General features: G+C 39.8%; 43 protein-coding genes. 20 read left to right on the forward strand and 23 right to left on the reverse strand.

Annotated elements, in window-relative coordinates:
- Positions 1–56: 56 nt before the first annotated feature.
- A complete protein-coding gene (locus C7B62_RS10210; RefSeq protein WP_106235504.1) occupies positions 57–233 on the reverse strand; it encodes a methyltransferase domain-containing protein in 177 nt (58 codons plus the stop codon).
- A 224-nt stretch (positions 234–457) separates the two neighbouring features.
- Here C7B62_RS10210 and crtO point away from each other — a divergent pair, with 224 nt between their 5' ends.
- On the forward strand, positions 458–2149 hold the full coding sequence (gene crtO / locus C7B62_RS10215) for a beta-carotene ketolase CrtO (protein WP_106235506.1): 1692 nt from the start codon (positions 458–460) through the stop codon (positions 2147–2149).
- Between the two features lie 148 nt (positions 2150–2297).
- On the opposite strand, the gene thrB is transcribed toward crtO, so the two are convergent.
- From thrB to C7B62_RS10230, 4 genes are all read right to left on the reverse strand, one after another.
- The gene (thrB, locus tag C7B62_RS10220; protein ID WP_106235508.1) at positions 2298–3206 is read right to left on the reverse strand and encodes a homoserine kinase; all 909 of its coding nucleotides are present in this window, start codon (positions 3204–3206) and stop codon (positions 2298–2300) included.
- 347 nt (positions 3207–3553) lie between these two features.
- Positions 3554–6142, reverse strand: a complete 2589-nt coding sequence (locus tag C7B62_RS10225) for a DUF3536 domain-containing protein (RefSeq protein WP_106235510.1) — start codon at positions 6140–6142, stop codon at positions 3554–3556.
- 552 nt (positions 6143–6694) lie between these two features.
- Positions 6695–6823, reverse strand: coding sequence for a hypothetical protein (locus C7B62_RS26855; RefSeq protein ID WP_255414003.1), 129 nt, complete (start codon positions 6821–6823; stop codon positions 6695–6697).
- A 229-nt stretch (positions 6824–7052) separates the two neighbouring features.
- Complete coding sequence (locus tag C7B62_RS10230) at positions 7053–8051, reverse strand: phosphoribulokinase (RefSeq protein ID WP_106235512.1); 999 nt, start codon at positions 8049–8051, stop codon at positions 7053–7055.
- Positions 8052–8649: 598 nt separating this feature from the next.
- Between C7B62_RS10230 and petH the strand changes: the two genes are divergently transcribed.
- From petH to C7B62_RS10250, 4 genes are all read left to right on the forward strand, one after another.
- On the forward strand, positions 8650–9861 hold the full coding sequence (gene petH, locus C7B62_RS10235) for a ferredoxin--NADP reductase (RefSeq protein ID WP_106235514.1): 1212 nt from the start codon (positions 8650–8652) through the stop codon (positions 9859–9861).
- Positions 9862–10234: 373 nt separating this feature from the next.
- Entirely contained in the window at positions 10235–12133 is a 1899-nt protein-coding gene (gene ftsH2 / locus C7B62_RS10240; protein WP_106235516.1) for an ATP-dependent zinc metalloprotease FtsH2, read from the forward strand.
- 420 nt (positions 12134–12553) lie between these two features.
- Positions 12554–14374 (forward strand): bifunctional diguanylate cyclase/phosphodiesterase, encoded by a 1821-nt coding sequence (locus tag C7B62_RS10245; protein WP_146132084.1) that lies wholly within the window; start codon positions 12554–12556, stop codon positions 14372–14374.
- A 145-nt stretch (positions 14375–14519) separates the two neighbouring features.
- Positions 14520–15263, forward strand: a complete 744-nt coding sequence (locus tag C7B62_RS10250; protein WP_106235520.1) for a response regulator transcription factor — start codon at positions 14520–14522, stop codon at positions 15261–15263.
- Positions 15264–15276: 13 nt separating this feature from the next.
- Here the strand turns inward: C7B62_RS10250 and C7B62_RS10255 are convergent, their stop codons facing one another.
- The 8 genes from C7B62_RS10255 to C7B62_RS10290 form a co-directional block, all read right to left on the reverse strand.
- Positions 15277–15501, reverse strand: a complete 225-nt coding sequence (locus C7B62_RS10255) for a hypothetical protein (protein ID WP_106235522.1) — start codon at positions 15499–15501, stop codon at positions 15277–15279.
- Between the two features lie 153 nt (positions 15502–15654).
- Positions 15655–16560, reverse strand: coding sequence for an alpha/beta fold hydrolase (locus C7B62_RS10260; protein WP_106235524.1), 906 nt, complete (start codon positions 16558–16560; stop codon positions 15655–15657).
- Positions 16561–16657: 97 nt separating this feature from the next.
- Positions 16658–17533 (reverse strand): mechanosensitive ion channel family protein, encoded by an 876-nt coding sequence (locus C7B62_RS10265; protein WP_106235526.1) that lies wholly within the window; start codon positions 17531–17533, stop codon positions 16658–16660.
- A gap of 116 nt (positions 17534–17649) precedes the next feature.
- Positions 17650–18852, reverse strand: coding sequence for a MarR family transcriptional regulator (locus C7B62_RS10270; protein ID WP_106235528.1), 1203 nt, complete (start codon positions 18850–18852; stop codon positions 17650–17652).
- Between the two features lie 2 nt (positions 18853–18854).
- Complete coding sequence (locus tag C7B62_RS10275; protein WP_106235530.1) at positions 18855–19856, reverse strand: mechanosensitive ion channel family protein; 1002 nt, start codon at positions 19854–19856, stop codon at positions 18855–18857.
- A gap of 154 nt (positions 19857–20010) precedes the next feature.
- Positions 20011–20928 (reverse strand): FTR1 family protein, encoded by a 918-nt coding sequence (locus tag C7B62_RS10280; protein WP_106235532.1) that lies wholly within the window; start codon positions 20926–20928, stop codon positions 20011–20013.
- Positions 20929–21000: 72 nt separating this feature from the next.
- Positions 21001–21480 carry a DUF4112 domain-containing protein gene (locus tag C7B62_RS10285; RefSeq protein WP_106235534.1) on the reverse strand — a complete coding sequence of 160 codons (480 nt, stop codon included), beginning with the start codon at positions 21478–21480 and terminating at the stop codon, positions 21001–21003.
- 55 nt (positions 21481–21535) lie between these two features.
- Positions 21536–21994 carry a DUF1499 domain-containing protein gene (locus tag C7B62_RS10290; RefSeq protein ID WP_106235536.1) on the reverse strand — a complete coding sequence of 153 codons (459 nt, stop codon included), beginning with the start codon at positions 21992–21994 and terminating at the stop codon, positions 21536–21538.
- A gap of 148 nt (positions 21995–22142) precedes the next feature.
- Between C7B62_RS10290 and murD the strand changes: the two genes are divergently transcribed.
- Together murD and C7B62_RS10300 are read left to right on the forward strand one after the other, a co-directional pair.
- Positions 22143–23531 (forward strand): UDP-N-acetylmuramoyl-L-alanine--D-glutamate ligase, encoded by a 1389-nt coding sequence (gene murD, locus C7B62_RS10295; RefSeq protein WP_106235538.1) that lies wholly within the window; start codon positions 22143–22145, stop codon positions 23529–23531.
- 78 nt (positions 23532–23609) lie between these two features.
- On the forward strand, positions 23610–25061 hold the full coding sequence (locus tag C7B62_RS10300; RefSeq protein WP_106235540.1) for a sensor histidine kinase: 1452 nt from the start codon (positions 23610–23612) through the stop codon (positions 25059–25061).
- 95 nt (positions 25062–25156) lie between these two features.
- On the opposite strand, the gene C7B62_RS10305 is transcribed toward C7B62_RS10300, so the two are convergent.
- From C7B62_RS10305 to C7B62_RS10315, 3 genes are all read right to left on the reverse strand, one after another.
- Positions 25157–25618 carry a hypothetical protein gene (locus C7B62_RS10305; RefSeq protein WP_199194134.1) on the reverse strand — a complete coding sequence of 154 codons (462 nt, stop codon included), beginning with the start codon at positions 25616–25618 and terminating at the stop codon, positions 25157–25159.
- Between the two features lie 53 nt (positions 25619–25671).
- On the reverse strand, positions 25672–30042 hold the full coding sequence (locus C7B62_RS10310; RefSeq protein WP_106235542.1) for a non-ribosomal peptide synthetase: 4371 nt from the start codon (positions 30040–30042) through the stop codon (positions 25672–25674).
- Positions 30043–30423: 381 nt separating this feature from the next.
- Positions 30424–30969, reverse strand: coding sequence for an alpha/beta hydrolase (locus C7B62_RS10315; RefSeq protein WP_158260661.1), 546 nt, complete (start codon positions 30967–30969; stop codon positions 30424–30426).
- A gap of 142 nt (positions 30970–31111) precedes the next feature.
- On the opposite strand from C7B62_RS10315, the gene C7B62_RS10320 reads away from it, so the two are divergent.
- The gene (locus tag C7B62_RS10320; RefSeq protein ID WP_106235546.1) at positions 31112–31378 is read left to right on the forward strand and encodes a hypothetical protein; all 267 of its coding nucleotides are present in this window, start codon (positions 31112–31114) and stop codon (positions 31376–31378) included.
- A gap of 45 nt (positions 31379–31423) precedes the next feature.
- On the opposite strand, the gene C7B62_RS10325 is transcribed toward C7B62_RS10320, so the two are convergent.
- The 4 genes from C7B62_RS10325 to yqeK all read right to left on the reverse strand — a co-directional run bounded on the left by C7B62_RS10325 (position 31424) and on the right by yqeK (position 34027).
- Positions 31424–32377, reverse strand: a complete 954-nt coding sequence (locus C7B62_RS10325) for an asparaginase (protein ID WP_106235548.1) — start codon at positions 32375–32377, stop codon at positions 31424–31426.
- A gap of 70 nt (positions 32378–32447) precedes the next feature.
- A complete protein-coding gene (locus C7B62_RS10330) occupies positions 32448–32951 on the reverse strand; it encodes a CGLD27 family protein (RefSeq protein WP_106235550.1) in 504 nt (167 codons plus the stop codon).
- A 14-nt stretch (positions 32952–32965) separates the two neighbouring features.
- Positions 32966–33379: a ribosome silencing factor gene (gene rsfS, locus C7B62_RS10335; RefSeq protein ID WP_106235552.1), complete on the reverse strand. Its 414-nt coding sequence runs from the start codon at positions 33377–33379 to the stop codon at positions 32966–32968.
- Positions 33380–33454: 75 nt separating this feature from the next.
- Complete coding sequence (gene yqeK, locus C7B62_RS10340; RefSeq protein ID WP_106235584.1) at positions 33455–34027, reverse strand: bis(5'-nucleosyl)-tetraphosphatase (symmetrical) YqeK; 573 nt, start codon at positions 34025–34027, stop codon at positions 33455–33457.
- A 375-nt stretch (positions 34028–34402) separates the two neighbouring features.
- On the opposite strand from yqeK, the gene C7B62_RS10345 reads away from it, so the two are divergent.
- Both C7B62_RS10345 and C7B62_RS10350 read left to right on the forward strand, forming a co-directional pair.
- A complete protein-coding gene (locus C7B62_RS10345) occupies positions 34403–34906 on the forward strand; it encodes a hypothetical protein (protein ID WP_106235554.1) in 504 nt (167 codons plus the stop codon).
- A 43-nt stretch (positions 34907–34949) separates the two neighbouring features.
- Positions 34950–35840 carry a hypothetical protein gene (locus C7B62_RS10350; RefSeq protein WP_106235556.1) on the forward strand — a complete coding sequence of 297 codons (891 nt, stop codon included), beginning with the start codon at positions 34950–34952 and terminating at the stop codon, positions 35838–35840.
- Between the two features lie 6 nt (positions 35841–35846).
- On the opposite strand, the gene C7B62_RS10355 is transcribed toward C7B62_RS10350, so the two are convergent.
- Positions 35847–36281, reverse strand: coding sequence for an ATP-binding protein (locus tag C7B62_RS10355; protein WP_106235558.1), 435 nt, complete (start codon positions 36279–36281; stop codon positions 35847–35849).
- Between the two features lie 398 nt (positions 36282–36679).
- On the opposite strand from C7B62_RS10355, the gene truB reads away from it, so the two are divergent.
- Positions 36680–37594 (forward strand): tRNA pseudouridine(55) synthase TruB, encoded by a 915-nt coding sequence (gene truB, locus C7B62_RS10360; RefSeq protein WP_106235560.1) that lies wholly within the window; start codon positions 36680–36682, stop codon positions 37592–37594.
- A gap of 16 nt (positions 37595–37610) precedes the next feature.
- On the opposite strand, the gene C7B62_RS10365 is transcribed toward truB, so the two are convergent.
- Together C7B62_RS10365 and psb34 are read right to left on the reverse strand one after the other, a co-directional pair.
- Positions 37611–38147 carry a pentapeptide repeat-containing protein gene (locus tag C7B62_RS10365; RefSeq protein WP_233219903.1) on the reverse strand — a complete coding sequence of 179 codons (537 nt, stop codon included), beginning with the start codon at positions 38145–38147 and terminating at the stop codon, positions 37611–37613.
- Between the two features lie 125 nt (positions 38148–38272).
- Positions 38273–38443: a photosystem II assembly protein Psb34 gene (gene psb34 / locus C7B62_RS10370; RefSeq protein ID WP_106235564.1), complete on the reverse strand. Its 171-nt coding sequence runs from the start codon at positions 38441–38443 to the stop codon at positions 38273–38275.
- Between the two features lie 362 nt (positions 38444–38805).
- Here psb34 and C7B62_RS10375 point away from each other — a divergent pair, with 362 nt between their 5' ends.
- From C7B62_RS10375 to C7B62_RS10415, 9 genes are all read left to right on the forward strand, one after another.
- Complete coding sequence (locus tag C7B62_RS10375) at positions 38806–39477, forward strand: lysozyme (RefSeq protein WP_233219904.1); 672 nt, start codon at positions 38806–38808, stop codon at positions 39475–39477.
- 117 nt (positions 39478–39594) lie between these two features.
- Positions 39595–41589 (forward strand): ABC transporter ATP-binding protein/permease, encoded by a 1995-nt coding sequence (locus tag C7B62_RS10380; protein ID WP_199194135.1) that lies wholly within the window; start codon positions 39595–39597, stop codon positions 41587–41589.
- A 343-nt stretch (positions 41590–41932) separates the two neighbouring features.
- The gene (locus C7B62_RS10385; protein WP_106235568.1) at positions 41933–42652 is read left to right on the forward strand and encodes a DUF3120 domain-containing protein; all 720 of its coding nucleotides are present in this window, start codon (positions 41933–41935) and stop codon (positions 42650–42652) included.
- A 154-nt stretch (positions 42653–42806) separates the two neighbouring features.
- Positions 42807–42968, forward strand: a complete 162-nt coding sequence (locus C7B62_RS27120) for a four helix bundle protein (protein ID WP_106235570.1) — start codon at positions 42807–42809, stop codon at positions 42966–42968.
- Positions 42969–43019: 51 nt separating this feature from the next.
- Positions 43020–44060 (forward strand): ABC transporter permease, encoded by a 1041-nt coding sequence (locus tag C7B62_RS10395; RefSeq protein ID WP_106235572.1) that lies wholly within the window; start codon positions 43020–43022, stop codon positions 44058–44060.
- Positions 44061–44170: 110 nt separating this feature from the next.
- Complete coding sequence (locus tag C7B62_RS10400) at positions 44171–44455, forward strand: hypothetical protein (RefSeq protein ID WP_106235574.1); 285 nt, start codon at positions 44171–44173, stop codon at positions 44453–44455.
- Positions 44456–44765: 310 nt separating this feature from the next.
- Entirely contained in the window at positions 44766–45224 is a 459-nt protein-coding gene (locus C7B62_RS10405; protein WP_106235576.1) for a CBS domain-containing protein, read from the forward strand.
- Between the two features lie 109 nt (positions 45225–45333).
- Complete coding sequence (nblB, locus tag C7B62_RS10410; protein ID WP_106235578.1) at positions 45334–45990, forward strand: phycobilisome degradation protein NblB; 657 nt, start codon at positions 45334–45336, stop codon at positions 45988–45990.
- A gap of 206 nt (positions 45991–46196) precedes the next feature.
- Positions 46197–47294, forward strand: coding sequence for a tetratricopeptide repeat protein (locus C7B62_RS10415; RefSeq protein ID WP_106235580.1), 1098 nt, complete (start codon positions 46197–46199; stop codon positions 47292–47294).
- Positions 47295–47797 lie beyond the last annotated feature (503 nt).

Raw genomic sequence — 47797 nt, forward strand, 5'->3', positions numbered from 1 at the left:
GAAACAGAAACCTAAGTCGTGAGTCTTAGGAATCCCCCACTATATCGGTACTCCGATTAGTGGCGGGAGGATGTCAAGGTTCCATCCAATTCAAAACCAACAACTTTACCCTGTTTACCAACTAGGAAAGCTAGTTCAAAAGTAACATCTCCTCCGCCACAGCCTAGATCTAAGCAGTGCATCCCTGTTGTGATTTCCAGACGCTGAAAAAAATTCTGGGTATGGGGCTGCATGACTCGGGATGAAATTTTTAATCTTGCCTTGCCTTCAGCTCTACCTGCGATCGCTTAGTGTTTCATTTATCTTTTTTAATCTCTCAGAATTTTAGAGAACATAATAAACTCAGGAAATTAGTTTTGCACACGACTATTCAACAATCTCTTGCCCTGGATAGATAAAGCCATAGACAAAATATTTCTAATATTTAAAAAGCAATTATTGAATTAAATATAAAGTTATGCCGACATACGACGTAGTGATCATCGGTGCGGGTCACAATGGATTGGTTTGTGCTGCTTACCTACTCAAAGCGGGTTATAGTGTGGCATTACTGGAAAAGCGCTCTATTCCTGGGGGAGGGGCAACTACCGAAGAAGCTATGCCAAAAGAAGCCCCAGGGTTCAAATTTAACCTATGCGCGATCGACCACGAGTTTATCCACTTAGGGCCAGTAGTCGAAGAACTAGAGTTAAACAAATATGGTTTGGAATATCTCTACTGTGATCCTGTAACCTTTTGTCCTCACCCTGATGGTAGATATTTTTTAGCTCATAAATCTGTAGAAAAGACCTGTGCCGAAATTGCTCGCTTTAACCAAAGGGATGCTCAAAAGTACGGCGAGTTTATTGATTTTTGGCAACGTCTGACTAAAGGCATCACGCCTATCTTTAATGCCCCACCTAAGTCCGTACTAGATATCGCTGGTAACTACGGTTTAAAAAATATTCAAGATTTGCTTTCAACTTTAGGGGGTGTCGATAAAACCTTAGATTTGATTCGTACCATGCTGACATCTCCCGAAGATAGTCTGCAATATTGGTTTGATTCAGAGTTTCTTAAAGCGCCTTTAGCTAGGTTAGCCTCAGAATTTGGCGCGCCTCCTTCCCAAAAAACTATTGGCATCGGCTCAATGATGATGTCCATGCGTCATAACCCAGGTATGGCAAGACCTCGTGGTGGCACAGGAGCCTTAACTAAGGCATTGCTTAATTTGGTCACAGAAAAGGGCGGGGTAGTATTATGCGATCGCGCTGTGGAAACAGTATTAATTAGTAATGAAGGCAAGGCAGAAGGAGTTAGAACTAATAACGGTGAGGAATATCGGGCTAAAACTGCGGTTATTTCTAATATTGATGCTCGTCGCTTATTTTTAAATATGATTCCGACTGAAGCGAGTAATGCAGCCGATCCAAATTTAAGAGAAAGATTAGATCGACGCATTGTTAACAACAATGAAACTATCCTCAAAATAGATTGCGCTCTGTCTGAAGCACCACGTTTTGAACGCTACGGTCATCGAGAAGAATTTAATATTGGTTCAATTTTAATCGCTGACTCGGTACACCATGTTGAAGAAGCTCACGCCCTACCTTCAATGGGTAAGATACCCGATGAAAATCCTTCGATGTACCTCGATGTACCTACCGTACTCGATCCTTCTCTTGCTCCAGAAGGCAAACATATCTTGTGGATTGAATTTTTTGCTCCATATCAAATTCGCGGGCTAGAGGGAACAGGTCTAAACGGCACTGGTTGGACAGATGAACTTAAAAACCAGGTTGCAGATCGAGTGATTAATAAACTTGCCGACTATGCACCCAATGTTAAAGACTCAATCATCGCCCGTCGAGTAGAAAGCCCTGCCGAATTGGGAGAACGCTTGGGGGCATATAAAGGCAATTACTATCACATCGATATGACCCTCGATCAAATGGTTTTTTTCCGCCCTTTGCCCGAAATAGCCAACTATACAACACCTATAGATGGACTATATCTAACTGGAGCAGGAACTCATCCTGGAGGCTCTATTTCAGGGATGCCAGGACGCAACTGCGCTCGCGTGTTTTTGCAGAAGCAGCAGCCAATTAAAACCATCATTGAAGATACTAAAGATACTATTGAGTCTACAGTCAAGTCGATATTTAAATAGGCTCTCATGATGATGTAGGAGTAAACTAACCTTCTCTAAAAGTAAATCTTTGCTTGAAGTATAGCGTATAGTACTACGTGACAAATTTAGGACATGAAAATCTTGTTAGAACTGCTTCGCCATTCTTCACTACAGTGAATGTAATGTCCTAAACGACTTTTGCCCCTGAAGGATTGATAGCCAGCGATCGCACTTGAGATGCAACTCCGATACTGTTCCAAGCTTCCAGCATCGATTTAACTACTTGTTCTACCCGTTCAGGATTAGCTAGAGCCAGTAAAGTAGGTCCTGCGCCACTAATCACCATGCCATATGCCCCAGCAGCAAGAGCAGCCTGTTCTACTTTCTGATAGCCAGTAATTAGTTTTTGGCGATAGGGTTGGTGTAATTTATCGGCTAAGGCAGTTTTGAGCCATTGAGGGTTATTGGTTTCCAAGCCTCGAATCAATAGTCCCATCCGCGCAATATTAAAAATGGCATCACTGCGGGTATATTCTGCGGGCAATACCTCACGAGCTTCTCTAGTGGACAGTTCAAAATTGGGAATAGCCACAATGGGAATAATATCCTGATGCCAAGGAATTGAGGTAATTTGCCATGTTCCGCAATCCTCTACCGACAGCAGACAGTTGCCCAGTAAAGCTGGCACTACGTTATCTGGATGACCTTCAATGGCGATCGCCATTTCCATAATTTCCTTTTGACTCAAAGGATTTCCTGCTAGGTTGTTTGCTCCCAATAAACCCGCGACAATTGCTGTGGCAGAACTACCTAAACCCCGTGACAAAGGAACTCCTAGCTTAATGGTAATTTCTAGATGCGGTGGTGTTTGTTGGATGTGTTGATAGAACTGAACTAGAGAACGATAAAGTAGATTGTTTTCCCCCAACCCGACTTTATGAGCCTCTTCTCCTTCAACAATAATCTTTAATTTAGGATCATGATCAACCACCACAAATTGAAATTCATTTGCCATAGTTAAAGCTGCCCCCAGACAATCAAAACCAACTCCAATATTGGCCGTGGTGGCAGGAACAGTAACGGTAACCTTCTTCATACAATCTGCTTACTGTTGAAATTGAATTTATATATCTAAGATGGGTCTTTAGCGATCAACAATTGAGATCTTATAACGTTTGTGGCTTTTTTTACGCCCACCTGTACTAGTGTGTTGGCAAGATCCTCAAACAATAAACGCGGATGATTTATCTGTTGACCGACTAATTCTAGGTTTTTGCTTTCTCATTGCTTGTAAAGCGACGTTGCAAAAGAAGTAATGATTCCACTTTAATTAACTGTCTACAAAAAATATAGATCGTAGTCAGAAATACTGAATATTATTACCTAATCAGCAACGCCGTTTCGAGAATTGGTATTAATTCACAGAGCAAATTATCAACGATGCTACAGCCAACAATTAACGTCGATCGCCAAACTTTGCCCTAATTTGAGTAAGGGTTTTATTTGGGTAATATCCCAGCGACAGCTACTGCGGGAAGTTGAATCAAGCAGACAGTTGGGGACTATGTATTGATGTAGGCAGCTAAAGTAGATTTCTTGCGCCCGATCTAAAGCCAATCCCAGGCGCATTTGTTGACCAAGGGCGATCGCTATTTCAATTCGCCTTACATCGGCTTCTAAGGTGTCAGGGTTACCGTCGTAGAGCAATCGCCATAAAAGACGCACAATTGTTTGTTCTAAGATTAGCTTAACATCAGGAATATCGAGCCAGCATTCTAGATAATTTGCTTCTGTGGCAGTGACAGTAAGTTCTGCCAGGGCGCTATCAATAATCGCTGCTGTTTCGATTCCCTGTTCTAAGGTGTTCGCCGTTTCAATACAACGATAAGATAACGCCACTTCCGCAGCTACTTTTAATTCTTGGGGGACAGGCATTTCTTCCCTTTGAAAAGCTGCTAGCATACTATAGTTTTCTCGGTATACCTGGGTATAAAGCTGGTCGAGATGTTTTTTTGTTTGAGCAGTTAATAGTCTGACAATTCGCTGTCTTTCTTCCGCAAAAAGATCTTGCAGATTAAAAGAATGATCCCCCATTGAACGGTTCATTTTAAGAATAACCTGGGCTGCGCTAGCCTGTTTGAGATCGTTAAATAGCTGCTGCTTTAACTCCGTATAAGCCAAACGACCATCAAATTCTTTAATACAACAGTGAAAATCCCATCCCCCCAGATGCAGTGCAGCGAAGACAAAATGCTTGCTTTCCCAGGTGATTTCCGAGGTTAGCTGAATTTGTCCCAAGGAAAGAGTAAGAGTCCCCATCTGCTGCTTTTGATAATCTAGCTGCTCAACTCCATAGCAGTAAATTCGTTCTTGAGGTCGATAATCGGTAAAGATAGAGCCAATGGCATAGTGAGCAGCTACCTGATGCAGACTTACCTGGGAAGGTGCGACTAAGTCCTGAAAAACTTTTTTGCCGTTACCAAAAAGCGCAACGTTGCTTGGTGCTTGAGCTAGATAGTCGAGAAACTTTTGCTTTAGATCGATCCCCGCTACTGCTCCCGCTAATTCCATCGCCCGCGTGGCATAGCGTAAGATTTGTACTCCTTCAGGGCGAGAAATTTCTTCAAAAAACCAACCACAGCTAGTGTACATCAATAATGTGTGACGCTCCATTTCCAGTAAGCGCAGAGCATCAATTTGCTCCGCTGATGATAATTCTTTTGCCTGATGACGCAAAAAGAACTCGGTCACGTTCCCTTGAGAGCGATCGCGCATTACCTGAATATATTCATTCCGTGTCAACCAGGGATCGCGGAAGAACTTACCGCCAATCTCTTCATAAACTGGAATGAGCCGATCTCGCAGCCAGTCTAGAGCATTGCGCAACGGTCTTCGCCATTTTTGATGCCAACCACCACCACCAGCACAACCGCAGTCATCTTGCCAGCGATCAACTCCATGGGCGCAACTCCAGGCTGTCAAAGGCTTTAATTGTACTTCCCAAGTAGGCGGACAAATACTGAGATAATGAGCATAATTGGTTACAGTCCAACCTTCCTGGGCAAATTGTTGACTTAAAGCGTAGGCAATACACTTTTCTGTACCGCCTTTATGATGTCCAAAAGTTTCTCCGTCAGTGGCAACACTAATTAACTGCGAAGGAAGATCGCCACGCACTGCTTGCCCTAATCGATCTGTTAAGTTTTCAGCGGTATTTAAAACATCGTTAAAGCCCATGTCGCGGGAGATCGGACCATCATAAAAGAAGATATCAATATAGCGATCGCCAGGCGTATCTGAAGGGGAATCGCGATCCAGAAAACAACGGTAGGGACGAGTGGGATCGATTTGCTGTCCCCCAACTTCATGCCATTTAGCCTCTGGCTCATCTTCTGTGGTCATTACACGGCATCTTTGAGCCTGGGAGGGGGCAAGAATAATAAACTTAATCTCCTCCTCTATTAGCGCTTCTAGGGTCGGATAATCAACCGCTGTTTCTGCTAGCCACATTCCTTCTGGTTCACGACCAAAGCGATCCCGAAAGTCAGCTTTTCCCCAACGGATTTGGGTGATTTTATCTCGTTGATTAGCTAAGGGCAGAATAATATGGTTATATACCTGGGCGATCGCATTACCATGTCCATTTAATCTAGCACTGCTGAGGCGATCGGCTTCTAAAATCCTTTGATAGACTGCGGGATCATACTGTTCTAACCACGACATTAACGTCGCGCCAATATTAAAACTGAGATATTCAAAATTATTAACGATCCCCAGCAATTCTTGTTTATGGTTAAGGATACGGGCAAAGGCATTAGGACGATAGCATTCGTGATGGATACGTTCATTCCAATCATGGTAAGGGTGAGCGCTAGGCTGCCTTTCAATCGTATTTAAATAAGGGTTTTCTCTAGGAGGCTGGTAAAAATGACCGTGAACTGTAACATAAACCCCCTGAGCAGTTTTCAGGGGATCGCACTCAACTGTCTGGATTGAACTAACGGCTGAATGAATTAATGAGATCGAAACCATAAAAAGAGCGTTCCCTAATAGTTAAATGGGTTAATAAGTTGAATATTGCAAATCAAATATAATTGCTTAAGCTTTTGAAGAGGGTAAGTAAAAACTCAAGCATTAGTCAATTCTGGTTTAGTTTGTTTGTGGCGACTCCATGTAACTTATTTAAACTTAGTTTTTTTCTGATTAAGTTGGTTTGTAAGATAAATCAACAAACTTTAATTAAACAGAATATGTATTACCGCCAAATCTTGACAATAATTATGAGCATTAGCTTAATTTAATTTTGCCCAACTGTCTCCTCTTTCAAATCTATAATGGTGATCCGAAGGCTAGGCGAAGCCTAATCGCTTTTAATTTAGCAGCGTAAAGCGATCGCCTTAGCATTACAGATTTTGAGCTTGGCTTGAGCAGAAAACGCAGTTGATCTCGTAACTATATATTATTTATTGATCTCGATGGCGATCGCCGTTGATGCCAAACTGAAATTAAGACAGCAATTGATTTTACTTTTTATTCTGTCAATATTTCCCCAATAGCGATCGCCCTGATTATTTATTAACTGACTTAATTTAGTTGAGCAACTACTGACTGTGGCCAAAATTCCTGTATATCTTTTGGCAACATATTAGCTACATCAACGATTTCTCCTACGGTTACCCATTGAGCTAAAACAGCAAAAACTCCAGCGATCAATGTTTCTATCTCTATTTGCTTGATTTAGGGTGAACCTGCAAAGTAAACAGATTTTTAAATTTAAAACAATCAACTAAAAAACTAAAAAGTTTTAAAATTGCTTCTGACTTCTAATTTGCGAAGCTTACCCTTTAGGACTTCTAATTCTAGTAATTTAAAAGTCGCGGATGAATCACTTTGTAGAATCTTCCACGACTTCAAAATAACTAAGTGAGTTTAGCTATCAACCCTATACTTTTGCTGTTTCTGTTGTTTTAGCAGTTAACTTTTCATAAGTTTCACGCATTTTCAAGCCAACTAAAACTTGGAACAAACCAGTTCCATTTTTTGAACCAGGATAATCCCGATGCTTAAGCAGTAACTCAGTCATTTCACCATAGTGGTCAGTACTAGTATTGCTGAGGTGGCTTTCAATATAGATCATTTGTTCGAGGTTGCCGAACTCTCCATCTACTTCTAAAATCGAAACTTCATTATTGTAGAAGCTATCTGGGCCGTAGTACATTTTAATTCCTGGAATAGGACATTGTAGCTTACGTCCGCATGGTCGCCAGTGAATAGTTGAACCTTCATCAAAGAGGTAGACAGTATCAAAGTTGGGTACACCTTCTTTTTGAATTAGACGAACTCTAAGTAATTCACTGTCCTTATCTTGTACTAACTGAGTTGGCAGTACTTGAATTACCACATCGGCAAATTCTCTTTGCACCTCGATATAAGCTTTAAAATCGGGTTCACGTGACTTAATTGAAGCCAAAATATCTTCGTAGGTGTGACCGCGTTCAGCCATATCGCGCTGAATTTTCCACTGGATTTTAACTTCATCGCTGATGTCTAGATAGACGCTAAAGTCGACAAGTGCGCGTACTCTTTCGTCGTATAGAGGATGCAGTCCTTCAATGACGACTACTTTGTTTGGTTCAATTCTTTCGGGAGGGTCGAGTTCGCCAGTTTCATGATTATAGATTGGCTTGTCGATCGCATTGCCTTCTTTTAAAGATTTAATTTGCTCATACATCAAGTCAAAATTATTGGCTTGAGGATTTAAAGCTGTAACACCGGCTGCTTTTCTGCCTTGGCGATCGAGACTATGATAGTCGTCAAGACAAATCACCGTCATAAACTCTTCACCAAATAAATCTGTTAAACGGCGAAGAAAAGTTGACTTACCACATCCAGAGTCACCTGCTACTCCAATCAGTACCACTCGGTCTAAATCAGCGGTCATAAAATTCCTCTTCTACAAAAACTAAATATTTAACTTATATTGATTAGCTATCTCTCAGGAGCAAACTCGCAAATATACCCCGATTTTCCCCATAAAGCTTGTTCAGCCTAATCTTGGGCAACATGGTACTTGAGCCACACACAAGTTCATTCCAGCTAGTTAACCTGACTATTAAATGCTAATTACTAACATTGATGGATTTTACCAGAACCTCACCCCCTCTACAAGAGGATGCCGACTGCAAATCTTGAGATAGCAACCGAGAAATTTTGCTAAATCCAACCTAGATTTGCTAACTTAACCTAATATACATAGTTTAAGTTTAAGAAAAAATGAAATTGAATTCTAAACTACAGACTTTTTTTCTCTCTAGCATGTAACTTAGAACTTAAAGACTGAAGTTGTATCGAATCATCCCAGGTTTTTACTGGTTGATGAATCAAGAATAGTCCTCCAATGATAGTCTATTAGAGCAACATAAATAATCAAAACTGCTGTTTTATTCGTCTACTCAATTCACTAATGAGTCTGGCAATTAATATCAGTTATGTAAAGTATTTAATAGTCTAATTTTAAGTTGGGGGATGAAGTCCAGGTAATGTACAACTCTAGTAGCGCGTTTTCTAGCAGCAACACCACATACAAAAACCGTTTATTCATTTATGAGGTAGAGGGTTTATCTCAAAATAGCGTTGATACCAAAGTGCCGATTCGTAGCAGCGGGACAGTACTAATCACTGTTCCTTATAGCAGAATGAATCAAGAGATGCGCCGTATTAATAGCTTGGGTGGAAAGGTAATTAGTATCAAGCCTGCTGGGGGTGATGTACCAGCGTCACAAGCTGTCAATCAATCTGCGCCAGAGCAGAAACAAGCCTCTAATAAGAAGAAATCTATGACTCAAGCAACACCAAAAAAAGCTAAAACTGAAGTTCCCGTCAATATTTATCGTCCTAAAGACCCTTACATTGGCAAATGTACCGAAATCTATGATTTGGTAAAAGAAGGGGGAATCGGTACATGTCGCCACATGACTTTCGATCTCTCTGGAGGAGATTTGCATTATGTAGAAGGTCAAAGTATCGGCATCGTTCCTCCTGGGGAAGATGATAAAGGGAAGCCTAATAAGCTGAGACTCTATTCAATCGCCTCTACTCGTCATGGTGATGATTTAGAAGATAAAACTGTCTCTCTTTGTGTTCGTAAATTAGAATATAAGCATCCTGAAACTGGAGAACATGTTGAAGGTACTTGCTCTAGCTTTCTTTGCAACCTCAAGCCAGGGGATGAAGTAGCAATTACTGGCCCAGTAGGCAAAGAGATGCTCCTGCCTGAAGATGAAGATGCCAACATCGTCATGATTGCCACAGGTACAGGAATTGCTCCTTTTAGAGCTTATCTCTGGCGGATGTTCTTAGAAGGGGAGAAAAATCCTGATTACAACTTCAAAGGTTTAGCCTGGCTGTTCTTTGGTATTCCCAAAACTGAGAATATTCTTTATAAAGAGCAGCTAGAGCAAATGGCAGCAGAGCATCCCGATCATTTCCGTCTAGATTATGCTATCAGCCGTGAACAACAAAATCCTGAAGGTGGCAGAATGTACATTCAGCATCGAATTGCCGAACACGCAGACAAGCTGTGGGAACTGATGCAGAATCCTAAAACTCATACTTATATCTGTGGATTGAAAGGTATGGAAGGCGGTATTGATGAAGCTTTAAGTGCTGCTGCTGCTAAGCATGATGTTGACTGGGAAGAGTACCGCAAGACGATGAAAAAAGAACATCGCTGGCACGTTGAGACTTACTAGACTTCTAGCTCTCAACTCATAATCACATCACAAACATCATAATTAGCTTCGCGTCTACTAGATTAATAGTGGACGTTTTTTTTATGTTGAACCTGTAAATGATTTCGCGTCTTTCTTAGTTACTAAAAAACACTTTTAAATTATTCTTATAAAGCTTATAAATTATAGCTTACAGCTTATAACTATCATGACTTAATTTAACCAATCTTGATTTAAAAATGAGAATTACGTTAAATTTAGTTAAGCTAGAGGTAATATAAAGAAAAGAAACTTGACTAAAGGTTAAGGACGACTACGACATGGTCTCACAGCTACCGTTTAGAACAAATAAAAATAAGCTAATAAATATTCAATTAAAAACAAGTTACACCTTATGAAAAATTTTTCGTGGAAAATTGCTTTACTTTGGACGTTACCTTTATTGGTCGTCGGCTTTTTCTTGTGGCAAGGAACTTTTACTACTCCCACCGCTAGCAGTGGCTTAAGTGGCAACACTGCCAGTACTCGCATGACCTATGGACGCTTCCTCGACTATTTGAATTCAGACCGAGTTACCTCTGTCGAGCTATACGACAACGGCAGAACAGCTATTGTTCAGGCGATCGACCCAGAATTAGATAATCGACTACAGAAGTTAAGAGTTGATCTACCTGCTAATTCCCCTGAGTTGATTGCCAAGTTGCGGGATGCTGATGTCAATTTTGAATATCACCCAGCAGGTAATGAAGGAGCAGTCTGGGGACTTTTGGGTAATTTACTCTTCCCCGTAATTTTGATTGGTGCTTTATTCTTCTTGTTCCGCCGTTCCAACAATATGCCTGGTGGGCCTGGACAAGCAATGAACTTTGGTAAGTCTAAAGCCAAGTTCCAAATGGAAGCCAAAACAGGCATTATGTTTGATGATGTAGCTGGTATTGACGAGGCTAAAGAAGAATTACAGGAAGTTGTGACTTTTTTAAAGCAGCCTGAAAGATTTACTGCCGTTGGTGCAAAAATTCCCAAAGGTGTGTTGCTAGTTGGACCTCCTGGAACTGGTAAAACTTTATTAGCTAAAGCGATCGCTGGTGAAGCTTCAGTGCCTTTCTTCAGTATTTCTGGTTCGGAATTCGTGGAAATGTTTGTCGGTGTCGGTGCATCCCGTGTTCGTGACCTATTTAAGAAAGCAAAAGAGAATGCGCCTTGTCTAATCTTTATTGATGAGATTGATGCCGTAGGTCGCCAACGTGGTGCTGGTATTGGTGGTGGTAATGATGAGAGAGAACAAACTCTCAATCAACTACTAACTGAAATGGATGGTTTTGAAGGAAATACGGGGATCATTATTATTGCAGCAACTAACCGTGCTGATGTATTAGATTCTGCCCTCATGCGTCCAGGTCGTTTTGACCGTCAGGTCATGGTTGATAATCCTGATATCAAGGGTCGTCTCGAAATTCTGGAAGTTCATGCCAGAGACAAAAAAATTGCCCCTGAAGTGTCTTTAAATGCGATCGCTCGTCGTACTCCTGGTTTTTCGGGTGCTGATTTAGCCAACCTCCTCAACGAAGCAGCTATTTTAACTGCTAGAAGACGCAAGGAAGCAGTTACTATTCATGAAATTGATGACGCGGTAGACCGTGTTGTCGCTGGGATGGAAGGTACTCCTTTAACCGATGGCAAAAGCAAAAGATTGATTGCCTATCATGAAATTGGTCATGCGATCGTTGGTACTTTAGTCAAAGACCACGATCCCGTACAGAAAGTAACCTTAATTCCTCGTGGACAGGCTCAAGGTTTAACCTGGTTTATTCCTAGTGAAGACCAAGGTTTAATTAGTCGTTCTCAACTCATGGCGAGAATTGCTGGAGCAATGGGTGGTCGTGCCGCCGAAGAAGAAATTTTTGGTAGCGACGAAGTAACTACTGGTGCTGGAGGCGATTTACAGCAGGTATCAGAAATGGCGCGCCAAATGGTAACCGTTTACGGTATGAGTGATTTAGGTCCAATTGCTCTAGGTGGCGGACAAGGCGATCAGGTATTCTTGGGTGCTGGGTTAACATCTCGTGCCGAATATTCAGAAGAAGTAGCTTCACGTATTGACGATCAGGTACGTCAAATTGCCGAACACGGTCATCAGCTAGCACGTAAAATTATTAGAGAAAATCGTGAAGTAATTGATCGCTTAGTCGATCTATTAATTGAGAAAGAAACAATTGATGGTGAAGAGTTGAAGCAAATTGTTTCTGAATATGCCGAAGTGCCAGAAAAAGAGAGATTTGTACCTCAAATTTGATTATAGTTGTGCTTTAAATTATCTTGGGGATAGTCTTTATAAGACTATTCTTTTTTTTTGAGCAAATTTTTTGACTTGGAGAAGCGATCGCCTATAGATTGAGCAGAGGAAAATTAATTGGCATGAGCATAAATGTATTTTAAACTACATTTTTACTTGAGAAATAGATCAACAATTTAGGATTACTTTGGGATCAAAAATCAATTTTAGCTTCATTGTTCGAGAGCTTTTTATCTTCAATACTCTTCATATTAATCAAAAAGAATATCTTAATTCGTGAAATCTAAAGAAAATATTTAAAAATTAAGACTTTTAGTGCTAGTCTCATATCATGCATGTAGATTAATTTAATAGTTTATCTTGCTACTATTAACGCTTCTGTTCGCCAGACACTATGTTAACCAATCAGCTTTTAACTTTGTGAACAATTCTGCTATTAAACACTCCGTCAATAATATACTGCCTTTATTGAATAGTGGGTTGTCAACTAGAGCCATGATTGATCTTGCTCCTCAAAAGTCGGCTGAAGATAAATTGCGCCAAGATTTGCAAGAGAGTAAAACTAAATACGCACTGACGAGCGAAGTAATCAGCGATGGTATTTGGTCTTGGGATTTGAGTAGCGATCGCCTTGAGTATTCCACTCGTTGGAAGTCGATGGTGGGTTATGGTGAGCAAGAGATTAAAAATAATCCCGTAGAATGGCTAGTTCGAGTCCATCCTGCCGATATAGAAAAGCTTAAAAGGCATTTAACAGAGTGCTGGCAGGGAAAAATTGATCGCTTTGAAGTGGAATATTCTTTGTTACATCGAGATGGACAATATCGCTTAATGCGCTGTAAATGTATTGCTGTAACCGATTTAGCAGGAGAGGTTATTCATTTAATCGGCGCTCAGACGGATTTGACCCAAGATCGGCAAATTAAAGCTCGGCTGAATTACCAAGTCGATCACGATCGCTTAACTAAATTACCCAATCGTCAGCTATTTATTGAAAAGCTGCAAAAATTATCTGAACTTGAGCAGCAGGCAAATTATGACTTTGGCATTTTGTGCCTGGACTTAGATCGATTTAAAAATATTAACCACAATTTCGGGGATGACATTGGGGATCGCATTTTAGTCGAAATTGCGCGTCAGTTAGAGTCCTGTCTTAGACCTCAAGACATACTGGCTCGCTTGGGAGGAGACGAGTTTGCTATACTATTAACTAGTTTTGTTGGGCAAGAGCGTCCTGCGGAGATAGCTTCTCAAATTCAGCAGCAGCTATCCACGCCGATTAAGATTGCCAATTATAGTATTTTGGTCAGTACTAGCATTGGGATCGCTACTGCCGATACTAATTGTTTACCACCGAACAGTGTCAATGCATTGCTTCAATGCTTGCAGAATGCCGAACTTGCTATGCATCAAGCAAAAGCTATGGGAAAAGCTCGCAATCAGGTCTTCGAGTCTAGGCTATATTTACAAACCCTAGAAAAAACTAGGTCTGAGGATGATTTACGCAAGGCACTCGAACAAGAGCAATTTCTACTATACTATCAGCCTTTGGTGCAGTTAATAGACCAGCAGGTGATTGGATTTGAAGCTTTAATTCGCTGGCAACATCCTATGCGGGGTTTAATCTCCCCAGGTGATTTTATTCCTCTGGCGGAAGCTACGGGATTAATTATCCCAATTGGCTGGTGGGTATTACGTTCAGCTTGTGAGCAAATGGTGCAGTGGCAGCAAAATTCAGCGGCTCAATCACTTTTTATCAGTGTCAATATTACAGGTAAGCAGTTTTCCCAACCCTATGCAGGGGATATTATTGCCCAAATTTTAACGGAAACAGGCTTGAATCCAAAATGTTTAAAGCTAGAGATTACTGAAAGTGAAATTATTGAAAACATTGCCCTAGTATTGCCTACGGTAGAGAGGCTTAAAAGCTTGGGAGTGCAACTATCGATGGATGACTTTGGGACGGGGTATTCTTCCCTCAGCTACCTTCACTGTTTACCAGTTGATACCCTCAAGATCGATCGCTCATTTATTCAGGGTATGGAAAGCGATCGCCATCAGTTAGAATTAGTTAAAACTATTATCAAGTTAGCCGAAGTATTTGAGCTAGATTTAATTGCCGAAGGAATTGAGACACCAACCCAGTGTGCCAAGTTGCTTGAACTTCAGTGCAAGTATGGACAAGGTTATTTGTTTTCTCAACCTGTTAATAGTGCGATCGCAGCTACTCTATTACATTAGCCAAACTTGGGTATTGCTGATTTCACCAGGTGACCCCGCATTGAATCGTGAATAAATAAAACTGTATACTTAATCAATAAATTTCAAGTCAAGCAATTTAAGCGTAATGTTGTAAGCTAGCTTGAGCATCAAACCTGAATTTTAGATGATTAATGTTCTTATTGTAGATGATCAGAATTTAACTCAGAAACTAATAGAAACTTATTTAAAACCTGAATCAGAAATAAATATAGTCGGTTTTGCCCATAATGGTCAGGAGGCGATCGCCAAAATTCCTCTTTTACAGCCAAATGTAATTTTGATGGATGTGGAAATGCCTGAAATGGACGGCTTAAGTGCTACCAAAATTATTACTCAGCAGTTTCCGCAATCTAAAGTATTAATTTTTACTGTTCACGATCACGAGGAAAATTTAAGCCAGGCGCTCAAAAATGGCGCTAAAGGATATTTATTAAAAACTGCAACGGCACAAGAACTTGCTAATGCAATTTATTACGTTAATCAAGGATATTTTCATTTAAGCGTCGAACTGACGGAAAAATATCTGCAAAAAATTGTTATTACCAAATCAGAATTTGAAGAGGTTTCTAAAATTGAGCGTAAGGTAAATTATCTTTATCGAGCTTTGGGAAAAATAGAGAATCACTTACAACAGAGTTCTAGGGGGAATTTAGAGGAGCATTTAGAACTGAAACTTGAAGATATAGTGCAACAAGAAATGGCACGCTTACACGATCGCGACTCCAATCTTCAATTTAAAGTTGACCGCATGAAACATAGTCAGGAACGACTAGAAAAAAGTGTTAGCTATTTGTTTAGAATTCAAATTGCTTTAATTGTAATTATTTTATTATTTGCTGCTTATGTAGTTTTTAACCGTCTTAACTAAACTAGAAATTAGCTTAAACAACGGTTTTACTAGGATTAACTAACAAATTTTTATTGAGAGCATTGCGGTAAGATAGTCGCGATTTAATATTGTCAGTGTAGGACAGCTCTTTTTGCAAGTATTTCCAAATCGACTCACAGGCTTCATAACTGCCTATTGTAGCTAATAGGCGATCGCCTTGATAGATCCCCCACCTTTGATTTTCTGCTTGCTTGATTTCGTATTTAAGATCAGACATTACAAAACTTTACTTATCTTATTATTTGTTTATATGTATATTAAAAAAGCACAGTTTGTTTAATAAATCTGTCTTACGTTCAATTTTATGCTTAAAATTACTTAATATTCTGAAGACAATAGCAATCTTAAGTATTTCTAAACAATTAAATCGTCAGCATAGCTCGCCAAAATTCCTCTCAGCCAGGCTCAATATTTCAGCAGCAGTAGCATCTGGCTTTTCTAAATGAGGAACATGACCACAGGAATCGATCCACACAAGCTGGCTATGAGGAATGGCTTGCTCAAATTTGATAGCATCCTTAATACCGAGAATTTTATCCTGTCTTCCCCAGATAATCAACGTAGGCTGTTGAATTGTCGAAATTTTATCTTGCAAAGATCTATAACCTCCACTTTTGGTAAAAGCAATTAAAGATTTGTTCCAATGCAGACATTTTAAATGTAGTGCCGCACAGACTTGGGCATCTAAACTGGCAAAACTGCGATCAAAATAAGCAGCGCGACTGATACTTTGGCGAATCTTGGGATTACGCAAAAACTCCGTGGCAAATGTGTCGATGGGAGAAAACATAAACTTGCCGATAGCGGGTTGCTTGGCTAAACCTGCACTATCAAGCAAAACCAGTTTCTCTACTGCATCGGGATAATTAAGGGTAAAATCAATCGCTGCTGCACCACCCATTGAAGCGCCGACTAGAATTACAGGCTGCCCAATTATAGTCTGCCAAAAATGATAGAGATGAATTTTGATATTTTCTGAGTTCAGCGGAATTGCTAAATTTCGCTGAGAAAAACCAAACCCCAACAGATCTACTGCATAGGTTAACTGTTGCGCAGCGAGAAGAGGTAATAGACGACGAAATTCGAGTAAAGAACTATCAAAGCCATGAATTAGCAAAATAGGTGTACTACCACTTCCTTGATGAACATAGGTAGTTGCTACATCTTCTTGACTCAATGGCGTAGAAATAGCTACTTGTTTAATTTGTTTGGTTAAGGCGATCGATGCAGCTTCAGTTAAGTTACTAGCTTCGGGTGGTATGTAGCTGGGAAACATTAATAAATTAAATAAATCAGTGAAAATAATATTTTGGCGCTCTTAATTAAATTAACGCAAAACGGTATTTAATATTGCTACATTCAATCAGCAACGCCTACTTTATTTGCAGTTCTTCAACGTCTAGAAGATGGGGATAAGCAAGCTGTTGTTTGGCAAACGCTTCTTTTGCTCTGGTAATTAGATCGGTTTTATAAATGAATTCATCCCGTGCATCAAGAGGATAAGCCTTTAGCTTAAATAAACTCCCCCAAGATTTTTCTTCCATGACTACAACAATAGGTAGCTTAAGATGAGTATACTTACTCGTTTGAGCTACTCGGTAAAGAATTTTTTTGACTAATTTAATTTCAATTTCGTGAGCAAAGTAAAATTTGGTTACTACCTGAGCCTCTAACGCTCCCGCATTAGCACTAGATATTGCTTCTGTCCAGATTTTATTATGGGGAATAGTAACAGTATTGTCATCTGGAGTTTGAATTTTGATGGCGCGTATACCATAACTAATTACTTCCCCATAGTAGTCTCCAATTTTAATGCGATCGCCTACTCTATAGGGAGATTCAAACAAGCCGACTATTCCCGCGATAATGGAACTGGCAAAATCTTTAAACGCAAACCCTAACGCTACCGCTACCGTACCCGTTACTGCTAATACGTTTTCTTTTGACAAATTGAGAAATAAGTTCATCAAAAATACGGTGACAAAGGTAAATAACAGCAGTCGTAAAAAAGGTAAAAATTGCTTTACTTGTAGTCGCCATGCCCTAGCAATTCTTTCTGAAAGCCAAATAACTAGCCAATCTAATAACTTTAAGATTAAATAAGTAGCTATTAAGATCAAAACTGCTAGGGCAACTTTTCCTGTAGTAATTTTAGAAACAATCTGTTTAGTTTGTTCTGCTGTTTCTTGGGCAGCATCTCCCGCAGATTGAGCCAACCAATAAAAGTTGATGTTAATAAAATGATTCATTTAATCGTTAGTTGTTGGTTGTTAGTTATTGGTTATTACCTGCATTTTTTTGATAGATATACCTTTATGTAATTGAGAATCTTAAAGCTTAAAAACTCACAAGAGGATGACTGACTCTAATCTCTATTAATGACAAAGTTATTCCTTGCTAATTCCTGTTTAATATTTGGATAGTGGATGGGATTTATTTTAATAACTTTTTCCTGTTGTTCGACTACCCCCTGATGTCGCAATACTAAAACTCTGTTTTGTACTTGCGATCGCTCATCTCCCAAACTTTCAGCTAAGGCAGATATAGTTAAATCTCCATGAAGCAAAAGGGAGTACAAAAGATATTGATCTGCTAGCTCTAAATCAGGTAGATCGGGTAAGTTGGGAATTTGAGCTACTACAAGATCTTCAGCTAATTTTGATTGCACATCTGCTTCAACATTTTCAGGAAATTTTTCTTGCTCATCTATTTTTGCATAGTGAATTGAGGTTAAAAAAGCCTGTACGGCGACAGAACTAATTCCTTCGGAAATATCGGCTAGGCGATGAAAATAATGGCTTTGATTAGACTTATCACCTTTTAAAAGCTGTCGCTCAATACCTGGTTTACCAAAAGTAATATCTAAATCCTGAATAATAGGCTCAAGCCATTCTTGAAATTCTTCAGGCTCAATCTTAGGTAGCGTCATTACTTTTCCGCAATAGGCTTCTAGATTGCAAACTAAGTTTAAGTATTCCCATCCGACTTGACCACCACCAATTATCCAGAAACGATCGCAAGAGCCATCACATAGTAATGACTGTAAATATTCAATTCCTTCTAACCCTTCAAGCGATCGCAAAAAACACCAGCTAAGGTTAGGAATTACGATTACTTCTGGCTGTTGTTGTGGATCATCATTTTCAGACTCTTTTTGCTCAAAATAATACTCTAACTTAGATTTAATCTTGTCCGCAGCAGTTGGTCTTGCTGTTAGCGGTAAAAGCTTCAGCGGTATTTGCTTTTGTTTTGTCCAGTCTTCTAATGTCTCAGATAAAATACGCGACACCGCAGCCACGGGACTACTAAGAATTACAATTGAGTTATTACTATTGTTAGGATTAGCCTGCCAGCTTTCAAAAGCTTCATCTAAAGCAGAAACGATCGCCTCTTTGTCAGCAGGATTACTAGGTAGATTTTCAATCCCCTCCACCAGCTTTTTTCTCAATTCTGGTGGCAGTTGAACTAGAGTTTGCTCTGGCTCTTGAGTTTCTTCGGAGTCTTTGGTATACCGAGAAAAAATAAAATTACGATTATTAGCCAGCCAACTTCTAAATCCCTTGAACATAATTAGCCATGACGCACATTATTATTTTCATCGTTTTTACTATTTCTTACCTGAGTTAATTGTTGCAAAGAATCGCTAATTCTTCTGGGCTGAGGATTATTGCCTTTAACCGAGGGCCAACCTTCTCTTTGACGAGTGCGATCGCCATCTGTCTCTTCTGTTTGATCGTGGAATAAGATTTGTTGAGTAGGAAATGGTAGGTCGATACCCGCAGCCACCAGTTTATTACATAATTCCGTTAATACCTGATCTTGAGAGTCTAAAATCTCTGCACGACGAGGAGGCTGCACCCACCAGCGAGCGCGAATATTGACAGTACTATCTGCTAAATCTACTACTAATGCTTCAGGAGGCGGGTCTGATATTGCTTCGGGAGCGTTTTGCAATACTTCTAAAATAATCTTCTTGGCTTCGGCAATATCATCACCATAGCCTATCCCAATGTCATATTCTAAACGGCGTTTATCATAAGCTGTATTTACCTTTACCGAATTGGTGAATAGCTCGGCATTAGGAATGACAATTTTAGTACCATCATAGGTTCTAATCGTAGTAGCGCGGGTCTGTATATCCTCTACCGTACCTTCAAAATCATTAAATACGATCTGATCGCCAATAACAAAAGGTTCAGTGATTAAAATTAAGATACCTGCTAAAAAATTTTGCAAAATATCGCGAAAAGCAAAGCCAACTGCAACCCCGCTGACTCCTAATAGCTGTATTAAATCCCCTGGTTTGAAAGAAGGAACAATAATTGCCAAAGCAACGAATGCACCTACTAAAATAATAAATCCTTGAGAAAGCCTAGCTAAAACTAGACCGAGGTTACGAGACTTTTTACGCTTAGTAAAATTTTTAATTAATCTGCGCGAAAATCTGGCAATAAACCAAAAAATAATAAAGACGACAGCTGCAATAAATATATTCGGCAATAACTGAAACGTGCTTTTCACCATCGACGTTAGTTGCTGCGTCACGGTTTTTATCGGTGAAAAAGAATCCATAAAATAGTATATATTCGTTTATCTTGCCACAGACTAAGACACCAACCTTAATTAACGCATCTATCTACAAGAAGAGAATTGTTACTATAGCTGTCACTTCTTTTCCTGTTTGCTTAGTTGCGATCGCCAAAAGACAGTTAAAAGAAGACAAATTTTAGGGAGAAGTAGATTGTTGCTTAAATGGCAACTTGATTCCCAGACTTTGAAAATAAGCTATGCCAACTGCTAACAAGAAAGAAATATAGGCAATAATTTGCCCTAAATATAAAGTTTGTCTATAGCCAAACAAAGCTTTAAAAATAATTCCAGGAAACTGGCGATCGGGCAATATATTTGACCCATCCCATACCTGAGCGCCTAAAATACAAGAATCATTGTTCCCCAAACACCAGTTATTGGCTGATAGCTGAGACATCAATCCCAAGGCAGCATCAAAGTGTTTGAGCGCACCCATAACCAAACCACCCACAATTAATAACAAAAATATTCCCATCACCTGAAAGAAAAGGCGAATATTAATCCGTATTCCCAAAGAAAACAGAGCAATCCCCATGATGGCAGCCAGAGTTAAACCAGCGATCGCCCCAAGCGCAGGTAAAGTCCAATTCTGCTGAAATTTTGCCAAGATAAATAATACCGTTTCAAAGCCTTCTCTGACTACAGCAATAAATATTAAAATAAACACAGCCTTACCAGCATTTTCGTTGCCTAAAGCTGAGGTAATTGCTCCTTCAACTTCGCCTTTGAGGGATTTTGCCTGTTTAGTCATCCACAGGAGCATCCAGCTCAACATAGCGATCGCAACTAGACCAAAGATTCCTTCTAATAGCTCCTTAACCACAGGTGCATAGATTCCCCCCGCAGTTTCAACTCCAGAAATGACCCCTGTTAAGAGCAACCCTACGGCGACACTGGCAATGATTCCAGCGAATATCCCCAAATAAACCCAACGATATAATTGAGTTTGCTCTGCTTTTTTCAGACAAGCCATCACGATTCCAACGACTAAGGCTGCCTCAAATCCTTCCCGCAGAGTAACGATAAAAGTAGGTAATGCAGTAGTCAAATCCATGTGTTAGAAGTTAATTAATTAAAAGTCAAAAACCGCAGCTAGTAAAAGATTTTATGATTAGTTACCAGTAAATTAATTAATTATTAAACCCCAAAACCAAGTGATAGTGAAAAAAGCAATTGTGGCAAACCCTAAAATAATTAGGGTGAGCAAAATAATTAAGCCGAAAATAAACAGGCGATCGCTCTGATTCGATTCAGCAAGATCGAGATGCTTTTCTAATAGTTCAATATTTTTAATGTTGGCTTTCCAACCCAAGTCAAATATATCTCCCACCACAGGAACAGTACCAGCAAAAGAATCAATCAAAATATTGCCGACCATTTTCCACAAAATCTCACGGGGAACACCCATTCTGGCAGCCTCAACTACAATGTAGGCAGCAATACCACCCGTGACGGTATCACCCCCGCCAGGAAGCAAGCCCAAAATCGGATCTAACCCAAAACTGATCTTAGTTCCAGGAATAGCGATCGCATTATCCAAGATTCTGCTAACACGACGTAACTTGGTAAGCTTACTAATCTGTTTGGCAGGAAGCGGTGTTTTCATACTGATACGTAAACTAATGTCTGTCTAAGATTTTTTTTGCTCATTGCTCATTGCTCTAAGCACCTAAATCTTCCATTGCCAGACGAATTTGTTCAATACGTCGGCGGTTAACTCCTAGATCTGATTCTCCTACTCGTGAGGCAGATCTAACTTGAATGACATTTTGATCTTCAGGAAAATAAAACTCGGCATCATCGACAAATTTAAAAATACGACTGGTAGACTCAGCGTGAATATAGTTACCAGTATCTTCAATAATTTTAGTACGGGGAACAACCGAAAGCACTTTTAATAAAGTCTCTTTTGCCTGATGGCGATCGCCTTGGTAAGCAATCGGCTCGATTATATGTTTCTCATCACCGTCTTGACTCACAACGCAGTTAGGTGAACTAGGACAAGCAGACAAATGACCATTATTATCTAAACCAATAGCTGCATATGCAGTGGCACAAAAGCTCAAACTGCTAGAGAGGGTAATAATAATACCAATAATAATTGAGATGAAACGAGACACAACAGTTTACTCTTGAAGAAAATACTCTTTTACTATAAATTGATTTTTGACTTTTAGCTCAGGCTAGTTTTTGGTAAAACCACGAAAGTCAGTTGCCAACTTGCAAAATGAGCTACCATTCTATGGGAATTATTACTTTACAGAGTCTATGCCCACTGGCGAAATTATTGGATTAGGAAGATCGGGAATTGCTGCTGCCAGATTGCTTAATAAAAATGGTTGGCAGGTAACACTCGTGGATTCTGCAACAGAAGCACAGATAGCATCGAGATCTAATGCCCAGCAGTTGCAGACAGCCCAGCAAAAGTTAGAGCAAGAAGGAGTCATAATCAGGCTCAACAGCAAAGTTTTAGCAAAAGACACTCCTGATTTAATTGTAGTTAGTCCAGGAGTTCCTTGGGATACTGAAGTTCTGAAAACTGTTAGGGAAAACCAGGTTGAAACTATTGGCGAAATTGAATTAGCCTGGCGTTACCTCAAGCAGATTCCTTGGGTGGGTATCACAGGCACAAATGGTAAAACTACTACCACGGCTTTAACCGCTGCTATTTTTCAGAGTGCAGGTTTAAACGCTCCCGCCTGTGGCAATATTGGTCATGCTGCCTGTGAATTAGCAATTAGGCATTTTGATACCCCAGATGATAGTTTCGACTGGATTATTGCCGAATTGAGCAGTTATCAGATTGAATCTTCCCTCGCATTAGCACCGCAAATTGGTATTTTTACGACTCTTACCCCCGATCATCTAGATCGCCACTATACCTTAGAAAATTACTATCAAATTAAAGCTTCATTACTCCGTCGCTGTCGGCACAAAATTATTAATGGAGACGATCGCTTTTTGCAAACTGTTGCTTTAGAATTTGGCTCAGACACAATCTGGACAAGTGTTCAGGGTAAAGATAGTTTTCGAGACAATCGCCATGTCGCCGTTTATATTCAAGATGGGTGGATTGTTGCTTTTGGCGAACTTATTGCTCCTGTGTCCTTGTTTAAAATGCCAGGAAAACATAACCTGCAAAATCTTTTATTAGCGATCGCCGCTGCTAAATTAGCGGGAATTGAAAAAACTGCGATCGCACAAGCCATAACTTCTTTTCCTGGAGTAGAACACCGTCTAGAATATATCTGCACTTATCAGGGAATTAAGTTAATCAACGACAGCAAAGCAACTAATTACGACGCTGCGGAAGTAGGCTTGAACTCTGTTGATGCCCCTGTGATTTTGATTGCGGGAGGGCAGAATAAAACAGGAGAAGATGCAGCCTGGATTGATAGTATTAAAGCTAAGGCTGCCTTTGTGTTACTAATTGGTGAAGCTGCACCAGTTTTTGCTGAGAAACTAAGAAATTGCGATTACCATAACTATCAAATTGTTAACACCCTAGAAAATGCCCTAACTCAAAGCATTGCCATCGCCCAGCAGCATCGAGCCAAAGTTATTTTACTTTCTCCCGCCTGTGCCAGTTTCGATCAGTACCTTAGTTTTGAAGCGCGGGGCGAACATTTTCGGCAGTTATGTCGGCAATTATCTTGATCTCAGCCTTGAGCTAAAGCAGAAATTCAACAGAATAACTTAAAATCTGAGGATAGCACAACCTAAATTAAATTCACTATGCTGTGTGTTCAAGAACTGCTAAAACTAGAGTTGTTTCAAAAGTTAGAGCGCGATCGCCTAGACTGGGTTTGCGATCGTGCTACACAGTTAGAACTAGCTAGAGGAGATACTTTAGTCAAAGAAGGTAATGCCCATAAAGGCTTTTTGATTCTCACCGCTGGCAGCATTGGGGTCACTCGCTTTAGCGAAGGTGTGGAAATGCCCATTGGACATCATCATGCACCCTCTTTTTTTGGGGAAATTCAGATCATGACGGGGGATTTAGTCCCCGTCACCCTCAGAGCCTTAAGCGACTGTCAAGTACATGAAATTACCCCTGAAGACTTTTTACAGCTAGTCCATGAATGCCGTGACTTTGAAAAAACTGTTTTTCAAACTATTCAAAAAAGGGTACAAGGTTTACAGTCATTTATCCAAAATCGCGAAAAAATGGCAGCTTTGGGAACTTTAGCAGCAGGTTTAGCTCATGAACTTAATAATCCTGCTGCTGCGGTAGTGCGATCGCTTAAGGATGTTACCCCAGCGATCTTAGAGCTACAGCGGATGAATCTAGTCTATGGACAGCGCAATGTAGATGAGGAGCATACTGCCCAATGGCTCAAACTAAGAGATGAAGGCTACAAGTTTATTGCTGATAATAACTCCGATCCTTTGGCAATGATGGATCGTGAAGATGCGCTGCAAGATTGGTTGGAAAATTATGGAGTAGCAGAAGCCTGGAAGTTGACTACACCGCTAGCAGCAGGGAAGATTGAGCCTCAGTTACTAGAGCCACTGGTAGAATGTTGGCGGGACGATCCTACCGAGCTTAGAGATATGGGTTTGCGCTGGCTGGCTCTGTCTTTTGAAGTGATGATGATGATTCAGTCAGGGCTACGTGGGGCAGAACGAGTTTCCGCTCTGGTACAGTCGATGAAATCTTATTCTCATTTAGATCGAGGCGCTAAACAGCAGGTAGATGTTCATCAGGGCATTGAAGATACGCTCCAGCTCTTATCCCACAAACTTAAACAGGGAGTAACTGTTAAACGCAGTTACGATCGCAATTTACCCAAAATACTCGCTTTTGGGAGCGAATTAAACCAGGTTTGGACTAATTTAATTGATAACAGTATTCAAGCGATGGCAGGAAAAGGCAATCTAGAAATTATCACAGCAGGAAAAGACGATCAGCCTAACCTAAAAAATACCGCTGCGCATAACGACATGGCTTCGCAACGCATCATTGTCAAAATCATTGATTCAGGAACGGGTATTAACCCTGCAATTCAGTCTCGTATCTTTGAACCTTTTTTTACGACTAAACCAGTTGGTGAAGGCTCTGGCTTAGGTTTGGATAACGTTCGACGCATTGTTGAAAATCGTCATCGTGGCTCAATTACTGTTGAATCCGCACCAGGAAAAACCTGTTTTACAATTTGTTTACCAGTTAATATTTGTAAAATTTAAAGACGTTGCTGATTTAAAGAGCAGGTGCGATCGCACTTTTCAGATCTAAATTTGAGATCTAATTTAAGATCTAACTTTTGGTGGAGATTTTCAAACTAACTCAAATTACTAATATTGGGCAGAGTATTTACTGGTTCATCAACTGTTTCATTAGGAGCTTGAACTTCGCTTGCGGGGACTGTCTCTAAATCTCCTGTTAAGGCTTCGCTGTCGTTAATGGGTATAGGTTCAAACGATACCTTGGCTTCTAGCCAAGCAGCTAATAAATTAGGTAGATTGCGCTTGAGCCAAAATAAGGCAGCCAGACGCGCAACTGGTTTGATATAGCCTACCAATATCTTCATCATTTTATTTAGTGGTGGGTTATGCAGCTTTTTGTTGGCATAGTTGATTGAACCCACATCGATCAAACTATCAATAATCAGTTTTAAAGCTACTTCTTCTCGTTCGACAATCTGCTGCAACAACAAGGTAACATCACGCATCCGCTCTTGCTTTTTTAATTCTTCAGCAGAAATTGGCTTGGCGTTGAGAGGTTCTTCTGAATATGTCAGCATATAAAATTTGTATATTTAATACAGCTAAGATTTTTAGTATAGTGACCAATGCACTAATTCTGTTTCAATTTGACTTGTCTCATTTTAGCTAGCTCATCGCACCGAGGTTTAGCGGTAAAATTTGCCAGAATGGCTTTGAGTTTTCTTCCAAGTATCTGGGCATTTTCTGGCTTAAGTAATAGGCTAGTATGCATACCAGGAACTTCATAAACATCAATTCCGCCCAATGCCAGTCCTTGCCAACCTCCATCGGGATCAAAATAACCGCAAGCCTGTCTAGCTTGAGCGCGAAAAAGAGTTAATTTTCCCTCATAAACAGTAGGTGTATATTGTTCTTTTGCCTGCAAGTTAATATTTTGAATTTGGGCGATCAGCCTTTGTTCTGGAGAACTCATTAAATTGGCTAACCTAGAATATCTCTGTTGCCAAGCACAAGGTATTTTAGATTGTAAAATATATTCAAATCGGTCTGTCAAATAAGCTAATTTTTCCCTTAATGATAATGCGCTTAAATTATTTAGGTGAATCCCTAACCGTTGTACCAATGTAGATTGATCGTAGCCATTAGGTCCAAAACAGTCAAATAATGCTAGAACAGCGACTGTTTCTCCTTGTTGGACAAGTTGTTGTGCCATTTCAAAAGCTACAAAACCACCAAAAGAGTGTCCTGCTAAAAAATAAGGTCCTTGGGGTTGAATTAGTTTGATTTCTTCAAGATAGCTAGCAGCCATCTCTTTAATTGAAGTTAGTGGTGTTTGTTGACCATCCAAACCTTTTGCCTGTAGCCCATAAATAGGTCTATCCGATCCTAACGCTTCGGCTAACCATTGGTAACCCAATACATTCCCACCAACGGCATGGATCAAAAATAAAGGAGGCTGATGACCATGGGGTTGAATACTCACCAGAGAAGACCAATAAGCAGAGCATCCTTGCTCTAGCATCAAGCTAGCCAATTGGGCAATGGTCGGTGCTTGAAAAAGCGTCGCTAAGGGTAAATTTTTACCAAAAGTGGTTTGAATTTGCTCAAACAAGCGTAACGCTAATAAGGAATTACCTCCCAACTCAAAAAAGTTATCATTTCTACCAATCGGTTTAGCATTTAAAATCCGCGACCAAATCTGGCTTAACTGCCATTCTAAGGTATCTTGAGGCGGGAGAAAATCATTTTCTGTTTCTAGCTGATTTAATGGTAGTTCAAGTAGTGCTGGACGGTTGATTTTGCCATTGGGAGTTAAAGGCATAGAGTCTAAAAAAACAAACGCCGCAGGAATTGCGTATTCAGGTAATCTAGTTTTAAGAAAGTCCCGTAGTTGTTTGCTAGTTATCGATTTTAGTTTTGAAACACAATAGGCAACTATAGTTGTCTGTTCGGAGTTATCAGAAGCAGTATCCTTGAGGACGGGTCGATTAGCGATCGCCACAATAGTTTCTGTTATTCCTGGATATTGTGATAGGGTAGCTTCAATTTCGCCTAGTTCGACTCTAACACCGCGAATTTTTACTTGATTATCAATACGCCCCAAAAATTCGATATTACCATCTTCAAGATAACGTCCTAAATCTCCAGTTTTGTAGAGACGAGCTGTTGCTGAATCACTAAAAGGATCAAGAATAAATTTACTGGCGGTTAATTGCTCCCGATGCAGATAACCTCTGGCTACACCAACTCCACCAATATAAAGTTCTCCCGTCGCTCCAATTGGTACTAACTGTAATTTTGGATCGAGGATATAAAAAGATTGGTTATTAAGCGGACGACCGTAAGGAATCGTTTTAGTCGAGGGAGCTAAGTTCTCAATGGGATAATAAATTGACCAAATTGATGCTTCTGTTGCCCCTCCTAAACTAATAATTTGTAGTTGTGGGTTAAGGGTTTGTAGCTGCATGACCAGGTGTGGACTAATGCGATCGCCACTCAGTAAAACTAAGCGCAGAGATTTAGGCAATGTCCGCTGATTAGTCATGATCTGGTCGAGCAGCAGTTCCATCAAAGCTGGAGCTGAATTCCAAATAGTAACTTTTTCTTGGATGATTAATTCTAGCCAGTGTTCTGGGTTGGGGCAATTTTCGGGCTGAGGAATAATCACCCTACCACCCGATCCCAATAATCCAAAAATATCGTATACCGACAGATCGAAGCTTAAGGAAGATACTGCTAAAACGCTATCTTGAGAGCTAATTTTAAAACGTTGTTCAAGATCAAATAAGGTATTAACCACGCTGTGATGTTCAATTTCGACTCCTTTGGGATTTCCCGTCGACCCAGAAGTGTAGATCGAATAAGCTAAATTATGGCTATTGACATTGCTAACAGGCTGGTAATTGACCGCCACGATCTCCTGCCAGTCTTGATCTAAACAAACAACCTGCGCTGAGGTTTCGGGTAAGCGATCAAGTAATTTACTTTGAGTTAAGAGAATCCCTACTCCACCATCTTCTAATAAATAGGTCAGTCTCGCCGTCGGATAATTCGGGTCTAAAGGTAAATAAGCGCCACCTGCTTTAAGAATAGCAAATAAACCGATAATCATTTCTACGGAACGATTGAGGCAGATTCCAACTAAGGTTTCGGCTTGAACTCCCAAACTTTGCAGATAACCAGCCAATTGATTGGCTTTTTGCTCTAATTCTCCATAGGTTAAGTATTGCCCTTGGCAAACTATAGCCAGGGCTTGAGGATGTTCGGCTGCTTTTGCTTCAAATAGTTGATGAAGACAGCATTGAGGATAGTTACTTTTAGTATCGTTCCACTCCCCAAAAATTTTTTGATGCTCAAAGGTAGATATTAAAGGCAGTTGAGAGACGGGGCATTGGGAGTGACGAGCAATTGCTGTTAACAAGATCGTCCATTGCTCGATCATCGTCTCAATAATTTGTGCTGAAAATAGCTGAGTGTTGTAAGACCAAAAGTATTCTGCTTGTTGTCGGTCAATAATTAAAGTGAAATCGGCAACGAGCAAATTTTCTGGGGGTAAGGCATCTCGACTTAGTTGAGTTACAGCGACTGAAAAGTTAGTTTGTCGAGCAACCAGTTCGGGACATCGAACCATAATATCGGTTGAATAGGTTTGATGTTGTTGGTTACGCCTCAGTTTGTTAGTTACTGTTTTTAAGACATTAGTAAAATCCTGTTCGAGTTCAATGTTTAAATTGCAGGGTACATATCGAGCGAACCAAGGAGCATGAAGATCGCTAGTGAGCCGATCAAATCCCAAACTGATGAGATTGTTGCCACTTAAACGAGCTAAATAAATCGCGAAGGCAGCAATGCTAACTGCCAAAGAGTCTTGTAGGAAATTAGTAACTGTTGAGCTTAGAGGTAATTTAACTTGGCGATAATTATTATATTTATTCTGTGCCGAAGCTGTGGGTATTTGCTCACAAGGTAAAGTTAACTGTCGGCACTTTGATAATTGTTTTACCCAATAGGTTTGTGATGGTGCAATTTCGCTTTCAAATTTAACTAATTGAGCTATCGATTGAGCGCCTATTTCTGGTAGCTTTTGTCCTACCTCTAATTGATAATTGGCAACTAATTCAGTGATTGATTTGGTTTGTTTTTGTTGACTGACAATAATTTCCAGGGCAATATCTTGGCTACCTGTAGCGACAATTAACCTTTGTTTTTCAATTCCCACTATTATTCCAGGCAATTGTGAAGATAAAACAGTTAACACTGTAACTTTTGTCACAATTACATAGTCCAGACTTGAATTGGAGTTTAAAATTAGTTTCGCTGTAGCCAGCGGATTGGGATAATCACCAAAATCTAAACCTCTAACTAAATTATCAATTTCTGTAGCTGAAGCATTAAAATCAATTATGCCCAATGCTGGAGGTTTTTGGTGTCGCGAAAAATAACTACGCTGTTGTAAATCTTGAGACTTAAAAGTTGTTTTTTTAGTTACTAATTCCTCAATCAATTCTTGAAAAGAAACAATTGCTGCCTGATAACATTTGGCATTGAGAGTTAAGGCAGTTTCTGAAGGCTCAAGCTCTATTTCTACCTGCTTTAATATTTGCCCAGTATCCACCTCTAGCTCCATTTCATGCCAGGTAATTCCATGTTGCTTTTCACCGTTGATAATCGCCCAGGAAGTGGCATTTACTCCAGCATAAGCTGGTAAAAGTGCATCGTGATAATTAATTGCTGTCTTGGCTAAATTAAGAATTTCTTGATTTAAAATAGTTTGATTGATAATACTAAATAGATAATCGTATTGAGTTGGAGAAGATATTTGTTGAAATTGCCGAAGATTTTTACAATAAATAATCTTACGGTTTGCTGTCCATCGGGCGATCGCTTGATCGGCAGATATGACTGTACTGACTTGATAATTATTTCTAATTAGTATTTCAGCACACTCAATTAATAAATTTCCTTCTCCAATTAGGACACAATTAAAGGAAAACTTCTTCATGTATTTTCAATAAATTATTTTCTTAGCTAGAGTCTTAATTTTTATCGCTCAATAGATATAACAAATTGTGCCAAAAATTATCTATTAGCACACTTTGATTAGTAGTTTAAAAAATCTTATATATTGTCAAAAGTAATCAGTTTAAGCTGCTATTTTACTTTAATTTCTACTTAATGCTAGATTTATTTTTAACTCAAACATTATTAAATTGCGTATATTATCTCATATTTTTGCAACTTTTGATAGCTTTTTTAGAGTATTTTTATCTACTATACGGGGATATTAATATGAAATACTTTAAAGTTTGCTACAGATGAAAAGTAGAGGAAGTAGAGGAGGTAGTGGGGTAGAAGAGTAATTTGTAGCATTCATTTTTGGATTTCAGATCAGATATTGACTGCTACCTTCTACAAAGTTAACGAAATTTTCCCGCAGCTTGAACAAAATTTTGCCGTTGACATAGACTTCTTGCGTTGGGTAATTTTCTAAAAGTTCAATTAAAGAGATTAAATTATTATCGCTAGCTGAGGTGACTAATGCTCCCCGCAAAGCCGTTACATTTGCTATTTCAGTTCTAGAACTGACTACATTTCCTGTCTGAGATAAAATGTATTCTCCTGGTATTGTATTCAGTAAGTCTGAGATCAGCCTATTGTTGGCAGGAAATTCTTGTCTTAAAATGCGCCGTATTACAAATGGGTTTTGTTGACCATGTTTCAATAAAGTATTTAATGCTGGAGAAACTTTGCCTGTGTCGGCAAAATCTTGCAACTCTTCTAGAGAAATTGATTGGCTTAATCCACCGTCGGTAAAAATAACTTTTTCTGAACCTGAAGCTCGACTAGGAACAAAAAAAATTAACGCTCCTGCACTAATAAAAGCGATCGCAACTTGTCTTAACCATTTTAATCCTGTAGCTTTTCTCATTTGTTTTCTCCTGCAATCAAGCATCATTCTTATTTTATGTGGCAAAAATTCAGATTATGCTGCTGCTGACTAAATTAAAACAAAGTTGATTTTTTGTTCAACTAAATGATAAAATAGTATTAGTTAAATTGCAAGTTTACTGATGAACAAGTACTACATTCTCAATTTAGACCCCCAAGCAACTCATGAGTGGGATCGTTGTGTATTAAGAAATCCAATTACAGGAGGCAGACCAGATTTGAATGAGGAAGTAGCTCAAGTTATTAATGCTGAAGCTGGCTCATATTTAATCAAGGTTAGTTTGCAGATCGAAGTTCTCGAGCAAAGCCTAGCTACTGGGCGTAAAACAGTAGAGCTACCTGCGGGAAAAAACCCTACTATGATGACAAAACAGAGATTAGCTAGTTAAATAATTCTCGTTGCAGCCAAAAACGGAGAGCAAAAATTAGCACACTTAGAGAATTGACATTTCGCCAACTGTTTCTAACCGTGTAAAGCTGCTTAACTGAACAAACATGTCACAAAGCGTCTCGGAGATAGCAGGACTTATCCAACCCATTTGCTTCAAAAGATGAATTGCGGTGGCACACTTAGCTCGCCTAGCGCCGTCCTTAACTTTGATTGCCAGTCCCATTCCTTCGCCAACACGACCAATACACTGAATTCCTTCTGCTCCAGACTTGCTAACTAGCTCGCCCTCGCTAAGACGCATTAGTTCAGTATCAAATGCTCCTTCGCCCCCAATCATGCGGGGATAATAAGTCATGGCTCGGGTAATTCTTTCTAAGTCCAAACTTGTCCCTGCTGCCAACTGAGCATAAAGATGCGCCATCTGCTGAAGCTGCATTTGATAAGTAGGCATTCCACAGTCATCTTGCGCGCCCAGCAATTCTGCGCCTGGCATTCCTAGCAACTCAGAAATTTTGCCCAGAATTAGCTGCTGTACTGGATGAGAATGCTTAATATAATTGTGGAGGGGCAGATCCAAATTTTGGCAGACTGCTAAAGCTCCCGCATGTTTACCAGAGCAATTATGCTCTAAGCGATTCTTTCTACCAGTAGGAATGGGGCATTGTAGAGCGAGAGGGTCAACATCCGCACGCCATAGAATATTGAATGCCTGTCGAGCATGTTCAATTTTTCCTTGGTGGGAGCTACAGATAATGGCTAAATCGCGATCGCTCAAACCATACTTTTGGATTGTTCCTGTTGTAGTTACAGCCAAAGCCTGAAAAGGTTTTAATGCCGAGCGCATAAAGGCAGATGATTCAGAGCTACCTGCCACTAACAGTACTCTTCCTTTGCTGTCACAAACCGTTGCTTCCACCTGGTGAGAAGACTCTAAAATGCCCTCTCTTAGCAAATGTACTTCGAGTAAAGGTGTCTGGGTTCTTTTTCCCCTAGTCATGCAATCTTAAATAATTGGGTAATTAGTATTCTAGTACGCTTGATGTTGATTAGTATTGAGTATGATAAAATCAGCCAAAAATTAGCCAGATCAGGCTAGAGAGCGCGAAAACTGCGGCAATCAAGCCATAGGTTTTATGTAATCTTTGCAGAATTGGCTCTATTTCATAATTAACAACTAAGAGATCTCGGTTTAACATGGTGCTGGGCTTGAGCCAAGTTTGTCCATCGTACCAACCAGACTCTTCGTAAAAAATGCGATCGCTTTTCAGGCGATCTTTGATATATTGCCAGCCCAAATAAATGCGTGACAAAAATAGTCCAGTTAGTACAGAAATTCCCATTAAATTGGATAAAATAAATTCTAGAGGCTGTTTAGCTGGAGTAAAGAGCGACATGGATAAAGGTGTTACTAAAACCAGACTCCAAAAAGCTACCCAAGCTACTTTACGGATATACTGCCCCCTCGCCAAAATTCCCCAGTCAAATAACCAAGATTCCTTTAGCTTCTCATATTCGTAGATCGGCTGCTGTTCTAAGGGAACAGGACAAAAATTAACGGTAGATTTATTCATGCTGAGGAATAGGATTAACTAGGCTGGTCAAACTCATGGCGCTCGGCGTGTCCCCAAAATGCTTCTAAATTATAGTATTCTCTCTCTTCAGGTAGAAAAATATGTACAATCACGTCGGCATAATCCTGAACAATCCAGCCTCCTTCTCTTTTGCCCGAAATTCTGACTGGGTGTAAATTATATTTTTCTTCCAGACGTTCTTCAATAGATTCGGCGATCGCATTTAATTGAGCGCGAGAAAATCCTGTAATAATTACAAAGTAGTCAGCTAAGTAGGACACCTCACTCACCTTGAGCAAAACAATATCCGCTGCTTTTTTGTCTTCAGCAGCATTAGCAATCTCTAGCGCTAGCTCTTGGGGGTCAATGATTGATTTAGTTAAAGATTGGTTTTGGGTAGCAGTAGCTGGTTCAAACGATTTACTCATGCAGATATGATGTTATTAGGGGTTGTTAATTGATTAATCAAGAATTTATCCATTGGTTGTCCTTGAAAACTAAGATCAACTTAATTTAGCTTGAGCTGAAGCCCAATTTCTGGTCAAAATAGTGCGGGGATGAATAATTTTCTGCTTACTTAATAAATATTCTAATGAATAATCACTAGTCTGCTGTACACATTTGTAAAGATTTTCCTGGGCAACAAGGCGCATTGCTGCTAATCGATCGCTATCTCCTCGATTTGGCTCTAAGACATCAGCAACAAAAACTACACAGCTCAGTTTGCTCATTTCGGGCGCTCCCAAAGTGTGATTGGCAATTGCCGTCAAAATTTCAGGATTTGTAACCTGAAATTTCCGTTGAGCTACCACTGCGCCAATTTCGGCATGAAGCAGATGAGGATAGTTTAAACAAACTTCGTCTACGGGCAAATGGACTTCGGCTGCTATTGTCAGCAGTTTTTGAGGTGAAAAAAACTTGGCTAAATCGTGCATTAAACCAGCTTGAGCTGCCTGTTGCTCGTCCAATTGATGACAACGAGCTAGAGTAATACAGGTGGATTCTACTCCTAAAATATGTTGTAGGCGATGGCTTGAAACATTTTTTTGCAACCAGTTAATAACGCGATCGCGCATCATGGCAAAATTCTGCTGATAATAGCAATTATGAACTTTAGTTTAACATTTTAATGATGCTCTAGATAGATGCGCTACTTTCAGAGGATGGATAAATTAATTGTTGATCGCTAACTAATAGTTAGACATTGAATTATTTTGGGTAACATTTTGAGTTATTGCTGATTTTGTTTATGTAAACGATATAGAATACAAATAAAAATCATTTAGTTTAAATAGCTGCTAACATTTGATTGGCAACTTATAACATCAATAAACTATTAATTAATCAGGCTACAAATAATTACTTTTTGTAAAAAATCGAATCATTTTAGTCTCAATGTCTAACCCAAAGTCCGAAAATTAAGTCTAGTAATCTAAATAAATAAACTTAAAATGATTAGTTTACGCAAATATCTAGTGGCGCTTATTTTATCAAGCTGCCTGCTATTCACTGCTTGTAGTCAGCAAGCTCCCTCACGCTTTGATGACGCACAGCAGCAAAGCACTAGCAAAGGCGCAACGGCTGTTGTTGATACTTCTCAATCTGGCGGTACGTTTAATCGTTACTTTCCCGACGGTAATAGCCAGTATGAACGCATCTATTCTCAGGAAAAAAAAGGTTTTGCTGAAGCTAAATTAAAAGTAGGAGGAAAAGAAATTGCTATTTTATCTATTTCTGATACTTCCAACAATCCTAGTGCAATAGCCAAGTTCAAAGAGAGCAGCAGTAAAATTAGCGGATATCCCGCAGTAACACAAGGTAGTTCAGGCACGGCTGTTTTAGTTGCAGATCGCTATCAAGTTAAAATTCGCTCCAAAGATTCTTCCTTTAGCGAAAGCGACCGTCAAGCATGGCTGAGTAAATTCGATCTTCGAGGTTTATCAAAGCTGAAATAGCCTTGATGAATTCTAATGCCAATATATATTTAAGGAGCAAGCAGTGAGCGATTCTATTTTTGAACTGGTAGATAATCTCCCCCAGAAAAACGTCACGACCATGATGTTAAAATCCCTAGACTCCATCGTTCCTGGCGAATGGGAAAATACGGTTGGTTTTGTTGAGACAATTCGCAAAGTAACAGGAGAAACTGATGAGGAACTGATTCAGCAGATTGGCGATCGCGCAGTCTGGCTTTACAATGATAAGTCTCAAGGATACCGTCGGGCAATGTGGCTTTATCAGACGGTAGATCGTTCAGATAAGGCTTTAGGTTCGGCTGCTTTGGCAAATAAAGTGGGTAATAAAATTCCTTTAGTCGGTGGTTTGCTCAGTAAAATTACACCTAATCCTGAAAAGGCTCAAGCTTTAGATTTATCAATTAAGTTAGTAGTTGAGTTGGTAGCTTTTTGTCAGATCAATGGCATTCCTGGTGATAGCATCGGCGATTTTGTGGGCGCACTAGGAGACTATAGCGGCGAATCCTTAATGCGGATGGCAGCTTTAGTTTGTGTTGATGGTTTAATTCCTCTCGGCCCAGATTTTATTCTCAAAGCTCAGTCAACCCTAAGTGGAATTGGTCCTAAAGATTTAGAATCTAACTCTACTTTCCAAGGCGTATCAGAATCTATTCCTGGCGGTAACTCCAAAGGAAAGCTAGATTTTATTGGTGAAAGTTTTGGTTCGGTAAAAGGCTGGATGACTGATTTTGTCAGCAGCAAAAATTTGTCTCCAGAAAAAGTTGTGAAAAACCTCCAGGGATTTTTAGAATTTTCTGATAATAAGCTAGATTATGTAGCTGCCTTTATCGATGTTTCCACTAATTATTATGAGCATACAGGAACCCAAACTCTTGCTAGGAGATTAATTGAGCGAGCTTTCGATGAAATCTAGCTGAACTTAAGCATAATGCTTCCGCATGACAAGACAGTTACGGTGGTTGGGTAGATTGAGGTATTGCAGCTCATCAGTTAGTTTTTTAATAAACTGTAAACCTCTTCCTCCTTCTTTTTCCATCAAGCCAGCTTCTCTTTCACTCTTACGTAGTTTTTCCTTGATATCAAAAGGTTGTCCCTGATCCCAAATACGCATTTCCAAAAAGTTGGGTAACAACTTCACTTCTAGGTCAATGGGTGTAGTTTCGGGGAGATCTTGATGAGCATGGCGTACCGCATTGGTAAACGCCTCAACTAGTGCGACTTCGCACTGCCAGCCCATTTTTTGGGGAACGAGAGGAAAAACTAAGCCTTCAAACCACTGCAATACCTCTTTCAAAGCTTCCAGTTCAGTTTTAACCTGCAAATGATATTGTTTGACTTCTAAGTTCGATTTCATTGAACGCTGATGACTCTAAAGTCTGCCAAGTGTTAAGTGAATTTAGCTAGTAAGATAAAATGCTCAGTTTTGCTGTGGGATTAAAATCTAAATTATTGGCATCGAGCTAAACCCTAGCTAATGATCACAATAGATTGATACCAACTAAATAAATTATAACTATTATTATTAATAGTATATATATTTACAGATTTTCTCAGCAATAACTGTTAGGAGATAACCCTAAACTAGGGGCTGTTTTTGTAAGTGTCAACTATATTATTTATCTTAAACTTATGGCGTTTCAACTTGTAAATAAATCTTATTTTTAGTTTACATTTGGATTTTAGTTAGAGGTGTGCTTCAGCTTCAGCTAAAATTACTGTTGGTCACTGGAGAGGCAATTATTAATGATAATCATGTTTGGGTTTATTAATTTCAATAAACCTGCTGGGTTTACCTCTCATGACTGTATTGCTAAGTTACGTAAACTTTTAAACACCCGCAAAATTGGTCATGGGGGTACGCTTGACCCCTCAGCAACAGGAGTGCTGCCTATCGCCGTGGGTAAAGCTACTCGTTTGTTACAGTTTTTACCTACTGCCAAAGCCTATCGTGCCTGTATTCGTCTAGGGATCACAACTACTACCGACGATCTAGAGGGAGAAGTAATTCAGCAAGTCGATCGCTTTGACATAGACCAAGAACAAATTATTGAGCGCTTGCAAGGTTTTATTGGCACAATCGAGCAAGTTCCGCCAATTTACAGCGCCATTAAGCAAGAAGGAAGAAAACTTTATGATTTGGCTCGTAAAGGAGAGGAAATAACCGTAAAATCACGAAACATAACGATTAGTGACTTAAAACTGCTCAAGATTACTCATCAAGATTTTTGTGAATTAGAGATAGAGATCCACTGTGGCCCTGGTACTTATATTAGGGCGATCGCTCGTGATTTGGGAACACAATTAGGAGTTGGAGGGACTTTAGCAAATTTGGTGCGGATTCAAAGCTGTGGAATGTTCCTCGAAGATAGTCTGACCTTTGCCGATCTTGAACATAAACTAAATCAGCAAACCCTTGAATTCATTAAACCTAACCTACTTTTAAACCATTTAGACGCTTTTGTTCTTTCTGTGGATGATTCTAAGCGTTGGTGTCAGGGGCAACTGATAGATTTAAATCAGGCTCTTGGCAGCAGCAAGGTGATATCTGTATTCACTCCAGAACATTATCTTCTCACCTATGGAGCAGAGCAAACTTTCTTAGGAATAAGTGTTTTATATGAACGTGACGAAATACTTAAACTTAAGCCAAAAATAGTTTTGGTCTAATAACTCTAGCTCAAATCTATTTGTCTACAGAGAGACACAGTGTTTTTGCCCTGGGTGAAATAGCTTGGCTTAAATTCGTACCTGATAATACAGCTTCTTCTAAGTTGGCGCTACTTAAGTTGGCTTTGGTTAGGTTAGCTCCAGTAAGTATAGCTCCCCTCAGATTAGCTCCCTGCAAATTTGCCGAACTTAAATCCGCATAGCTTAGATTTGCCCATGATAAATCTGCTCCCTGCAAGTCAGCATCCGCTAAACAAGCAAGACGCATCTGTGCGTCACGGAACATTGATTGACGTAAATTAGCTTGGCTTAAATTAGCGCGGATCAAAAAAGCAGCATTACATTTGGCTTGCTCTAGATTTGCCCGCTGAAAATCTGTTCTCCACAGCATGGTTTTAAATAGATTAGCTTCCGCTAAGTCAGCCCTGCTTAATACAGTACGGCTCAGATTAATTTCCGCTAAATTAGCACGCCACAGTTTAACCCCCGCTAAATTGAAATCATTTAGGGAGGCTTGGGTTAAGCTAACCTGAGAAAAATCGCGCTTGCCCATTTTATACTCACTTATAAGCTGGGCAACATCAATTCTTTTGGTCTTAAATTTATGGGTATTTGAATAAAACACTTAGTTTTAAACTATTAAGCCTTATTGATTACAAAACGATTGCTAACTAGTCTCTAACTAACTACAGCAGCAGTAGAGATAGAAGCGATAACGACTAATAAAGCGATCGCTCCCCAGATCACATACCCACGTTTGTCTTGGGAGGAAGGAGCGTCAGCGTAATACATAGCTGGTTCTTTGGCAAAGTTGTTAATAATTCCGTTTTCGTCAGAGATAGTAGTCATGATGTTTAACTGTGTTAATTAACTTATGTAAATAACATTAACACATATGTAACGATATATTACTAAATGTTGACATATTTAACTAGAACTTAAGATTTCGCAGTGGTCTATGAATTCTCAGAATTGGCGATCGCAATTAGTCAAGATAAATTTAATCAACAGCCCACCCCAATTTTTTTCTTTAGTCATTTATACTCATTGACGACCAAAAAACAGATCTAAAGCCACTATAGATTTGGTGGAATTACGAGTGATTGCGATCTAGGTAAAGATTTACTAAGATATGCTTCAGTTTGGGAATTTTCTGCTGAGTAATCGGCTAAAACGGTCTGTTGAAAAAATAAATATTTAAGAAATCAGTTTTGAATAAATATATTGACGGAGCAGTCATGTTAACTAGTGTTTGCTCTTTGGGACTAACAACCATTTCGATCGCCGAAAGCAAAATTTATGAACCATCAAATAATGTAGTTAAAGACTTACAGCTAGAGAGATTAGACCATTCTTTGCGGGTTAATCTCAAAAAAACAGAAAGCTATATTGCACCCACTCCAATTAAGGCTCAGCCCAAACCAATACCTAAAGTTGCCATCAACTTGATCAAGGAGTTTGAAGGATTTAAAGACTACGCATACATTGATACTGATGGCACTCCTGTAATCGGCTATGGTTTATCCCGAATTGGTGGTATACCCGTACAGATTGGCGATCGCATTTCCACCACCCAGGCTGATGCAGCTTTAAATACTCACATCAGGGAAATTCACCGAGAATTAGAGCCAATAGTACAAGTTGATTTAAGCGATCGCCAATTAAGTGCGTTAACTTCTATTGCTTTTAATGTTGGCGTAGAGAGCATCAAAAATAGTACTTTGGTGCAAAAAATTAATGCCCAAGATTATGCAGGTGCAGCCGATGAGTTTCTGCGTTGGGATAAAGCTAATCTCCAGGGCGCGTTAGTCCAAATGCCAGGATTAACCAGAAGAAGAGCCGCCGAAAGACAGCTATTTTTAAGTGGTAGCCAGAGTTCTTAAGGATTTAGCTAGCTTAGAGCTTGATCGACAGTAGCGTAATGACACCATACATGTATATCTTGGGACATAAGTTATTGCTCAATATGTTTATATACTTTCTGATGGGTCATAAATTAAATGGTAGATATAGCACCTCAAATCAATCGTATTGATGGTCGTCTTTGGCAACGGTTTATTAAAGTAGCCTTACCCTATTGGTATCCCAGTAAAAAGAAGGCGGGAACTTTTTTTTTAATGTTGCTACTGTTGTTGATTTTTCTATTTGCAGCACTGTTTATGGCGATCGCTGGAACTCTCTGGTTAGGACAGCAATTATTCCCTCAATTTACCAACGAAGCTGCTGCTGGCTTGATCGGCATGAGGAAACAGATCTTTGCTAATTCAACCGCACAAGGGATTCTAGCTCTTGCTCTCATCCTTCCTACAGCAGTATTTGCCTGGAAATTTCCCCGCTGGCAAGGACGGGTTAAACAGTGGGGGTTATTGTCGGCACTTTTGCTGTTTTCTATTATGGTTAGCGGTTTAAACGTGGTAATTTCCTTTACGATCCGCTTTATTGAGACTGCCTTAGTAGATAAAGATGAATCGACGTTTTGGCTGTTTTTATGGGTCTATGGCGGAGTATTTGTTGTTGGTACAGCGATCGTGGTGATCTATAGCTATTGTCAGAAATTATTAGGAGTTTACTGGCGAGAATGGTTAACTCAAAATATTCTTCAGCGGTACTTAGAAAATAGGGCTTACTATCAAATCAATGCTCAAAAGCAAATTGATAACCCAGATCAGCGTATTGCCGAAGATATTCAATCTTTTACTGGTACTAGCCTAACTTTATTGTTGAGTATCCTCGATTCAGTGATTACTCTAGTTTCCTTTGTGGGAGTTTTATGGGCTATATCTAGCAGTCTTTCTCTAGTCTTAGTCGGCTATGCCCTATTTGGGACTATTGTTACTGTCTTGTTGGGTAAAAGACTGATTGGGCTTAACTATAACCAACTCCAGCGAGAAGCTGATTTTCGCTATGGTTTGGTTCATTTGCGAGACAATGCTGAGTCGATCGCTTTTTATGGTGGAGAATCACAAGAATTGACCAGTGTTGGTCAAAGATTTGCGCGAGCAATTAGAAACTATCATGCTTTAATTGGTTGGCAAAGAAATCTTGAATTTTTTACTACGGGGCATAGTTATTTTGTACGTATTTTGCCTTATTTAGTGGTCGCACCACTTTTTCTAGCGGGACAAATTGATTTTGGCGCGATCGGTCAGGCTACTGTGGCATTTTTCCAAATTTTTGGCGCTTTGACCCTAATTATCGGTCAGTTTCAACTGCTGACTGCTTTTGCAGCGGGTATTAACCGAATTGCTATTTTAGATGAAACCCTGACAGATCTGGAAGAGGGAGCTGTCAGGGAGTCAGGAGCAACAAAGATTGGCGCAACTATCGATTCTCGGTTGGCATTGGAAGAGGTAACCTTGTTAACCCCCGATCATCAACAAACTCTCGTTGAAGATCTCTCTGTCGCTGTTGAACCACAGCAAAGTTTAGCTATTGTTGGCGAAAGCGGTGTGGGTAAAAGCTCTTTGTTAAGAGCGATCGCTGGATTGTGGAATATGGGTTCGGGCAACATTGTTCGACCAGCATCTGATTCTCTGCTCTTTCTGCCACAAAAACCCTATATGATCCTGGGGACATTAAGGCAACAGCTACTTTATCCCCATACCGACAGCCAGATCCCCGACGAGCAGCTAGAAGAAGCTCTAAGACAAGTCAACTTAGCAGATTTAACCGCAAAAGTAGGTGGACTAGATGTGGAATTGAGTTGGTCAGACGTTTTATCTTTGGGAGAACAACAAAGATTAGCCTTTGCCCGATTATTACTGACCAAACCTAGCTATGCAATTTTAGATGAAGCCACTTCAGCACTAGATGTACAAAATGAAAAACGGCTTTATCGAATGCTACAACAGTCCGACACGACCATTGTCAGTGTCGGTCATCGTCCCAGCCTATTACAATATCATCAAAAAGTACTTAAGCTTAGAGGTCAGTCACAATGGCAAGTATTATCGGTAGAAGATTACCTGGCAACTTTTAATGAACTAGATACTTAGCATCAGAGACATTGTGACTCTGCAAACATTAAGAAATATTGAATAAGCTACATCTCATAATTAGGTATCTAGGGAACTGCTTAAGCTCTTAGATACCTTTAATCATCTACGTAGATTTAGAGCCTTAAAATAAGCTTAAACTCTTGTTTTTGAGCAGGTTTATTGGGTTAACTTATCTTTGATGAACATTAGTATTAACAATCAGATTAAGCTCGGATAACTGTTGTACCGATTTTTGTTGACTAACCCTGAGCCAAAAAAATTGTGGTAACGTAATTAAAGTAAAGATAAGTAACAAAAATAAGAAAAAGTATACTTACACTAGCTCATACTCATTTAACCTGTGACATCTTCCTCAAGTTCCGATCGCCCATCAGCAAACCCTGTGACTATTCTCGATTTACCTCTACAACCAAGTCGAGGAAGTCAATCCTGGCGAGTATTTTTTGCATCTTCTTTTCTCGTTTCAGTTCCCGTATTTTTTCAAGCCCCTATCGTCAGGCTATTTCCTGAACTTAGTCTGGTACTAACCCTGTTTTGGGTTGGATTAGGTTTTTACCTCTATCAGCGCCCTCAAAATCGCTGGTGGGGAGATATTATTTTAGGCTTTAGCTGGAGTTGGTTAGCTGGCTCGATCTATTGGGGTTGGTTGAGATCTGAGCCTTTAATTCATATGCCGATTGAGGCGATTGGTTTGCCTTTTGCGCTGTGGTGTATTTGGCGAGGCTGGGGGAAAATTGGTAACTTCTTTTATCTCGGTTCACTGTTGGGTACGGCGATTACCGATCTCTATTTTTACTTGGTAGATGTAATTCCTTACTGGCGATCGCTAATGACGGTGGACATGAACCCTGCTTTAGCCTCGCCCATTTTAAAAGCAGCGCTAGGACAGGTGCAAACTGTTTGGGGCATCAGTTGGGCGATCGTCTTAGTAAATATCTTGTTAGGAGTTAGCTGGTGGGCATTAAAGAAAACCGAGCTACACTGGTGGGCATTCGCTGGAGCAGTTTTAAGCACAATTTTAGTTGACAGCTTGTTTTGGATTGTTGCCTACTTTGCTTAAAGGAATGTCCGTTGTTTTACTAATATAAAGGCTAAACCTAACCTAATTACGTCTAATGTGGATTAGCTTCGCAAATGAACGAAGCTAATCCTTTAGGAAATGAACTAATTCGTAGCTGTAAGCTATAAGCTATAAGCTTTTTTAAGAAAAAGCAATGGGTAGCTCCTTTGAGTTACGATGGCAAATATTAATAGCTAGAGACTTGGGTTATCTGGAAACTAGTAAATGTGAAATGTTTGAATCGAAGATTCTAAAAGTAAATCGAATGCTTGGGGGTTTACTTAAAAAGCTTAGAGCTAAAAATGAATCACTATAACGGAGTGTATCCTTTAGGATAATTTTTAATTCACATTAAACGTTAATTTTTATGGCTCAAAGTAATGATAGGATAACCTCATCTCGACTCCAAAACCTACAGCAAAATGAAACGCTCCTCTATATAGTTAAACGGCTATTCCAAGCTGCAATAACTTTGCTTTTGGCTTCGGCACTTTGTTTCCTCATCTCAGAAATTGCCCCTGGAGACTATTTAGATACCCTCAAGCAAGATCCCCAGATTACACCTGAGAGGATTGCCGCGTTGAGTGAGCAGTTTGGTTTAGACAAGCCTGCAATAGTACAGTATTTTCGGTGGCTATGGCGTATCTTGACTAGATTTGATTTTGGTCAAAGTTTTGTTTATTTTCGCTCCGTTTCGTCTTTGCTGATCGAACGAGTTCCTGCCACTCTGTTACTAGCGATCGCCTCAATTATTTTGACTTGGGCGATCGCTATTCCCTTGGGTATCTTAAGCGCAGTCAAGCAAAACAGCCGTATCGATCAGGTTTTGCGGATACTAAGCTATATAGGACAGGGTTTTCCCAGCTTTATTACTGCTTTAATCTTTCTCATCATTGCTCAGTTTTTGTCGCCTCTATTTCCCGTAGGCGGGATGACTAGTATCAACCACGATCAGCTATCTCTAATCGGCAAAATTCTGGATATTGCTTGGCATATGTTGTTGCCGACGATTGCCCTTAGTATTACTAGTTTTGCTGGATTACAGCGCTTAACTAGAGGTCAATTGCTAGATGTTTTGCGCCAAGAATATATTCAAACTGCGCGAGCGAAAGGTTTACCAGAAAATAAAGTAATTTATGTTCATGCACTGCGCAACGCCATTAATCCCCTAGTAACGTTATTGGGATTCGAGTTTGCTAGCCTGCTTGGAGGTTCATTTATTGCCGAATTTTTCTTTAATTGGCCAGGATTAGGTCGTTTAACTTTACAGGCGGTACAGGCTCAAGATAAATATCTGGTGATGGCAAGTCTAATGATGGGTGCAGCTATGCTAATTATCGGTAATCTACTGGCGGATTTACTCCTCAAAGCAGTAGACCCCAAAATAAAATTAGCAGATCTCAAATAGACCTTAGTTCGGTAAGCTGGTATCAGCTAAAAACTATAGAACGAAGCTCAATTAACCGCAAGACATAATTCCGTTCTATCCAGTTAAATAGACCAGAAGAGGAAGTAGTTATGTTATTACAAATCAATTACTTAATTCGTTCCAAGCAAGACGGCAAATACCTAGTAGCCCGAATGCCACAGCAAAGCGGGATCGAAGCCAGCTATCTTTTAGTCTTTCAACAAGACTACGATGCTATGAGCTATATCAATACTCATGGTCAAGAATTTAGCGATCGCCTTACCGTTGAAACCGCCTCCCCAATTCAACTAAAAGGACTGATGGAACGCTGGAAATATGCTGGCTTTGCGATCGTTAAAGATCCTTTATTGCCTGAGATCCAATTTGTTAGTTAGTAGTAGGTAGTGGGTAGTAGGTAGTAGGTAGTGGGTAGTAGGTAGTAGGTAGTGGGTAGTAGTTAGTGGGTAGTAGTTAGTGGGTAGTAGGTAGTGGGTAGTAGTTAGTAGGTAGTAGGTAGTAGGTAGTGGGTAGTAGGTAGTGGGTAGTAGTTAGTAGTTAGGAATTAGTCCTAAAGGATAAGCTTCGCCAGTAATCAGTAGTCATTTATCGGTAATTACTAAATATAGTGACAGCTTTACTCTAAACGATAGCAATTCGCGATAGATTGAAATATAGAGTAGCAAACTATACGAATTAACAAGATAAATGAGCAAAACCGTCGCTGAAGTCATGACTACTGATCTAGTCACAGTATCTCCTGAGACTTCTCTACAGGAGGCGATTCAAATTTTGGCAGAGCGAGAAATTAGTGGTCTACCTGTAGTTGATAATCAGGGAAAGTTGGTAGGAGTGATCTCAGAAACCGACCTAACCTGGCAAGCTACAGGAGTAGATACACCACCTTATGTAATGTTTCTGGATAGCGTAATCTACCTGCAAAATCCTGCTAAATACAATCAAGAAATACATAAAGCCTTGGGTCAGACAGTAAAAGATGCTATGAGCGATCGCCCAGCTACCGTTCAAGAGCATCAGCTAGTGCGAGAAGCTGCTCAAATTATGCACGAACATAAAGTGCGTCGTCTTCCTGTGCTGAACGATCGCTCGCAGCTAGTTGGGATGATCACTCAAGGAGACGTGATTAAGATGATGGCAGCCGAATAAGCTAGACAAATTGTTGAGCGATGATTTCGCTCAAATTTCAACAAAAAACTGTTTTGACAATTTTACAATCAACTTTAGTTTTCATCGATATTGATTAACCAATTTAAACATGAGCATCACACCAGAATCAGTCCAAGAGCTATTAAATTCTGAAGACTTTGGCGAGCGGATTCGAGGTTTAAATCAACTGCGCCAGATTGAACCCACAACTGCCTTCGCTCTTGTGCAGCCAATGATTACCGATAATAATACCCGCGTGCGCTATGCTGCGGTGAGTCAATTGGATACCCTTGGGGTGAGCGATCAAGATACTGCTTTAAAACTTTTGCGCGATCGCCTATTTAACGATCCAGAACCTGATGTTCAAGCAGCAGCAGCAGACGCGATTGGCGGTTTAAAGTTAACTGAAGCTTTTGAAGATTTAAACAATGTCTATCACAACACCACTGAATGGCTCGTGCAGTTTAGTATCATTGCTGCATTAGGCGAATTAGGAGAACCTAAAAGTTTTGCCCTGCTCAAAGAAGCTTTGCATTCTAATAATAATCTTTTACAGACCGCTGCAATCGGTTCGATGGGCGAATTGGGAGACCCTCAAGCTATTCCTCTGCTCAAAAACTTTGCCGAGCATGAAGACTGGCAAATACGTTTTCGGCTAGTACAGGCTCTAGGAAGATTAGGTGGTGAAGAAGCTAAAGCCATTATTACTAAGCTGGTAGACGACGAATCTGAACAAGTAGCTCAAGAAGCAAAAAATAATCTTTGAGCAAATTATTGAACCTGTTCATTTTAAGACAGGGTGATTAAAGTGTTATCTGTAGTAAGACTAAGTTGCCTAAATCTGCTAAATATGTTTCTTTAAGGTAAATTTTTGCCTAATTAAAGTTTAGAGTTTCAGTTAAGAGTTAAGATTTTGCTACTTGTTATCAGGATCTTTTGATCTGTGCAGCTAAGTAGCTAATTGTCGCCATCATGTTATCTAAACTTTTGAGTATTAGTTCTATATCTTTAACTATTTTAGTCTTTTCGTCTTTAATCTCTGCTCAACCAAATTTAATAGTGGCTCAGATCGATCAATCTGAGTTAAATAATTTGCTTCTGGCAGGCAATAAATACGTCGAATCACAAAATTATGACAAAGCTTTAGAAACCTACGCAAAAGCAGCGGACATTGACGACCAAAATTCCCAGATTTTTTCTGGTATTGGCTATGTGCAAACTCTGAAAAAAAATTATGCTGAAGCAGCAAAAGCTTATCAAAAAGCCGTTAAGTTATCTCCAAAAGACCCCAAACTTTATCACGCACTGGGTTTTTGTTTGGGTAATTTGGGCAAGAATTTAGCAGCAGCGGAAGCTTATGAGCAAGCCATCGCTCTTGAGCCAGATAATTTACAAAATCATTTGGGTTTGGGAGTGGTGCTAGTCAGAGCCGAAGAATACGATCGCGCTGTGGAGACTTACAAAAATATTATTACTCTAGCGCCTGATAACCAAGAGGCTAAAGATGCTTACAAAATTGCTTCACGGATTTTATTAGACCAACAAAAATATTCAGAAGCGATCGCTCTTTTAGAAGTAGCCGTAAAACAGCAGCCTTATGAATTAGATCTTAAGTTGCAGTTAGCCAAAGCTCTATTCAACCAGGGAGATATTACAGCAGGACTACAAACCCTAGAATTAGCCACGAAGGTTGCTCCCCAAAATCATCTTATTTATCTGCAAATCGGCAAGATTCTATATCAGCAGGGAGAATTAGACCGTGCTTTAGCCGAGTATCAGTGGGCAGCCAGACTCAAACCCGATGATCAATCGGCTATTGAGGGTACAGGATTAATTTATCTGGCACAAAAGAATTACTATCGGGCAATTATTGATTTTCGCCGTTTAACTGAACTTGTACCCAACAACCCGCGAGGCTATCACAACTTAGGTCTTGCCCTCAAAGGTAGAAACAGAGATGAAGAAGCGATCGCTGCTTTGCAACAGGCTTTGGAGCTATATAAAAATGATGGTAATCAAGAGCAGGCGAATCAAGTGACGAAGTTGATTGCAGAAATTAATCAAGGGTAGAGCAAAAAATCTTTTAACAGCTAAAAGCTTAGAGCCAAGAGCTACCCCTGTTAAGGTGAGCAAATGTACTAATAAAAAAATATTCATGAGAACATAAAACAAAGCATTTAGGGAATATTGCCTGATGATTAATACTATCTTCTCTGAATTTGTCCTCAAGGATACACTCAATGCGATATCCTCATTGGCTTAAGGACAAGAGTGCAAGCCCTAACCCTAAAGGGTATCGCTTCGCATATTAAAGAAACTCCAGTAACGGTAATAGTTAGAGGAATTATGGAGATAATTTTTGAACCGACCGCATTAAATGAATTGTTTGAAACTTATGCAGTCAAGCAATATACGAGAGAGTTGTTGAATTTCCTTCCTCAACTCAATTCTAGCGATTATTTTTAGTCGAAACTCTAGATTCAACCAAAAGTGGACTCATCTGACTCCTCCCGTGGAGACCCCCGCTAAAACCGAGGCGGGTGTATTGAGCGCAGCGAATACCGCCTCGGTTT

This window comes from Pleurocapsa sp. CCALA 161 (genome assembly GCF_003003995.1).
Lineage (GTDB): Bacteria > Cyanobacteriota > Cyanobacteriia > Cyanobacteriales > Xenococcaceae > Waterburya.

Bases quoted from the DNA above. Each gene is read 5' to 3' on its own strand.
- C7B62_RS10210 (WP_106235504.1), bottom strand. From the start codon at position 233: ATGCAGCCCCATACCCAGAATTTTTTTCAGCGTCTGGAAATCACAACA.
- crtO (WP_106235506.1), top strand. From the start codon at position 458: ATGCCGACATACGACGTAGTGATCATCGGTGCGGGTCACAATGGATTG.
- thrB (WP_106235508.1), bottom strand. From the start codon at position 3,206: ATGAAGAAGGTTACCGTTACTGTTCCTGCCACCACGGCCAATATTGGA.
- C7B62_RS10225 (WP_106235510.1), bottom strand. From the start codon at position 6,142: ATGGTTTCGATCTCATTAATTCATTCAGCCGTTAGTTCAATCCAGACA.
- C7B62_RS10230 (WP_106235512.1), bottom strand. From the start codon at position 8,051: ATGACCGCTGATTTAGACCGAGTGGTACTGATTGGAGTAGCAGGTGAC.
- petH (WP_106235514.1), top strand. From the start codon at position 8,650: ATGTACAACTCTAGTAGCGCGTTTTCTAGCAGCAACACCACATACAAA.
- ftsH2 (WP_106235516.1), top strand. From the start codon at position 10,235: ATGAAAAATTTTTCGTGGAAAATTGCTTTACTTTGGACGTTACCTTTA.
- C7B62_RS10250 (WP_106235520.1), top strand. From the start codon at position 14,520: ATGATTAATGTTCTTATTGTAGATGATCAGAATTTAACTCAGAAACTA.
- C7B62_RS10255 (WP_106235522.1), bottom strand. From the start codon at position 15,501: ATGTCTGATCTTAAATACGAAATCAAGCAAGCAGAAAATCAAAGGTGG.
- C7B62_RS10260 (WP_106235524.1), bottom strand. From the start codon at position 16,560: ATGTTTCCCAGCTACATACCACCCGAAGCTAGTAACTTAACTGAAGCT.
- C7B62_RS10265 (WP_106235526.1), bottom strand. From the start codon at position 17,533: ATGAATCATTTTATTAACATCAACTTTTATTGGTTGGCTCAATCTGCG.
- C7B62_RS10270 (WP_106235528.1), bottom strand. From the start codon at position 18,852: ATGTTCAAGGGATTTAGAAGTTGGCTGGCTAATAATCGTAATTTTATT.
- C7B62_RS10275 (WP_106235530.1), bottom strand. From the start codon at position 19,856: ATGGATTCTTTTTCACCGATAAAAACCGTGACGCAGCAACTAACGTCG.
- C7B62_RS10280 (WP_106235532.1), bottom strand. From the start codon at position 20,928: ATGGATTTGACTACTGCATTACCTACTTTTATCGTTACTCTGCGGGAA.
- C7B62_RS10285 (WP_106235534.1), bottom strand. From the start codon at position 21,480: ATGAAAACACCGCTTCCTGCCAAACAGATTAGTAAGCTTACCAAGTTA.
- murD (WP_106235538.1), top strand. From the start codon at position 22,143: ATGCCCACTGGCGAAATTATTGGATTAGGAAGATCGGGAATTGCTGCT.
- C7B62_RS10300 (WP_106235540.1), top strand. From the start codon at position 23,610: ATGCTGTGTGTTCAAGAACTGCTAAAACTAGAGTTGTTTCAAAAGTTA.
- C7B62_RS10305 (WP_199194134.1), bottom strand. From the start codon at position 25,618: ATGCTGACATATTCAGAAGAACCTCTCAACGCCAAGCCAATTTCTGCT.
- C7B62_RS10310 (WP_106235542.1), bottom strand. From the start codon at position 30,042: ATGAAGAAGTTTTCCTTTAATTGTGTCCTAATTGGAGAAGGAAATTTA.
- C7B62_RS10315 (WP_158260661.1), bottom strand. From the start codon at position 30,969: ATGAGAAAAGCTACAGGATTAAAATGGTTAAGACAAGTTGCGATCGCT.
- C7B62_RS10320 (WP_106235546.1), top strand. From the start codon at position 31,112: ATGAACAAGTACTACATTCTCAATTTAGACCCCCAAGCAACTCATGAG.
- C7B62_RS10325 (WP_106235548.1), bottom strand. From the start codon at position 32,377: ATGACTAGGGGAAAAAGAACCCAGACACCTTTACTCGAAGTACATTTG.
- C7B62_RS10330 (WP_106235550.1), bottom strand. From the start codon at position 32,951: ATGAATAAATCTACCGTTAATTTTTGTCCTGTTCCCTTAGAACAGCAG.
- rsfS (WP_106235552.1), bottom strand. From the start codon at position 33,379: ATGAGTAAATCGTTTGAACCAGCTACTGCTACCCAAAACCAATCTTTA.
- yqeK (WP_106235584.1), bottom strand. From the start codon at position 34,027: ATGCGCGATCGCGTTATTAACTGGTTGCAAAAAAATGTTTCAAGCCAT.
- C7B62_RS10345 (WP_106235554.1), top strand. From the start codon at position 34,403: ATGATTAGTTTACGCAAATATCTAGTGGCGCTTATTTTATCAAGCTGC.
- C7B62_RS10355 (WP_106235558.1), bottom strand. From the start codon at position 36,281: ATGAAATCGAACTTAGAAGTCAAACAATATCATTTGCAGGTTAAAACT.
- truB (WP_106235560.1), top strand. From the start codon at position 36,680: ATGTTTGGGTTTATTAATTTCAATAAACCTGCTGGGTTTACCTCTCAT.
- C7B62_RS10365 (WP_233219903.1), bottom strand. From the start codon at position 38,147: ATGGGCAAGCGCGATTTTTCTCAGGTTAGCTTAACCCAAGCCTCCCTA.
- psb34 (WP_106235564.1), bottom strand. From the start codon at position 38,443: ATGACTACTATCTCTGACGAAAACGGAATTATTAACAACTTTGCCAAA.
- C7B62_RS10380 (WP_199194135.1), top strand. From the start codon at position 39,595: ATGGTAGATATAGCACCTCAAATCAATCGTATTGATGGTCGTCTTTGG.
- C7B62_RS27120 (WP_106235570.1), top strand. From the start codon at position 42,807: ATGGGTAGCTCCTTTGAGTTACGATGGCAAATATTAATAGCTAGAGAC.
- C7B62_RS10395 (WP_106235572.1), top strand. From the start codon at position 43,020: ATGGCTCAAAGTAATGATAGGATAACCTCATCTCGACTCCAAAACCTA.
- C7B62_RS10400 (WP_106235574.1), top strand. From the start codon at position 44,171: ATGTTATTACAAATCAATTACTTAATTCGTTCCAAGCAAGACGGCAAA.
- C7B62_RS10405 (WP_106235576.1), top strand. From the start codon at position 44,766: ATGAGCAAAACCGTCGCTGAAGTCATGACTACTGATCTAGTCACAGTA.
- nblB (WP_106235578.1), top strand. From the start codon at position 45,334: ATGAGCATCACACCAGAATCAGTCCAAGAGCTATTAAATTCTGAAGAC.
- C7B62_RS10415 (WP_106235580.1), top strand. From the start codon at position 46,197: ATGTTATCTAAACTTTTGAGTATTAGTTCTATATCTTTAACTATTTTA.